Source organism: Pseudomonas sp. C 49-2 (genome assembly GCF_003970195.1).
Lineage (GTDB): Bacteria > Pseudomonadota > Gammaproteobacteria > Pseudomonadales > Pseudomonadaceae > Aquipseudomonas > Aquipseudomonas canadensis.
Map to the genome: position 1 here is coordinate 1 of NZ_RXYG01000023.1, position 57671 is coordinate 57671.

Annotated in this window: 38 protein-coding genes and 2 pseudogenes (1 of these 40 running past the window's edge); 23 read left to right on the forward strand and 17 right to left on the reverse strand. The window is 60.8% G+C overall.

Annotation, left to right across the window (positions count from 1 at the left end):
* Positions 1-307: 307 nt before the first annotated feature.
* A complete protein-coding gene (gene aroA / locus EJ576_RS27885) occupies positions 308-1564 on the forward strand; it encodes a 3-phosphoshikimate 1-carboxyvinyltransferase (protein WP_122727484.1) in 1257 nt (418 codons plus the stop codon).
* A gap of 32 nt (positions 1565-1596) precedes the next feature.
* Positions 1597-1986 (forward strand): hypothetical protein, encoded by a 390-nt coding sequence (locus EJ576_RS27890; protein ID WP_028615963.1) that lies wholly within the window; start codon positions 1597-1599, stop codon positions 1984-1986.
* 1 nt (position 1987) lies between these two features.
* Here the strand turns inward: EJ576_RS27890 and EJ576_RS27895 are convergent, their stop codons facing one another.
* Positions 1988-2587, reverse strand: a complete 600-nt coding sequence (locus tag EJ576_RS27895) for an NAD(P)H-dependent oxidoreductase (RefSeq protein ID WP_126571620.1) — start codon at positions 2585-2587, stop codon at positions 1988-1990.
* A gap of 69 nt (positions 2588-2656) precedes the next feature.
* On the opposite strand from EJ576_RS27895, the gene EJ576_RS27900 reads away from it, so the two are divergent.
* Complete coding sequence (locus EJ576_RS27900) at positions 2657-3250, forward strand: TetR/AcrR family transcriptional regulator (protein WP_028615961.1); 594 nt, start codon at positions 2657-2659, stop codon at positions 3248-3250.
* A 64-nt stretch (positions 3251-3314) separates the two neighbouring features.
* Here the strand turns inward: EJ576_RS27900 and EJ576_RS27905 are convergent, their stop codons facing one another.
* Both EJ576_RS27905 and EJ576_RS27910 read right to left on the reverse strand, forming a co-directional pair.
* On the reverse strand, positions 3315-3983 hold the full coding sequence (locus tag EJ576_RS27905; protein WP_028615960.1) for a GNAT family N-acetyltransferase: 669 nt from the start codon (positions 3981-3983) through the stop codon (positions 3315-3317).
* A 20-nt stretch (positions 3984-4003) separates the two neighbouring features.
* A pseudogene (locus tag EJ576_RS27910) lies at positions 4004-4912 on the reverse strand (LysR family transcriptional regulator).
* 112 nt (positions 4913-5024) lie between these two features.
* Here EJ576_RS27910 and EJ576_RS27915 point away from each other — a divergent pair.
* The 3 genes from EJ576_RS27915 (at position 5025) to EJ576_RS27925 (ending at position 9505) form a co-directional block, all read left to right on the forward strand.
* Positions 5025-6239 (forward strand): MFS transporter, encoded by a 1215-nt coding sequence (locus EJ576_RS27915; protein WP_126571621.1) that lies wholly within the window; start codon positions 5025-5027, stop codon positions 6237-6239.
* Positions 6240-6320: 81 nt separating this feature from the next.
* Positions 6321-7172, forward strand: a complete 852-nt coding sequence (locus EJ576_RS27920; RefSeq protein WP_126571622.1) for a CAP domain-containing protein — start codon at positions 6321-6323, stop codon at positions 7170-7172.
* Between the two features lie 152 nt (positions 7173-7324).
* The gene (locus EJ576_RS27925; RefSeq protein WP_126571623.1) at positions 7325-9505 is read left to right on the forward strand and encodes an ATP-binding protein; all 2181 of its coding nucleotides are present in this window, start codon (positions 7325-7327) and stop codon (positions 9503-9505) included.
* Between the two features lie 3 nt (positions 9506-9508).
* Here the strand turns inward: EJ576_RS27925 and EJ576_RS27930 are convergent, their stop codons facing one another.
* From EJ576_RS27930 to EJ576_RS27950, 4 genes are all read right to left on the reverse strand, one after another.
* Positions 9509-10675: a diguanylate cyclase gene (locus EJ576_RS27930; RefSeq protein ID WP_122727496.1), complete on the reverse strand. Its 1167-nt coding sequence runs from the start codon at positions 10673-10675 to the stop codon at positions 9509-9511.
* A gap of 51 nt (positions 10676-10726) precedes the next feature.
* A complete protein-coding gene (gene glgB, locus EJ576_RS27935; protein ID WP_126571624.1) occupies positions 10727-12964 on the reverse strand; it encodes a 1,4-alpha-glucan branching protein GlgB in 2238 nt (745 codons plus the stop codon).
* Positions 12961-16308, reverse strand: coding sequence for a maltose alpha-D-glucosyltransferase (treS, locus tag EJ576_RS27940; RefSeq protein ID WP_126571625.1), 3348 nt, complete (start codon positions 16306-16308; stop codon positions 12961-12963). Before treS ends, glgB begins: the two co-directional genes overlap by 4 nt.
* 134 nt (positions 16309-16442) lie before the next feature.
* On the reverse strand, positions 16443-18431 hold the full coding sequence (locus tag EJ576_RS27950; protein WP_126571626.1) for an alpha-1,4-glucan--maltose-1-phosphate maltosyltransferase: 1989 nt from the start codon (positions 18429-18431) through the stop codon (positions 16443-16445).
* A gap of 204 nt (positions 18432-18635) precedes the next feature.
* Between EJ576_RS27950 and EJ576_RS29845 the strand changes: the two genes are divergently transcribed.
* Positions 18636-18812, forward strand: a complete 177-nt coding sequence (locus tag EJ576_RS29845) for a hypothetical protein (protein WP_164393753.1) — start codon at positions 18636-18638, stop codon at positions 18810-18812.
* On the opposite strand, the gene EJ576_RS27955 is transcribed toward EJ576_RS29845, so the two are convergent.
* On the reverse strand, positions 18790-19281 hold the full coding sequence (locus EJ576_RS27955) for an MgtC/SapB family protein (RefSeq protein WP_012723945.1): 492 nt from the start codon (positions 19279-19281) through the stop codon (positions 18790-18792). The two genes, EJ576_RS29845 and EJ576_RS27955, sit on opposite strands and share 23 nt — an antisense overlap.
* A 119-nt stretch (positions 19282-19400) precedes the next feature.
* Between EJ576_RS27955 and EJ576_RS27960 the strand changes: the two genes are divergently transcribed.
* From EJ576_RS27960 to EJ576_RS27975, 4 genes are all read left to right on the forward strand, one after another.
* Positions 19401-19640, forward strand: a complete 240-nt coding sequence (locus tag EJ576_RS27960; RefSeq protein ID WP_122727504.1) for a DUF3203 family protein — start codon at positions 19401-19403, stop codon at positions 19638-19640.
* 184 nt (positions 19641-19824) lie between these two features.
* Entirely contained in the window at positions 19825-21234 is a 1410-nt protein-coding gene (ccoG, locus tag EJ576_RS27965) for a cytochrome c oxidase accessory protein CcoG (protein WP_123477186.1), read from the forward strand.
* A 70-nt stretch (positions 21235-21304) separates the two neighbouring features.
* On the forward strand, positions 21305-22714 hold the full coding sequence (gene mapR / locus EJ576_RS27970) for a GntR family transcriptional regulator MpaR (protein ID WP_122727508.1): 1410 nt from the start codon (positions 21305-21307) through the stop codon (positions 22712-22714).
* 122 nt (positions 22715-22836) lie between these two features.
* A complete protein-coding gene (locus EJ576_RS27975) occupies positions 22837-23241 on the forward strand; it encodes a hypothetical protein (protein WP_256656652.1) in 405 nt (134 codons plus the stop codon).
* A 7-nt stretch (positions 23242-23248) separates the two neighbouring features.
* Here EJ576_RS27975 and EJ576_RS27980 read toward each other — a convergent pair whose 3' ends face one another.
* The 7 genes from EJ576_RS27980 to tpx all read right to left on the reverse strand — a co-directional run bounded on the left by EJ576_RS27980 (position 23249) and on the right by tpx (position 36204).
* Positions 23249-23995 (reverse strand): SDR family oxidoreductase, encoded by a 747-nt coding sequence (locus EJ576_RS27980; RefSeq protein WP_122727510.1) that lies wholly within the window; start codon positions 23993-23995, stop codon positions 23249-23251.
* Between the two features lie 54 nt (positions 23996-24049).
* The gene (locus EJ576_RS27985; protein ID WP_122727512.1) at positions 24050-26146 is read right to left on the reverse strand and encodes a bifunctional diguanylate cyclase/phosphodiesterase; all 2097 of its coding nucleotides are present in this window, start codon (positions 26144-26146) and stop codon (positions 24050-24052) included.
* A 242-nt stretch (positions 26147-26388) separates the two neighbouring features.
* The gene (locus EJ576_RS27990; protein ID WP_123477182.1) at positions 26389-27969 is read right to left on the reverse strand and encodes an efflux transporter outer membrane subunit; all 1581 of its coding nucleotides are present in this window, start codon (positions 27967-27969) and stop codon (positions 26389-26391) included.
* Positions 27966-31073, reverse strand: coding sequence for an efflux RND transporter permease subunit (locus tag EJ576_RS27995; RefSeq protein ID WP_122727516.1), 3108 nt, complete (start codon positions 31071-31073; stop codon positions 27966-27968). Before EJ576_RS27995 ends, EJ576_RS27990 begins: the two co-directional genes overlap by 4 nt.
* A complete protein-coding gene (locus EJ576_RS28000; RefSeq protein ID WP_126571627.1) occupies positions 31070-34171 on the reverse strand; it encodes an MdtB/MuxB family multidrug efflux RND transporter permease subunit in 3102 nt (1033 codons plus the stop codon). The genes EJ576_RS27995 and EJ576_RS28000 overlap by 4 nt, the downstream gene beginning before the upstream one ends.
* Positions 34168-35472 (reverse strand): MdtA/MuxA family multidrug efflux RND transporter periplasmic adaptor subunit, encoded by a 1305-nt coding sequence (locus tag EJ576_RS28005; RefSeq protein ID WP_126571628.1) that lies wholly within the window; start codon positions 35470-35472, stop codon positions 34168-34170. The genes EJ576_RS28000 and EJ576_RS28005 overlap by 4 nt, the downstream gene beginning before the upstream one ends.
* Positions 35473-35703: 231 nt before the next feature.
* Positions 35704-36204 (reverse strand): thiol peroxidase, encoded by a 501-nt coding sequence (gene tpx / locus EJ576_RS28010; RefSeq protein WP_126571629.1) that lies wholly within the window; start codon positions 36202-36204, stop codon positions 35704-35706.
* A gap of 158 nt (positions 36205-36362) precedes the next feature.
* Between tpx and EJ576_RS28015 the strand changes: the two genes are divergently transcribed.
* The 12 genes from EJ576_RS28015 (at position 36363) to EJ576_RS28070 (ending at position 56871) form a co-directional block, all read left to right on the forward strand.
* A complete protein-coding gene (locus EJ576_RS28015; protein ID WP_126571630.1) occupies positions 36363-37652 on the forward strand; it encodes a glycosyltransferase in 1290 nt (429 codons plus the stop codon).
* 72 nt (positions 37653-37724) lie between these two features.
* On the forward strand, positions 37725-38672 hold the full coding sequence (locus tag EJ576_RS28020; RefSeq protein ID WP_122727526.1) for an AraC family transcriptional regulator: 948 nt from the start codon (positions 37725-37727) through the stop codon (positions 38670-38672).
* A gap of 124 nt (positions 38673-38796) precedes the next feature.
* Positions 38797-45186: a hypothetical protein gene (locus tag EJ576_RS28025; RefSeq protein ID WP_256656653.1), complete on the forward strand. Its 6390-nt coding sequence runs from the start codon at positions 38797-38799 to the stop codon at positions 45184-45186.
* Positions 45187-45475: 289 nt separating this feature from the next.
* On the forward strand, positions 45476-46747 hold the full coding sequence (locus tag EJ576_RS28030; protein ID WP_371923960.1) for a sugar ABC transporter substrate-binding protein: 1272 nt from the start codon (positions 45476-45478) through the stop codon (positions 46745-46747).
* Positions 46748-46839: 92 nt separating this feature from the next.
* Positions 46840-47730 (forward strand): carbohydrate ABC transporter permease, encoded by an 891-nt coding sequence (locus tag EJ576_RS28035; protein WP_032864136.1) that lies wholly within the window; start codon positions 46840-46842, stop codon positions 47728-47730.
* Positions 47731-47740: 10 nt separating this feature from the next.
* On the forward strand, positions 47741-48571 hold the full coding sequence (locus EJ576_RS28040) for a carbohydrate ABC transporter permease (RefSeq protein WP_003173672.1): 831 nt from the start codon (positions 47741-47743) through the stop codon (positions 48569-48571).
* 22 nt (positions 48572-48593) lie between these two features.
* Entirely contained in the window at positions 48594-49697 is a 1104-nt protein-coding gene (locus tag EJ576_RS28045; RefSeq protein WP_123477161.1) for an ABC transporter ATP-binding protein, read from the forward strand.
* An 18-nt stretch (positions 49698-49715) separates the two neighbouring features.
* Positions 49716-51197, forward strand: a complete 1482-nt coding sequence (locus tag EJ576_RS28050) for a mannitol dehydrogenase family protein (protein ID WP_126571632.1) — start codon at positions 49716-49718, stop codon at positions 51195-51197.
* A gap of 134 nt (positions 51198-51331) precedes the next feature.
* Positions 51332-52813, forward strand: a complete 1482-nt coding sequence (xylB, locus tag EJ576_RS28055) for a xylulokinase (RefSeq protein ID WP_126571633.1) — start codon at positions 51332-51334, stop codon at positions 52811-52813.
* 12 nt (positions 52814-52825) lie between these two features.
* The gene (locus EJ576_RS28060; protein WP_126571634.1) at positions 52826-53764 is read left to right on the forward strand and encodes a carbohydrate kinase; all 939 of its coding nucleotides are present in this window, start codon (positions 52826-52828) and stop codon (positions 53762-53764) included.
* A 143-nt stretch (positions 53765-53907) separates the two neighbouring features.
* On the forward strand, positions 53908-56511 hold the full coding sequence (locus EJ576_RS28065) for an autotransporter outer membrane beta-barrel domain-containing protein (protein ID WP_126571635.1): 2604 nt from the start codon (positions 53908-53910) through the stop codon (positions 56509-56511).
* Between the two features lie 90 nt (positions 56512-56601).
* Positions 56602-56871: a DUF2790 domain-containing protein gene (locus EJ576_RS28070; protein ID WP_126571636.1), complete on the forward strand. Its 270-nt coding sequence runs from the start codon at positions 56602-56604 to the stop codon at positions 56869-56871.
* 65 nt (positions 56872-56936) lie between these two features.
* Here EJ576_RS28070 and EJ576_RS28075 read toward each other — a convergent pair whose 3' ends face one another.
* The gene (locus EJ576_RS28075) at positions 56937-57203 is read right to left on the reverse strand and encodes a DUF1652 domain-containing protein (protein ID WP_122727542.1); all 267 of its coding nucleotides are present in this window, start codon (positions 57201-57203) and stop codon (positions 56937-56939) included.
* Positions 57204-57461: 258 nt separating this feature from the next.
* Positions 57462-57671: pseudogene (ilvA, locus tag EJ576_RS28080) on the reverse strand (threonine ammonia-lyase, biosynthetic); its annotated part runs 777 nt beyond the window's last position; the annotation flags it as partial.

The following is a 57671-nucleotide window of genomic DNA, read 5'->3' on the forward strand; positions in this document are numbered from 1 at the left end:
TTCAAGCCGGAGTGAGGGCACACCGAGCCTAAGCGAGGTGCCGAGTGTTGGGGCAAGAGCGTTTTGCTTACTTTTGCGCTGTTCAAAAGTGAGCCGCCGTAAGGGCGGAACCCTAAGCCGCCGCTACCCAAATAACGGATATGTACACCGAACAAACGCCATCGCAGGCAAGCCAGCTCCCACAGTTGGAACGATATACCCCCAGTAAATATCAGCGCCCATGACCCCAAGCTCGACAAGCACCACATCTATACCCGATTATTCAACTCCGCCCGCCGCCCGTGCCTTGAATCAGGAGCCCTGTACCTTGAGTTCGCAGAAAACCGTGACCGTCACCCCGCCCAACGTCCCCCTCAATGGCAAGGTCGCGCCCCCCGGCTCCAAATCCATTACCAACCGCGCCCTCCTGCTCGCCGCCCTGGCCAAAGGCACCAGCCGCCTCAGCGGCGCACTCAAGAGCGACGACACCCGCCACATGTCCGTAGCCCTGCGCCAAATGGGCGTGACCGTCGACGAACCCGACGACACCACCTTCGTCGTCACCGGCCAAGGCAAACTGCAACTGCCGCCACAGCCACTGTTCCTCGGCAACGCCGGCACCGCCATGCGCTTCCTCACTGCCGCCGTGGCCACCGTGGAAGGCACCGTGGTGCTGGACGGCGACGACTACATGCAAAAACGCCCGATCGGCCCGCTGCTGGCAACCCTCGGCCAGAACGGCATCCAGGTCGACAGCCCCACCGGTTGCCCCCCCGTCACCGTGCACGGCGTCGGCAAGATCAAAGCCAAGCGTTTCGAGATCGACGGCGGCCTGTCCAGCCAATACGTATCGGCCCTGCTGATGCTCGCTGCCTGTGGCGAAGCGCCGATTGAAGTGGCGCTGACCGGCAAGGACATCGGTGCCCGTGGCTACGTGGACCTGACCCTGGACTGCATGCGCGCCTTCGGTGCCAAGGTCGAAGCAGTCGACGACACCACCTGGCGCGTGGCCCCGACCGGCTACACCGCCCACGACTACCTGATCGAACCCGACGCCTCTGCCGCCACCTACCTGTGGGCCGCTGAAGTGTTAACCGGTGGCCGCATCGACATCGGCGTGGCCGCGCAGGATTTCACCCAGCCGGACGCCAAGGCCCAGGCCGTGATCGCGCAGTTCCCGAACATGCAGGCGACAGTGGTCGGTTCGCAAATGCAAGACGCCATCCCCACCCTGGCAGTGCTCGCGGCGTTCAACAACACCCCCGTGCGTTTCACTGAACTGGCCAACCTGCGGGTCAAGGAATGCGACCGCGTACAGGCGCTGCATGACGGCCTCAACGAGATCCGCCCTGGCCTGGCGACCATCGAAGGCGACGACCTGCTGGTAGCCAGCGACCCCGCCCTGGCCGGCACCGCCTGCAACGCGCTGATCGACACCCACGCCGACCACCGCATCGCCATGTGCTTTGCCCTGGCCGGGCTGAAGGTTTCGGGGATCCGCATCCAAGACCCGGACTGCGTCGCCAAGACCTATCCTGATTACTGGAAGGCGCTGGGCAGTCTTGGGGTTCAGTTGAGCTACTGAGGGCTCGGCGTCGGAATGGGGAGGCACTGTACATGACAATCCGCCAACCCTGCCCACCCGGCGCCTGCGTCTGCGACCGCGAAGAGCTGCTGCAAGCGCCGGGCGCCGACCTGCGTATCCTTAACCTCACGCGGCAGGAAGAGAAAAAACTGCTCGACCGCCTTGAACACCTCAAGAGCCTGCAAGACCTGGAACGCATGCAACAGCTGATGTACCAGCAATTGGGCATCCGCGTGCATATCGCGCCGGGTCACACCGAGGTCAAGAGCATGCGTGGCATTCAGATCGTCATCGACGAGCTACCGGGCCTGTGCCGCAAGACCCGCCAATCGATCCCGGCCGCGATTCGTCGAGGCCTGGAGAATCAGCCGGAAATCGCTTACCGCCTGCTCGACGCCCACGATTTGTTTCGCGAAGGTTGAATCAACCAGCGACTGTCTCGGTCTCAAACAGTCCCTCGCCCAAGGCCCGGGCCTGCTTCAGATGCGCCTGCGCCCCGCCGCTTTCCGAATCCAGCAACAGCGCTGACGTGACCACCTGCGCGCCGCAGTAATCGAAGATCCCGTAGTCAATTTGCGTGCGCATGGCCTTGGCGTAGCCGTGTCGATCAAACGCTCCGTCGTCGGCAGCGCCCAGGGCCAGCAGGTGTACCTGCAAGTGGCGCAATTTCTTCACCACCGGCATATCGGGACCGTAATCGATCGCCCAACCGTTGATGAACACGCGGTCGATCCAGCCTTTGAGCAGGCCCGGCATGGACCACCAGTAGATTGGGAATGCCAGCACCAGCGCATCGGCGCGATCGATACGGGCCTGTTCAGCCAGTACGTCCGCCGGTGGCGTGGCGCGCATACGGTGTACCCGATGGTCGGCTGCGTTATAGCGCGGGTCGAACCCTTCGGCGGCGATGTCGGCCATTTCGAAGGTGTGGCCCGACGCAGCAAGGCCGGTGGCGACCTGGGCCGCCACGCTGTGGGTGAGGGATTGCGGGTCGTGGTGAGCAACAACGATGAGTGCGTGCATGACATTGACTCCCTGAGAGGTTACGCTGGGCTTAAGTTACGATTAGTAAGTTACTTTTGGTATATAAGCATGTCAAGCACAGCGTCCCCCGCTCCTCGTCGTCGCCTGTCTCGCGAAGATCGCCTGCGCCAACTGCTGGACGTGGCCTGGCAACTGGTGCGCGATGAAGGCACCGAAGCCCTCACACTCGGCCGCCTGGCGGAGTTGGCGGGGGTGACCAAACCGGTGGTCTATGACCATTTCGTCACCCGCGCCGGGTTGCTGGCCGCGCTGTATGAAGATTTCGATGCGCGTCAGGACCAGGTCTTTGCCAGCGCCATCGCGGCCAGCAACGCAACCCTTGACGACCGTGCCTGGGTGATCGCCGCGTCCTATGTGGATTGCGTGCTGTTACAGGGTCGGGAAATCCCAGGGGTGATTGCGGCCCTCAGCAGTTCGCCGGAACTGGAAGCCCTCAAGCGCCAGTACGAGGCGATCTTCCTCGATAAATGCCGTGACGCGCTGTCGCCCTTTGGTCGCATATCCCAGGCGGGACTGCGCGGCATGTTGGGGGCGGCGGAGGCGCTGTCCCAGGCGGCGGCCAGCGGTGAGATCAGCCGCGAAGAGGCGCAGCAGGAGTTGTTGGCAACCATTCTGGCGATGGTCAATCGCGGCCGCGATTAAATAATTTTTGACGGATGAGGAATAAACCAGCGCGACGGGTGTTTACCTGAGTACGGCGTGTGCTTCAGCCCCGATTCTGTATAAACACCTGCACCTTGTGCGCCAGTTGATCAAGATGCCGATCCCGCTGTTTCTCGGCATCCACCATGGCGCGCTTGCCATGTTTTTGCAGCAGATAGGTATGAATCTGCCGCACCTCCAATGAGCTGTAGATCGCCGCCACATCCAGCACGCCCATCAAGCCGTCCGTGCCGTAGTCCCGTGTGTTCATCAGCACCTGAGTGCCCCGTGCGCCGCGCACTTGAAAACCCATGCCCTCGAACGCCGGCACTTTTTCCACTGAGCACGCCAGCTCCGCATGGGGATATCGGCTCAGCACATCCCCCATCATTGCGCGTGCCACACCCTGGCGCCGGTGGCCAACCTGCACTGCCATAAACGCGATACCGCAGGCTTCTGGGTCATCCTTCACCGGCAGGTACAGGCAAAAGCCGATCAGCTTTTCCTCTTCCATCGCCACCACCAATTCGACGGCAATGCCTTTGGCACCGTTCAACGCTTCCAGGTACAGGTGCACCTCAAAGCCAATGGCGTACTGGTAGATGTTGTACAGCAGGTTGCTCGGCGGCAGCGCCACGCTGCTGATGTCGGTGAGGTTGTCCACCACCATCTGCAGGATCTGAGCATTGATGGGCTCGGGGCACGGTGTGGTGTAGCGGGTAAGGCTGAACATGCAAATTCCTGGGTTTAGCATCAAGGCAGCGGCGATTGTACCTGTTGCAGCCCGCACACCTCACGCAAACATCCGCGCAACCAGCGATGGGCCAGGTCAGCGTCCAGCCTGGGGTGCCAGAGCATAGACACGGTGAAGGTGGGCAACGCCAGCGGCAATGCAAAACTGCACAAGCCCTCGCGTTGGTGGGCGGTATAGCGTTCCGGCACGCTGGCGATCAGGTCGGTGTCGCGGGCTAGAGCGATGGCTGTGGCAAAACCGGCGACGACGGTATTGATCTATCGCGTGAGGCCTTGGGCTTCGAGCATGTCGTCGATCTGGCCGCGGTCCTGGCCGCGTCGGGAGACGTAGACGTGCCGGCCTGCGGCGTAACGTTCAACGCTGACGTCACCTCGGCTGAGAGGATGGCCACTGCGTACCACACCCACCAAGCGATCGCGAAACAGCGCCTGGGTCAGCACTTCCGGGCTGGCGGTGGGGTCGACCACGCCGGTTTCCAGGTCAACGCTGCCCTCACGCAACAAGGTGCTGTCCTTGTCGGTTTTGTTGATGAAGCGCAGGCGCACACCGGGCGCGTCCTCAGCGATACGCGCCAGCAATGCCGGGCCGAAATTTTCGACGAACTCTTCGCTGGTGCGCAGGGTGAAGGTACGCGCCACCTGGGCCATGTCCAGGGATTGCACGGGACGCAGCACCGCATTGGCCTCTTGCACCAAGCGGCTGACCTGCTCACGCAACGCCACCGCCCTGGGTGTGGGCACCAGGCCGCGACCGGCGCGTACCAGCAAAGGGTCGCCGGTGGTCTCGCGCAATCGGGCCAGGGCGCGGCTCATGGCCGAAGGGCTCAGGCGCAGGCGTTTAGCCGCAGCTGCGACACTGCCTTCGGCGAGCAGCACATCCAAGGTGATCAGCAGATTGAGATCGGGCATCCGCACTCCTTATAAGGCGTTGCATGCATCTATTAACTGCAATCCATGCGTCTTCCGCCATGTTAGGCGACGCCGTAGATTTGTGACAGTTGCCATTACTCAAGGATTTGCCATGTCTACCCAATCACGCGGCAGCCTCATCAGCCTGTGCCTGTCCATGTTGCTGGCCTCGCTGGGCACCAGCATCGCCAATGTCGGCCTGCCCAGCCTGGCGCAGGCGTTTGATGCCTCTTTCCACGCGGTGCAGTGGGTGGTGCTGGCTTACCTGTTGGCGATCACGGCGGTGATTGTGAGTGCCGGACGCCTGGGAGACCGGTTCGGGCGGCGGCGATTGTTGCTTGCCGGGTTGCTGCTGTTCGCCGTGGCGTGCGGGTTGTGCGGCTTGGCGCCGTCCCTTGCGTGGCTGGTTGCAGCACGCGTACTGCAAGGCCTCGGCGCAGCCGTAATGATGGCAATGGCCCTCGGCATGGTCGCAGACACTGTTACCAAGGAGCGTACCGGCCGCGTGATGGGTTTGCTGGGCACGATGTCCGCCGTCGGCACTGCAATGGGCCCCAGTGTTGGCGGTGTGTTGCTGAGTGTGTGGGGCTGGCGCGCGATCTTCCTGATAGGCATGCCATTGGGAGGGATGGCTGTCGCCCTAGGCTACCGCTATCTGCCGATTGACCGGCCCCGCGTGGCACCCCGCGATGGCTCAAGTTTCTGGGCATCATTAAAAGACGCGCCGTTGCTCACCGGCCTGGTCATGAGTGCCCTGGTCGCCGCCGTGATCATGGCCACGTTTGTGGTTGGACCGTTCTATCTGTCCCGAGGCCTGGGACTCGATCCCGAATGGATGGGCCTGGCAATGGCGGTCGGGCCCTGTGTCGCGGCCATCAGCGGCGTCCCCGCCGGCAGGCTCACCGACCGCCTCGGCAGCCCGCGCATGACATTGGCCGGCCTGGGCCTGATGGCCTGTGGCGCCCTGCTGTTGTCCTGCGCTTCGGGCCTGTTCGCCTACCTGGGTGCATTGGTGATCCTGACCACCGGTTACAGCCTGTTCCAGGCCGCCAACAACACCGCTGTGATGAGCGACGTGGATGCCGCGCGGCGTGGCACGGTCTCGGGCCTATTGAACCTGTCACGCAACCTCGGGCTGATTGTCGGCGCCTGGGCGCTGGGCGCGGTGTTCGCCTGGGCCAGCCCGGATGTCACCCGTGCGCTCCCCCAATCCGTGGCCTATGGCCTGCATGCAACGTTCGGCGTCGCACTGGCCTTGATCCTGCTGGCATGGGTGATGGCATGGCGCCGATTCAGTGCCTTCAACTCCCTGCAGAACACCCATTGAGGCAAAAAAACAAAAAAGGCGTTGCACCAGACCGGGTTACATCGCGCATCATGGGCACTTTCAAGCTCAAGGGTAACGTCCATGCGCGTTCTGTCATTGATGATGGGTCTTACGACGCTGGCCGCCACTACGGTGTTCTGCGCCAGCGCGATGGCGAATGAAGAAAGTCAGTTGGTAAAACAGATCAACCAATACCGCAGCCAGGTGCAACGTTGCGGCGACCAGGGCTCCCAGGAACTGCCGCCATTGGCCAGCGACACCCGGCTGGTGCTGCCGGCCACCAACGTGGGCGACCTGCAGCAGGCGCTGGCGCGGGCCGCGTACCCGATGGTCAATGTGCAGGCGATCAGCCTGTCGGGGCCCAAGGATGCCCAGGCAGCCATGAAGGCGGTGCGCGAAAGCTTCTGCCGCGTGGTGCTGGACCCGCAATTTGTCGATATCGGCGTGAGCAACAGCGGCCAGGACTGGCGCATCGTGCTCGCCCGCCCGCTGCTCACCAGTGGCCTGGGCGATTGGCAGACCGAAGGCAAGCAACTGCTCAACCTGATCAACACCGCGCGCTCACAACCACGCCAGTGCGGCACCCAGGCGTTCACGGCTACCACGCCGTTGTCCTGGAATGACGACCTGGCGGGCGCCGCCAACAGCCACACGCGCAACATGGCCAACGGCAACTTCTTCGATCACCTCGACCACGACGGCCGCACGCCCGGCGACCGCGCTGAACTGGCTGGGTACATTGCGAAGAACATCGGCGAAAACATCGCGGCCGGCCTGGATACACCACGCAAGGTTGTCGACGGCTGGCTCGCCAGTCCGGGCCATTGCGCCAACCTGATGAACCCGCAATTTCGTGAGTTGGGTGCGGCCTATGCCATGGACCCGAAAAGTGATGCGGGGATTTACTGGACGGGGGTTTTTGGCGCCCAGTAGGCCCACCTGCCCATCCACTCAAACGGACAGTGCATCAAATTGCTATCACCGCGATAATCCCGCTGAACTGCCAGCGGGCATTCCGGTCTGTTGCTTGTTGGGCCGTCCCTTCCAGGCAGTGAACAGACCGTGGCAAACAAGGTGTTATCGCAATGATGAATTGGCTGCAAAGCAGCAGCGACATGGCTGAGCAGGTTCGCCAATACGATTGGGCAAGCACCCCCCTGGGACCGCTGGAGCAGTGGCCGGATGTGCTCAAGACCACCGTGGCGTTGTGTCTTGCGTCGAGCTTCCCACAATCAATCATTTGGGGGCCTCACCTGACCACGTTGTACAACGACGCGTTCATTCCGATCCTGGGCGACAAACCTTTTGCACTCGGTCGTCCATTCAGTGAGGTGTGGCATGAAGTCTGGGCCGACGTGAGTCCCATCGCCAATGCGGCGTTTGAGGGGCATGCCACCTATATCGAGAATTTCCCCCTGCTGATCGAGCGCGGCGCTGGCCTCGAACAAGCCTATTTCACCTTTTGCTACAGCCCCATCCGCGACCCCGATGGCAAGGTTGTCGGGATGCTGGATACCGTCACCGAAACCACCGCCACCGTGTTCCTCAACCGCCGCCTGGCGGTGCTGGACGCCGTGGGCAGCGCCGTGGCCAATGCCACCGATGCCGAAAGCATCATGTCCACCACCACGCGCCTCTTGGCCGAGCACCTGCACGTCTCCAATTGCGCCTATGCCGACATGGACGCCGATGAAGACGGCTTTACCATTCGCGGCAACTGGGCGGCCCCCGGCTCGCCGAGCATCGTCGGGCGCTACAGCCTGGCGTCGTTCGGCGCGCGGGCCGTGCAGCAACTGCGTGCTGGAGAACCGCTGGTGGTGCAGGACAACCGCGTCGAATTCCCGCCGGAGGTAGCCGCCAGCTACCAAGCCCTGGGCGCACTGGCGACCGTATGCTTCCCACTGATCAAGGACGGCCGCCTGACCGCGTTGATGGCAGTGCACCACAAGACGGCACGCGTCTGGGCGCCCTACGACCTGGCGCTGGTCGGGGAAGTCACCGAGCGTTCCTGGGCGCATATCGAGCGGGTGCGCGCCGACGCCGCCGTACGCGAGGGCCTGGCGGCGTTCACCGAGCTCAATGCCACCCTGGAACAACGGGTGCAGGAGCGCACCCTCGCCCTCACCCAGACGGAAGCGGCGTTGCGCCAGTCCCAGAAGCTGGAAGCCATCGGCCAATTGACCGGCGGCGTGGCCCATGACTTCAACAACCTGTTGACCATCATCCGCTCGTCGGTGGACTTCCTGCGCCAACCGGGGTTGTCCGAGGAACGGCGCCAACGCTATATGAGCGCTGTTTCCGACACCGTCGAGCGCGCCAGCAAACTCACCAGCCAACTGCTCGCTTTCGCCCGACGCCAGCCGCTCAACCCGGAAGTCTTCGATGCAGGTCTGCGGGTCAAGAACATCGGCGAAATGCTCGAAAGCGTCACCGGCGCACGTATCCATGTGCAGGTGCAATTGCCCGAGCGTCCTTGCCATGTGCGCGTCGACGCCAGCCAGTTTGAAACCGCGTTGATCAATATCGCCCTGAACGCCCGGGACGCCATGGACGGGCAAGGCACCCTCACCTTGCACGTGGCCCCGGTGGACACCATGCCGCGCATCCGTGGCGACGAGGAAAGCCGCCAACCCTTTGTGAGCATCGCCCTGGCCGACACCGGCAGCGGCATTCCCGGCGAGACGCTGGAACGCATTTTCGAACCGTTCTTCACCACCAAGGCCGTCGGCAAAGGCACTGGCCTGGGGTTGTCCCAGGTGTTCGGCTTTGCCAAGCAGTCCGGCGGAAACGTCGATGTGGCGAGCCATCCGGGCCAGGGCACGCTGTTTACCCTGTACCTGCCAGAGGTGGCGGCGCAGGTGATATCACACGAGCAAAGCCTGCAAGATCCCCTGCCGGGCCAGAACATAACGCTGCGCCATATCCTGATTGTGGAAGACAACCTCGAAGTGGGCCGCTTCGCCAACCAGATCCTGCAGGACCTGGGTTACCAGACCACCTGGGCCACCGATGCGGAGCAGGCGCTCGCATTGGCCGGCGCGGACGCCCTGGCGTTCGATGGGATTTTTTCGGATGTGGTGATGCCCGGTATGACGGGCGTAGCGATGGCTAAAGTATTGCGCCAACGGCGCCCGGATTTGCCGGTGGTGCTCACCTCCGGCTACAGCGAGGAACTGGCCGAAAGTGGTTACGAAGGGTTCGAGTTCCTGCCCAAGCCCTACTCCGCCGACCAGGTTGCCCGGGCGCTTGCCAAGGCGATGTCCTGAGTCCTATTCCGCTACCGCCACCTGATTACGCCCTTGGGCCTTGGCACGATACAGCGCCTTGTCAGCGGTGTTCATCAGGCCGTGCAGGTCCTGGTCCTGAGTATGGGTGGAGGCCACGCCGAGGCTGGCAGTCAGGCCATGCACCGGCTCGGAGGCCAGGCCTGAGATGGCCTTGATCAACTGCTCGGCAATGTCCCGCGCGGTTTCCAGCGACGTATTAGGCAGCAACACCGCAAATTCCTCGCCGCCCAGGCGCCCGTACACGTCGGCCTGGCGGAACGAGGCACTGATCACCCCACCAATCTGGCGCAGCACCTGGTCACCGGCCTGGTGACCGTAGGTGTCATTGATTTCCTTGAAGTGGTCCATGTCCATCATCAACGCACACAACGGCTGCTGATTGTGACGGCATTGTGCGTACAAGACCTGGGCATGTTCGAAAAAGGCACGCCGGTTCATCAGGCCGGTGAGTTCGTCGGTCTGTGCGGCGCGGGTGGAGATGTTGTGGGCACGCTCCATCTGACGGGTCAGGCGAAAGGCCTTTTCCAAGGCGTCCGACAGCTTGCGCGTGGCGCTGACCACAAAGGTGGAGAACACCAGCACCGCAATGGCGACGCCCACTTGCATCGAGGATGGCTGGAACAGCAGCCACACGGTGCACGGCAATAGCACCACAGCCATGGAGGCCAAGGTCATGTAGCGATAAGCCGAGTAACAGGACACGGCGCTGACCGACATCCCCACCGTAAACAGCATCACCAGCACCTGGGACAATCGATCATCGGTGGGCATGACCGCCAACGCACCGATTCCCCAGGTTGCGGCAGACAGCATCAGCGTAACCCAGTAACGGCGCTCCCAACGGTCCGGCGTACGCTCGGCATTGGGACAGCGAAACCACTCCATGAACATCTGGATACGAACCAGGGAAGTCACCGCCAATACCACCAGCCAGACCAGGATGACCTGATGGTCAAACCGATCCCAGCACAACCAGCTCAGCATCACCGCGGCCAGGTAACTGCCGAAAATCGCAGCAAATGACTGCCGGAACAGCTGGTGCAAACGGTCGGTCCGCACCTGCTCCTCTATAAAGCAATCCTGGTCCTGCCCACGCCCAAGGCCATTCATGAATTTCGCCTGATTCGACTGCCACGACAAAGGCGCCATTGTGGCACCCTGCCAGTAGTGCGGACAACAGAATCCAGCAAGGTAGAGCCTTTAAAGCGATTCCGGCCGCAGAATCAGCACGCCCAGTGGCGGCAGATTCAACGACAGTGACACCGGCTGCCCGTGCTTGGGTTCATCCTGGGTAAACACCTCGCCTCCATTACCGTAATTGGATCCTGCGTACATGTCCGCATCACTGTTGATCACTTCACTCCAGCGCCCACCAAACGGCACGCCGACGGCGTAACCCTCGCGCGGCACCGGGGTGAAGTTGGCCACCACCAACACCGGCTTGCCGTCCTTGCTCCAGCGCAGCCAGGCGTAGACGCTGTTGATCGCGTCGTCACCGATCAGCCACTGGAAGCCTTGAGGCGCGTCGTCCTGTTCATGCAGGGCCGGCTCCTCGCGGTACAGACGATTGAGGTCGCCCACCAGCTTCTGCACGCCTTTGTGTTCGGCGTACTGCAGCAGGTACCAATCCAATTGCTGGTCATGATTCCACTCGCGCCATTGGCCGAATTCGCAGCCCATGAACAACAGCTTTTTGCCGGGGTGCATCCACATGAACGCCAGGTAAGCGCGCAGGTTGGCGAACTTCTGCCAACGGTCGCCAGGCATCTTGTCGATCAGCGAATGCTTGCCGTGCACCACTTCATCATGGGAGATCGGCAGGATGAAACGCTCGGACCAGGCATACACCAGGCCAAAGCTCAGCTCGTTGTGATGGTGGGCGCGGTACACCGGGTCCTGCTGGATGTAATGCAGGGAATCGTGCATCCAGCCCATGTTCCATTTGTAGTTGAAGCCCAGGCCGCCTTGCTGGGTGGGCTGGCTGACGCCGGGCCAGGCGGTGGATTCCTCGGCGATCACCAGGGCACCAGGTGCCTCGATAGCGACCACATCGTTGAGGTGACGCAGGAAGTCGATGGCTTCCAGGTTTTCGCGGCCGCCATGGCGATTCGGCACCCATTCGCCGGCTTTACGTGAGTAGTCGCGGTAGAGCATCGAAGCCACGGCGTCCACGCGCAGGCCGTCGATATGGAAGTGTTTGAGCCAATGCAACGCCGACGCCAACATGAAGCCATGCACTTCGGTGCGGCCCAAATTGTAGATCAGCGTGTCCCAATCCTGATGGAACCCTTCCAGCGGGTTGGCATATTCGTACAGCGCAGTGCCGTCGAATTGCGCCAGGCCGTGGGTGTCGGTGGGGAAATGCGCCGGCACCCAGTCAAGGATCACGCCGATATCGGCCTGATGCAGGGCGTTGACGAAATAGGCGAAATCCTGCGGCGAACCGAAGCGTGCCGTCGGTGCGAACTGTGACAAGGCCTGGTAGCCCCAGGAGCCGCCGAACGGGTGCTCCATGATCGGCATCAGCTCGATATGGGTGAAACCCAGTTGATGCACATAGGGAATCAGGCGCTCGGCCAATTCGCGCCAGTTGTATTGGCGCGCCACTTCGCCCGCTTCATCCAGCTCCGCCTGCCAGGAACCCACGTGCAATTCATAGATCGACAACGGCGCGGTGGTCTTTTGCTTCTCGACTCGCGATTGCATCCATTCGTGGTCCTGCCAGTCCACCTGCAAGGGCTCGGCAACCTTCGAAGCCGTGTCGGGCGGCAGTTGAGTGGCCAACGCCACGGGGTCGGCCTTGAGCGGCAGGATCCCATTAGCGCCGAGTACTTCGTACTTGTAGGCCGCACCCGGCTGCAGACGTGGGATAAAGATCTCCCACACGCCGGAAGGATGGCGCAGGCGCATCGGATGCCGGCGACCGTCCCAGATATTGAAGTCGCCCACCACCGAGACCCGCCGCGCATTCGGTGCCCACACGGCGAAGCGCACACCCTCAATGCCATCGACGCTGGTCACCTGGGCCCCCAGGCAACTGCCGAGATCGCGGTGATTGCCTTCAGCGAACAGGTACAGGTCCATTTCACCGAGCAACAGTTGTTGGAAGCTGTAAGGGTCTTCGGTGATCTGTTCACCGCCGGCCCACTGGATTTTCAACAGGTACGCCTGCCGGGTCTTGAACTGCCCGACAAACAACCCCGGGACCTGGCTCGCGTCCAGGCTGCCGATCGGCTCGCCGCTGTCGCGCGCCAGCACCTGGACGCTCAAGGCCTCCGGCAGGAACGCGCGGATAAACTGGCCGCCGTGTTCATCATCGTGTGGCCCGAGAATCGAGAACGGGTCATGGTGCTCGGCGCGTACCAGCGCTTCGACGTCCTTGGACGCCGGCAATGCAGTCAACTTCGGTTGCAGCGGTTCTTTATTTGTAAAGCTCATGACGTCTCCCCACCGCGTGCAGTTTTCGATATAGGTGCAAGCCCGCTCAACAGTCCGTGCAACCCTTGCAGGGGCACCGGCAACCAGGTCGGGCGGTTTTCCGCTTCGTAGGCCACTTCATACGCGGCCTTCTCCAGGCTGAACAATGTCAGCGCTGCGTCCTGACCTTTGGCATCCTGCCAGTCATGCGCCAGTGTAGACGTAGCGGACTGATAAGCCTGGATAAAGGCCTGGCGTGCTTCTTTGAGGTAACGGTCAGTCACGCGTTTGCGCGCCTGGTCCGCTTCGGGCGAATGGTCCACCCCTTGTACATTCAAGGCCATGGCTGCCGCGTAGTCGAAGGAGCGCAACACGCCGCTCACATCTTTATACGGGCTGTGCTTGCCGCGTCGTTCGTGCAGTGGCCGCGCCGGTTCGCCTTCGAAATCGATCAGGTAGGCATCGCCCTTCACCACCAGCACTTGGCCCAGGTGCAAGTCACCGTGGACCCGAATACGCAACCCGCCGGCCGTGGCTTTCGCCAAGGCCTGCACATGGCTGGCAATGGCTTTTTTCTGCGCCAGCAATTCACTGACCAGCGCTTGATCCGCGGGGTTCAACTGGCTTTGATGAAGTTTGAGCAGTTGCAACGCGCGGTCCAGCTGCGCGCCGACGTCCTTGGCCCAGGCCTGGCTGTCCTTGGCCGTGGTGGCTTCGGGCTTGAAGTCCTTGTTGGTGGTTTTCGCGCCGAGCACCAGGTGCATTTCACCCAGGCGTTGGCCGAGCAACCCGGCAAAATCCGCCAGCTCGCCCAGGGCGTTGTAGTGCTGTTCCTGTTCGGAGATGGCTTCGGCCAGTTCGTCGCGAATCGCCCTTTCCAGGTTGTTCTGGGTCCAACCCCAGGCATCGCCCTGGTTGCTCAAATAGCCTTGGGCAATCATCAGCAGGTTGTCTTGGCCTTCGGCATCATGACGCACCATCGAGCCCAGTAGCGGCGAGATGTTGGGGTAGCCGGCTTCGGTCAGGTAGGCGCTCATTTCCAGTTCCGGGTGCACGCCGGAGGCGACTTTGCGGATCAGCTTGAGCACCAGGCTCTCGCCCACCACCACCGAGCTGTTCGACTGCTCGGCCGACAGGTAGCGCACTTCGGACTCATCCGTCAGTTGCAGCTTGGCCAGGTGCGGCGTGGCGGCAAAGCGCAGCTCGCCTTCGCTGGTGTTGAGCACGGTGCCCGCCTGTAAACCCTGGATGACGGCGCGGATAAAGTGTTCGAGGCTGAAGGCATCGGTCACCAACCCCACCTGACGCACTCGGCGTACACGGGCCAGGGCCAATTGCTGCGGCAAGGCGCTGGTGAACTGGTCTTCACCGAGGAAGCCGAACGGCAACTGATAACGGCTGACCTGGCCACCGGCCGTCACTTCAAGCTCGCTGAGCAACACCGGATGCTGGGGATCGCCAAAGCGCACGCCGTAGGCAATGCGCACGCTGTCGATGGCCGTGTCCTTGCCCGCGAACCAGCGGCGCTTGGGCAGCCAGGCCGGCAGTGCGGTCTGTTCCAGGGAGGCGCGGCAAGGTTCTTCGAGCAATTCTTCCATGCGCTTTTTCAATACCAGCGTGGTGAAGTCCGGCATGCTCTGGGCCGGTTCCACATGCCAGCTGGGCATCTGGTTTTCCGGCGCCAGCACAAACCAATAAAAGCCGTAAGGCGCCAGGGTCAGCAGGAAGTTCAGCTGGCCGATGGGCGGGAAGGCATTCCCGCCGAGCATCTCCACCGGCACCATGCCGGCGAATGCCGACAGGTCCAACTCGGCCGCCTGGGCACTGCGCGACACGTTGGCCACGCAGAGGATGATCTCGTTGCGCCCATCATCACCGGTGAACTCACGGGTATAAGCCAGGATGCGGCGGTTGCTTGGTGAAAGCATTTTCAAGCTGCCACGGCCGAACGCCTTGGATTGCTTGCGCACCGCCAGCATGCGCCGGGTCCAGTTCAGCAACGAATGCGGGTCCTGGGCCTGGGTCTCGACATTCACCGACTGATAGCCGTATTGCGGGTCCATGATCGGCGGCAACACCAGGCTGGCCGGGTCGGCGCGGGAGAAACCGCCGTTGCGGTCGATGGACCATTGCATCGGCGTACGCACGCCATCGCGGTCACCGAGGTAGATGTTATCGCCCATGCCGATTTCATCGCCGTAATACAACGTCGGCGTGCCGGGCATCGACAGCAACAGGCTATTGAGCAACTCCACACGACGACGATCGCGCTCCATCAACGGCGCAAGACGCCGACGAATACCCAGGTTGATCCGCGCGCGCCGGTCGGCGGCGTAGTAGTTCCACAGGTAGTCGCGCTCTTTGTCGGTGACCATTTCCAGGGTCAGTTCATCGTGGTTGCGCAGGAAAATCGCCCATTGGCAGTTGGCGGGAATCTCCGGGGTCTGGCGCAGGATGTCGGTGATCGGGAAGCGATCTTCCTGGGCCAGGGCCATGTACATGCGCGGCATCAGGGGGAAGTGGAAGGCCATGTGACATTCGTCGCCGTCATCGCCCTTCTTGTCACCAAAGTAGAGTTGGGTGTCTTCCGGCCACTGGTTGGCTTCGGCCAGCAGCATGCGGTCGGGGTAATGGGCATCGATTTCGGCGCGGATCTGCTTGAGCACGTCGTGGGTTTCAGGCAGGTTTTCGTTGTTGGTGCCGTCGCGCTCAATCAGGTACGGAATGGCGTCGAGGCGCAGGCCGTCAATGCCCATATCCAGCCAGTAACGCATCACCGACAACACAGCTTTCATCACCTGGGGGTTGTCAAAGTTGAGGTCGGGTTGGTGGGAATAGAAGCGGTGCCAGAAGTATTGGCCGGCGACCGGGTCCCAGGTCCAGTTCGACTTCTCGGTGTCGAGGAAGATGATGCGCGTGCCGTCGTATTTCTGGTCGTCATCCGACCACACGTAGAAGTCCCGCGCCGCCGAGCCCGGCTTGGCCTTGCGCGCGCGTTGGAACCAGGGGTGCTGGTCGGAGGTGTGGTTGATCACCAGTTCGGTGATCACCCGCAGCCCGCGCTTGTGCGCCTCGGCAATAAAGCGCTTGGCGTCGGCCATGGTCCCGTAGTCGCTGTGCACACCACGGTATTCGGCAATGTCATAGCCATCGTCGCGACGCGGCGAGGGGTAGAACGGCAATAGCCAAATGGTGTTTACGCCCAGATCGGCGATGTAGTCGAGCTTGGCGATCAGGCCCGGGAAATCACCGATGCCGTCGTTATTGGAGTCGAAATAGGATTTAACGTGAACCTGGTAGATCACCGCGTCCTTGTACCAGAGCGGGTCTTTGATGAAGGTGGCAGCGTTGGGCTTCTTCGCCATTGGAAACTCCTGGAATATTCGAACGGGAGAAACGCGGTCACTGTAGGAGCCGGCTTGCCGGCGATGGCGTACTTGAGCCATGCAGCGATGCCAGCGGCCTTATCGCCGGCAAGCCGGCTCCTACAGGTCCGGTTTCAAGAAGTGGTAATACGCCAGATCCCAAACGGCATCTGCGGCTCCAGCCGCATCCACTGGCTTTTGCCATACCAGGTCCAGCGATGGCCGTTCATCAAGTCTTCGCCCTGGGTCTGGGCGTCGTCCGGCAGGCCTAACTCCCACAGTGGCAGCTCGAAATGGGCTTCCTGGGCATTGAAGGGATCAAGGTTCACTGCAACCAAAATGAAGTTGCTGCCATCCTCGCTGCGCTTGCCGAAATACAGGATGTTGTCGTTCCAGGCGTTGTAGAGCTTGAGCCCCAGGTGCGTCTGCAACGCCGGGTTCTGCCGACGGATACGGTTGAGCTGGGCGATCTCGGCAATGATGTTGCCGGGCGCGGTGAAGTCCCGTGGACGAATCTCGTATTTCTCCGAGTCCAGGTATTCTTCTTTGCCCGGCACCGGGGCCGCTTCGCAGAGTTCGAAGCCGGAATACATGCCCCACAGGCCTGAGCCCATGGTGGCCAGCGCGGCACGGATCAAAAAGCCGGGACGGCCGGATTCGTGCAGGAAGGCCGGGTTGATATCCGGCGTATTCACGAAGAAATTTGGCCGGTAGCATTCGCGCCACGGCGACTCGTTCAACTGCGTCAGGTATTCGCTCAACTCGGCTTTGGTATTGCGCCAAGTGAAATAGGTGTAGCTCTGGGAATAGCCGACCTTGCCCAGGCGCGCCATCATCGCCGGCGTGGTGAATGCCTCGGCGAGGAATATCACGTCGGGGTGCTTGGCGCGCACATCGCTGATCAGCCATTGCCAGAACGGCAGCGGCTTGGTGTGGGGGTTGTCGACGCGAAAGGTCTTCACGCCCTCTTCGACCCAGCCCACCACGATATCGCGCAGCTCGGTCCACAGGCCCGGAATGGCGTCCGCCGCGTAAAAGTCGACGTTGACGATGTCCTGATACTTCTTCGGCGGGTTTTCCGCGTATTTGATCGTGCCGTCCGGACGCCAGTTGAACCAGCCCGGATGCTCCTTGAGCCACGGGTGGTCCTGGGAACACTGGATGGCGAAGTCCAAGGCAATTTCCAGACCATGCTCGGCGGCCGCCTGGACCAGGCGGCGAAAGTCGTCGCGGCTGCCCAGTTGCGGATGAATCGCCTCATGGCCGCCGTCTTCGCTGCCGATGGCATAGGGGCTGCCCGGATCATCCGGGCCGGCGGTCAGGGAATTGTTCTTGCCTTTGCGGTGGCTGCGGCCGATGGGATGGATTGGCGGGAAATACAGCACGTCAAAACCCATGTCATGGATCATCGACAGGCGCGAGTGCACGTCATTAAAGGTGCCGTGGCGCGCGGGATCGTCGGTGATCGAGCGCGGGAACAGCTCGTACCAACTGGCAAACAGCGCCGCTTCGCGCTCCACATCGATGGGGTACACCGTGCTGATGCTCAGATAGGCGCGATGATCGGCCTGGGTCATCAAGTGCGCACTGTCTTCGTGCAGGAACTGCGCGACCTGCTCGGTTTCCAGCAGGCCGGAGAGTTCGTGGTGCAACAGCATCAGGCGGTCACGTAGCTCATTGTCACTGCGCTCGGCGGCCTGCAGCACCAGGCTGCGGCCTTCCTGCAACTCCAGGCTGACCGGCACGCCGGCCTCATGTTTCTTGCGCAACTCGTAGCAAAAGCTGGCAAAGGTATCGATCCAGGCTTCGATGCAGTATTCGTGAGGGCCTTGCTGGGCCACGGTAAACGCGCCCTCCCAGCCGTTGTTGCCCACGTCGGTCATGACCACGCTGTGCCAGCTTTCGTCCTGCAGCGGGCGCCAGCGGATCAGCACGGCGAGCTTGTCATGGCCGTCGGCGAAGACTTTGCTGGTGACGTTGACGCGCTGGCCCACCACGGCTTTTACGGCGAATTCGCCGCCGTCAATCACGGGGGTGGTGCTTTCGATGGCGATCCTGGGCAGCAACAAGGCCTGGGACAACGGTAACAAGGATTCATCTGGAGTCAGTGTTTCAGCAGTCATCGAGCATCTTCCCCTTACGCCCTATGGACGCTCTTTGCTTGATCCGAATTCTGATACGACGCTGCTCTCCCTGAGCAAGGCCGTCATAGGTCCGAGCCCGGGCCCGCGATAAAAGTTCAGCTGGATGTACTGCCATTGAGCGGGGAATCAATTCGCCCCGGCGGCTGTCCACCGATAGAGCAAAGCACAAAGGAGGCCACACCGATGAATATCCCGATCCCAGCGGAAACGCCGGACCCGAATATCGACAAACCCACGCTGCCGCCGAGCCAACCGGAACCGATTCCGGAAAAAGAACCGCCCGAAAATGAGCCGCCACCGGTAGAGGAACCGCCGACGACCATGCCGCCCGTGATCGTCAGTCCTTCTCGAAACGCTTGACGATTTTTGGCATGACGCTGAACACCGCCAATGCCAGCAAGGTACTCAGCACCGCTGTCGATTCCCGGCCCAACCCGGCTGAGACCCCAATCGCAGCGGTCATCCACAAACCGGCAGCGGTGGTCAGGCCTTTGACATGGCCTTCTTCATCATCCTTGCCCTTGATGATCGTACCGGCGCCCAGAAAGCCGATCCCCGCAATCACCCCCTGCACTACCCGGCTCATGGCATCCGCCTGATTGCCGGACATTTGCGGCACCATCACGAACAATGCAGCGCCCAACGCCACCAGCATATGGGTGCGCACCCCTGCCGCCTTGCCCTTGCTCTCGCGCTCAAAGCCGAGGATGCCGCCCAGGATGGCGGCGATCAGCAGGCGCACGGTGATCTGGGTGAGTTGCTTGGCGTCGCCGATGTCGGCGAACTCGGCTTGCAGGGTTTGCCACACTTCATGCCACCACGCGTCCATCTGGGCTGTCCTTTGTCTGGTTGGTAAAGGATGGACAGCGACGACCGCCAGTCAGTTGCCTGGAACCCCTTCACATCGCTGGGCCCTAACGCTTATAGCCCATGAACAAGGAGAACGGCATGCCCATTCGTATCGAAAACCAACTGTGCTACTTCACGCTTGATGACAATGGCCAGGAACAGAGCGTGCCAGCGACCCGGGTCAATATTGTTACTGACCTCGACAAGTCGATGTCCTACGTGGAACTGGCCGCCGAACGGATCTATATCACTGAGGCCGAGGCAGACGCCTTGACAGTGGCGGGTGCCCACGACGGGCGTCAGCACGTGAAGGCCGAAGAACCTGGTTCGCTGATTTAATTGATCTGTGTCAGCACCCTCGAAATAACCCTGCACCCCTGACGCCATGGGGTGCAGCACATTGTCGCAGTGCTGTTCCCCTGCTCCATCTGATCCGCTTTTTATCGCCGTAGCTGAGTCTGTTATGCAAACAGTGTCACGCGCATAGTTCATCCGCCTGATGGAGGCTGATGAGCGAACGACCATGAGCGAACACATCCCAACCGTGGAAATTTTTGAGCCCACACACCCAAAGAAGGTGAAGGCCAAATCCAGCGACAACCTGATTCATACCCGCAGTTTCACCGGCCTGTTCCGTACCTTGCGCGTGAGCGGTGCAGCCTTCCTGTTCCTGGCGTTTTTCGGCACGGTGTGGCTGAACTGGGACGATCGGCAGGCGGTGCTGTGGGACCTGGCTGAAAGCAAATTCCATATCTTTGGCGCGACCTTCTGGCCGCAGGACTTCATCCTGTTGTCGGCACTGTTGATCATCTGCGCCTTCGGCCTGTTTGCGATCACCGTGTTTGCCGGCCGCGTGTGGTGCGGCTACACCTGCCCGCAAAGCTCGTTTACCTGGCTGTTCATGTGGTGCGAAAAAGTCACCGAAGGCGAACGCAACCAGCGTATCAAGCTGCACGCGGCGCCCTGGAGCCTGAACAAGCTGGCGCGACGCTCGGCCAAGCACACCTTGTGGCTGGGGATCAGCGTACTGACCGGCCTGACGTTTGTCGGCTATTTCACGCCGATCCGCCCCCTGGCGACCGAACTGCTGACCTGGCAGATGGGCGGCGTCAGCCTGTTCTGGGTGCTGTTCTTTACCGGCGCCACCTACATCAACGCCGGTTGGCTGCGCGAAGCGGTGTGCATGCACATGTGCCCGTATGCGCGGTTCCAGAGCGTGATGTTCGACAAAGACACCCTGACCATTTCCTACGACGTGGCGCGCGGCGAAAGCCGTGGTCCACGCAAACGTGAAGTCAAACCTGCCGACGTCGGCCTGGGCGACTGCATCGACTGCCAGTTGTGCGTGCAGGTCTGCCCCACCGGCATCGACATCCGCGACGGTCTGCAAATGGAGTGCATTGGCTGCGCGGCGTGCATCGACGCCTGCGATTCGATCATGGACAAGATGGGCTACCCGCGTGGCCTGGTGAGCTACACCAGCGAACATCAACTCCAAGGCGGCAAGACGCACCTGCTAAGGCCGCGCCTGATCGGCTACAGTGCCGTGCTGTTGGTGATGATTGCTGCGTTGGTAGTGGCGTTGGTAGAGCGGCCGATGGTGTCGCTGGACGTGACCAAGGACCGTGGCATGTTCCGTGAAAATGCCCAGGGTCTGATCGAGAACATCTACAGCCTCAAGGTGATCAACAAGACCCAGCAGCGTCAGGACTATCGCCTGGAACTGGTGGACGCCGACGGCTTCCAGTTGCAAGGCAAGAGCGAGATCAGCCTTGCGCCTGGGGAAATCACCGATGTGCCGGTGTCGGTGGCATTGCTGGCGGATAAACCGGCGAGCAGTTCGCAGACCTTGCGTTTCAAGGTCACGGACGTGGATGAGCCGTGGATCTACAGCGCCGCTGATAGCCGCTTCGTGGCGCCGCTGAACCGCTGAAATCTGTCTGAATATGTGGAGCTCCCACAATTTAATCGCTGCCAAGTCTGAAAAAACTGTTAAGGCCCCCATGAAACGCTACGAAAAATTCGCCGACGACATTGCAGAACTGATTCGCTCCGGCGTCCTTGGCCCCGGCCAGCGGGTGCCGTCGGTGCGCTATGCCAGCCAGACCTACGGCGTCAGCCCGTCCACGGTGTTCCAGGCCTACTACCTGCTTGAGCGCCGAGGCTTGATCCGCGCGCGACCGCGCTCCGGTTACTTCGTCAATACCCATGCGCCCAGCCCATTTTCCGAGCCGGTGGTGAGCGAGCAGGTGCATGAGTCCACCGAAGTGGATGTGAGCGAACTGGTGTTCTCGGTACTCGACTCGATCAAAGACCCGAACACCGTACCGTTCGGCTCGGCGTTTCCCAGCCCCATGCTGTTTCCGCTGCCGCGCCTGGCACGCTCCCTGGCCAGCGCCAGCCGCGAAATGGACCCGCGACTGGTGGTCACCGACATGTCGCCGGGCAACCCGCAACTGCGCCGGCAGATCGCCCTGCGCTACATGGTCGGCGGCCTGATGCTACCGATGGAAGAACTGCTGATCACCAACGGCGCTTTGGAGGCCTTGAACCTGTGCCTGCAGGCGGTCACCGAACCGGGTGACCTGGTGGCCATCGAAGCCCCGGCGTTCTACGCCTGCCTGCAAGTGCTGGAGCGTTTGAAACTCAAGGCAGTGGAAATTCCGGTGCACCCGCGCGACGGCATCGACCTCAACGCCCTCGCACAAAGCCTTGAGCGCTACCCGATCAAGGCCTGCTGGACCATGACCAGCTTCCAGAACCCCATGGGCGCAACCCTGCCGGAAGCCAAGAAACAGGCCCTGGTGGAACTGTTGCGCGGCCATCAGGTGCCCTTGATCGAAGACGATGTGTACGCCGAACTCTATTACGGCCAACAGGCCCCGAAACCCGCCAAGGCGTTCGATACCGAAGGCTTGGTGATGCATTGCGGCTCCTTCGCCAAAAGCCTGGCTCCGGGCTATCGCGTCGGCTGGGTGGCAGCCGGACGCTTTGCGCAGAAGGTTGAGCGGCTGAAGCTGATGACCTCGCTCTGTCCGTCAATGCCGGCCCAGGCGGCGATTGCCGATTACTTGCAGCACGGCGGTTATGACCGGCACCTGCGCAAACTGCGCTATGCCCTGGAAGAACAGCAAAGCGCCATGCTGGCCGCGATCGCCCGCTATTTCCCGGCACAGACGCGGGTCAGCCAACCGGCCGGCGGGTATTTCCTGTGGCTGGAGCTGCCGGAGCAGACGGATTCGTTGAAGTTGTTCCAGATGGCGTTGGCGCAGGGCATCAGTATCGCACCGGGGCCGATCTTCTCGGCAACCCAGCGCTTCCGGAACTGCATTCGCTTGAATTACGGCAGCCCGTGGAACGAGGCGTCGGAGAAAGCCATGGAAACACTGGGAAGAATCGTGCGCTCGTTTTGAATCGGAACCGAACCCATCAGGAGGCCACACAAGGAAACTTTTTCCTGTTCTCAACCTGGAGTTTTCCCATGCTAACAGCGAGCGTTTCCTGCCTCACACCGCTTCCGGTCCCCCCAAACTACATGCGTGCAGACGAACAGAAACAAGTGCGCGAGATGAACGGCCCCATGGGCCGCCCTGTCGGCGACCATCGCTCGGCCGACAGGATCATCGAACAGAGCCCCGTGTTGAAAAGCTTCCTGGACAACCGTGACAATTACCACCTGATCGATGATTTGAAACGAAACGTGGGTGATTGGGAAAGCGCCAACCCGGAGGTCCGGGCGAACGCGATCTATGATCTGGATAAAGTCTTGCGTTTTATCGACAACCTCGACGACCGTTACTTGAACGGCAGCCACAGCCGCAACGGGAAAATCGACGGTTTCGCCAGCAACGGCTACAGCCGGCTGGATAACTCGGAAGCCAGCCTACTCAAGGCGTTTTCCGAGAAGGGTTATCCAGTGCTGCGCCATCTGCGTACCTAACCGACGTCTAGCGACCTCCGCCCAGATCGAGGAATGTGCCAGTGGCGTAGGAAGCCTTGTCTGACAGTAACCAGATGATCGCCTCGGCCACTTCATCCGGGCGCCCACCCCGGGCCATGGGAATACCGGACTCGAGCTTGCTGACTCTGTCCGGATCACCGCTCAGGGCATGGAAGTCGGTGAAGATGTAGCCGGGGCGCACGGCGTTGACGCGAATGCCCTCACCCGCCACCTCTTTTGACAAACCGAGGGTGAAGGTGTCGAGTGCACCTTTGGACGCTGCGTAGTCGACATATTCACCAGGCGAACCCAAGCGAGCCGCCACCGACGACACGTTGACGATACTGCCGCCCTGCCCGCCATGCTTGGGCGACATGCGCAGCACCGCATGCTTGGCGCACAGGATCGGGCCGAGCACGTTGGTCTTCATGATTTTCAGGATGCGGAACTCGGACATCTCGTCAACGCGGGACTTGTGCCCCACCGTGCCCGCATTGTTGACCAGTGCGGTCACACGACCCAGCTCGGCGTCCACACGATGGAACAACGCGACCACTTCATCCTCGATGCTCACATCTGCCCGCACGGCAATGGCTTGGGCGCCCAACGCACGCACTTGTTCCAGTACGCGGTGGGCCGCCTCTTCGTCGGACTGGTAGTTGATGCAGATGCGATAGCCTTGGCGAGCGGCCAGCAAGGCCGTCTCGGCGCCAATCCCGCGACTGCCCCCGGTGATGATGACGACTTTGTCCATGCGTGCGATCTCCTGATTCAACCTGATGTTTAGGGTTGGATCCAAGAATACCTGTCACGCACGGCTTTTGTCAGGCGCAACGGCCTCTTCGGCGCGTTGGATATCTGCCATGAAGCCCTCTGCTGGCAACGGGTGGCCCAGCAGGTAACCCTGCAGGGAATTACACCCAAGCCGTGTCAGGAAATTCTGCTGCACATCCGTCTCGACACCCTCGGCAACAATCCGTAACCCCAGGGCCTGGCCAAGGGCAACGATGGCCGAGACGATTGCAGCGTCGTCGCTGTCGTGTTCCAGGTCGCGCACAAAGCCTCGGTCGATCTTCAGCTCGTTGGCCGGCAGGCGCTTGAGGTACATCAGGCTGGAATAACCGGTGCCGAAGTCATCGATGGACAAGTCGACGCCCATGTCCGACAGCTGCTGCAACACCGTCATGCTCGCGTCGGCGTCGCTCATGGCCGTGGTTTCGGTGATTTCCAGGGTCAGGCTGTTGGCCGGCAATTGGTGCCGCTCAAGGGCCGCCGCCACGCTCTTGACCAACCCGGCGTGGCAGAACTGCAAGGCCGACAGGTTCACGGCGATGCGCCAATCTTCGTAGCCCTGAACGTACCACAGACTCATTTGACGGCAGGCTTCGTTGAGCACCCACTCCCCAATTGGAATGATCAAGCCGGTCTTTTCCGCCAGTTCGATAAACGTCGCCGGTAGCAGCAACCCCTGTTGCGGGTGTTCCCAGCGTAGCAAGGCTTCGGCGCCGACCGGGATGCCGCTGAGCGCGTCGAACTTGGGTTGGTAGTACAGGCGCAACTGCTCCTGTTCCACCGCATTACGCAAGTCCTGCAACAGCTGCAATTGCTTGCGTGCATTGTTGTTCATCGACACGTCAAAGAAGCTGTAGCCGTTCTTGCCCATGCCTTTGGCGTGGTACATCGCGGCGTCGGCGTTCATCAGCAATTCCTGAGGGTTGCCACCGTTGCCCGGGAACATTGCGATGCCGACGCTGGCAGAGATCTTCAGCTCATGCTCGGCCACCTGGAAGGCGCGGTTGATCAGGATCACCTGGCGTTCGGCAAGGCCAAGGGCATCGTCCGGCTGGGTCAGTTGCACCAGCAACACAAACTCATCGCCGCCGATGCGCGCCAAGGTGTCCTGGCTGCGCAAGTCTTCGCGCAGGCGCAGGCCGACTTCACGCAACAATTGGTCACCCATGTGATGACCAAAGGCATCGTTGACCGGTTTGAAGCCGTCGAGGTCGATAAACATCAACGCAAAGCAACCGCCCTGCTCTTTCACCGCTTGCATGGCCTGTTGAATGCGATCGGCCAGCAACGTGCGATTCGGCAGGCCAGTGAGCATGTCGTGCAGGGCCAGATGGGTCAATTCCTGGTTGGCTTGGGTCAGGGAATCGGCCAGCACAGCGGTGCGGACTTCCAGGCGGGCGTCGAGCAGCGAGGTGAGCAAGGCAATGGCCAGCACCGCCAGCGTCGTGACCAGCACCAGGTTATCCAGGCCCTTGCCGCTCAAGCCGTTCAGCGCAGCGCCGCAGAAACTGTCATCGGCGAAACGTGCCGCGGCCATGCCGGTGTAATGCATGCCGACGATGGCAAAGCCCATCACCACCGCTGCGCCACCTCGTAAAAGACGCACGTACGGTGTGCTACGGCGCAAATTGTGGGCGATCCACAGTGCAGCGCCAGACGCGACCACGGCGATCAGCAACGACGCGCCAAACAAGGTGGGGTCATAGTCGATGCCTGGGGTCATGCGCATCGCGGCCATGCCGGTGTAATGCATGCACGCGATGCCGGTGCCCATGACCAGCGCGCCAAACCCCAGTTGCCAGGCAGGCAAACGCGGTTGGCTGATCAACCACAAGGCAAAGCCGCTCGACAACACCGCGATCAACAACGACAGCGCGGTGATGCCCAAATCGAAGCCCAGGGCAAACGGCAAGCGCAGCGCCAGCATGCCGATGAAATGCATCGACCACACCCCCACCCCCATCGCCATGGCGCCGCCGGCTATCCATAGATAAACGGTACGGCCTTTGGCGGTAGCGATGCGACCGGAGAGATCCAGTGCGGTGTAGGAAGCCAGGATCGCAACGAACAGTGAGATCACGACCAGTGAGGGTGAATAACTACCGATGAGCATGGGACTTCTCGTGCGCAGCGGGCCTGAGACGCCCGTGCCAGGTGGCAAAGCGGGCGATTGTAGCGAGAATAATTCTTGAGCAGTTGATTAATTATCAGAGGGCCATTAGTGGCATTTTGACGCCAATCTACTGGCTCAAAATACCCTCGACGACCGCACCTTTGCACTGCGCGGAGGTCGACCTTTTCACCCCCCTGTAGGAGCCGGCAAGCCGGCTCCTACAGATGATCGGCGTCGCAGAGTCAGTCTTTCTCGACAATCGGCGTCTGCCCGTCCCAGCCACCGCCCAATGCCGCGATCAATTGCACACTGGCCACCAGGCGTGTCTGCAGCAACGTCAATACCGTGCGTTCGTTGCTCAGGGCTGTAGCTTGCGTGGTGACCACATCCAGGTAGGCAATCAGCCCCGCCTTGTATTGGTTCTGGGTCAGGCGTAACGATTCACGGGCGGCGTCCAGTGCTTCATTGCTGACCACCGCCTCGTCTTCCAGCACCTTGAGCTGCACCATGTAGTTTTCCACTTCACGGAAACCATCCAGCACGGTCTGGCGGTACTTGGCGACAGTCTCGTCGTAGCTGGCGATGGTGCGGTCGACTTCCGCTGACCGTTGGCCACCGTCAAACAACGTCATGGCGAGTTTTGGCCCCACCGACCAGAAGCGGTTCGGCAGGCTGATCCAGTCGGCGTAGGTGCTGCTGGAGTAACCACCGGCCAGGCTCAGGCTCAGGTCCGGGTAGTAGGCGGCCTTGGCCACGCCGATGTTGGCGTTGGCGGCAATCACCGAGCGTTCGGCCGAGGCGATGTCCGGGCGGCGCTCCAGCAGTTGCGATGGCAGGCTCACTGGAATCTGCGGCAGTGCCGGGATGTCCTTGCTCACCGCCAGGTTGAAGTTGGCCGGCGCTTCGCCGATCAACACGGCAATCGCGTTTTCCAGCTGGGCGCGCTGCCAGATCAGGTCGATCAGGCTGGCCTGGGTGGTCTTGAGCTGGGTTTGTGCCTGGGCCACCGCGTCCTTGCCGGAAACCCCGGCACGGTATTGGTTTTCGGTCATTTGCAGGGAGCGCTGATAGGTCTCCAGCGTGGCTTGCAGCAAGCGCGTCTGTTCATCCATGACGCGCAGTTGCAGGTAGCTTTGCACCAGTTCCGATTGTTGGCTCAGGCGCATCGCCGCCAAGTCCGCCGAGCTGGCTTCGGCGCTGGCTTCATTGGCTTCCAGGCCACGGCGCAATTTGCCCCAGATGTCCGCTTCCCAGCTCACGCCCAACTGGGCATTGAGGGTGTCGCGGATGCCGCTGCTGGAACTGCTGAGGCTGGCGTTGCTGCTGCCGGTGCCCTGGCTGGCGCGGGTTTTTCCGACGCTCAGGTCGACGGTGGGGTAAAACGCCCCGCGTGAACTGCGCACCAAGGCTTGGGCCTGGCGAAAACGCGCTTCGGCCTGGGCCACGGTCTGGTTGGAGGTGTTCAGGCGCGTTACCAGGTCGTTGAGTTGGCGGTCGCCGTACAACTCCCACCAGGCGCCACGGGCCAGGGAGTCGCTGGGGGTGGCCTGGCGCCAGCCCTGGGCTTCCTTGAATTGCGCCGGCTCGATGACCTCTGGCCGGTGGTAGTCCGGGCCAACGGCGCAGGCGCTGAGCAACAACGCCAACCCCACTGTAGGTGCGAGCTTGCTCGCAAAGGTCGTCAACGATAACGCGCCCAACCGGGAGGTACGCGGTGCCTGGGCGTTTATCGCCGGCAAGCCGGCGCCTACAGGGGAATGCGGTACGCCGGGAGTCGTTGAATCGCGCGGACGTGGTGCATTGGCGTGAGTTGAATCGGTCATAGCGCAGTGTCCAGGGCAGCATCGGTACGCACGCCGCGCCATTTGTTGAAGCGATGGCGCGCACGGTCGAGATAGAGGTAGACCACCGGGGTGGTGTAAAGGGTCAGGACCTGGCTGAACACCAGGCCGCCGATAATCGTCAGGCCCAACGGACGGCGCATTTCCGCACCATCGCCCGCGCCCAGCAGCAACGGCAAGGCGCCGAGGATGGCTGCCAGGGTGGTCATCAGGATCGGGCGCAAACGCAACAGGCAGGCGCTGCGGATTGATTCCAGCGGGTTCATGCCATCGTGGCGTTCCAACTGCAAGGCCAGGTCGATCATCAGGATCGCGTTTTTCTTCACCACGCCGATCAGCAGGAACAGCCCCAGCAAGGAAATCAGACTGAATTCGCCCCCGGTCAGGTAGATCGCGAGCATCGCGCCGACACCGGCCGACGGCAAGGTCGAGAGGATGGTCAGCGGGTGAATGTAGCTTTCATACAGAATGCCCAGCACCAGGTATACCGCCACCAGCGCGCCGAGGATCATGAACGGCTGGCCCTTCTGCGTGGCTGCGAAGGCATCGGCGGTACCGGCCATCTTGGCGATCACATCTTCCGGCAAGCCAACCTTGGCAATCGCCCGTTCGATAGCGGCGGTGCCCTGCTCCACCGTCACGCCGGGGGCCATGTCGAACGCGATGTTCTCCGAGGCGAACTGGCCTTCATGGCTGACGCGGTCGTCGGCCAGGCTGTTCTCATAATGGGCAATGGTCGACAGCGGCACCCGTGCGCCCGTGGAGGTAATCACCTGCATCTGGTTGAGGGTGATCGGGTCCTGGGCATATTTGGGATTGACCTCCATCACCACCTGGTACTGGTTGAGGCTGTCATAGATGGTGGAAATCTGCCGCTGGCTGTAGGCGTTGTTGAGCACCGCCGTGACCATATTCATGTCGATGCCCAGGCGCTTGGCCTGGTCGCGGTCGACAATCAGCGTGACCTGCGCCGCGCCCCGGCCTTCACGGGCGTCGATGGCAGTGAGTTCTGGCAGCTCGCGCAAGGCCGCCACCACTTTCGGGTACCACAGGCGCAATGCCGCCAGGTCGCCGCTTTGCAGGATGTAGGAATACTGCGCGCTGGTCTGGTCGCGGCTGCCGCCGAATTGCAGGTCCTGGTCGGCCATCAGGAATAACCGCCCGCCCGGCACCAGCGGCACCTCCTTGCGCAGACGCTCGATCACCGCCTGGGCGGAAATCTTGCGCTCGCTGATGGGCTTCAAGCGCACCAGCATCACCGCATTGTTGGTGCCGTTGTTGCCGCCAATGAAGCCGGCCACGCTGAGCACCGCCGGGTCCTTGAGCACCGCCTTGCGGAAGGTTTCCATTTTCGGCTGCATCACGCTGAACGACAGCCCGTCATCACCGCGCACAAAACCGATCAACTGGCCAGTGTCCTGCTGGGGCATGAAGGTCTTCGGCACCACCACATACAGCGCCACGTTCATGCCGATGGTCAGCAACAGACTGAGCAAGGTCAGGCGTCGATGGCGCAACACCCAGTCCAGGCTGGTGGCGTAGCCGGCGACCATGCGGTCGTTGACCTTCTGGCTCCAGCGTTGCAAACCGGTCATCTCGCCCTTCACATGCGGCTTGAGCCAGCGCGCGCAGAGCATCGGGGTCAGGGTCAGCGAAACAATCAGCGACACAATGATCGCCGCCGACAAGGTGATGGAAAACTCGCGGAACAGGTTGGTGACAATCCCCCCCATGAACAGGATAGAGAGGAACACCGCCACCAGCGACACGTTCATCGACAGCAAGGTAAAGCCGACTTCCTGGGCCCCCAGGTACGCTGCCTTCATTGGCGGCACGCCCTCGTCGATATGCCGCGAAATGTTCTCCAGCACCACGATGGCATCGTCCACCACCAAACCGGTGGCCAGGATCAACGCCATCAACGAGAAGTTGTTCAGCGAGAACCCATACAGGTACATCACCGCAAAAGTGCCCACCAATGAGACCGGCACCGCCAGGGTGGGGATCAGCGAGGCGCGGAAGTTACCGAGGAACAGGTACACCACCAGGATCACCAGGCCCACGGCGATGAGCAAGGTCATCTCGGCTTCGTGCAGAGTCGCGGTGATTACCGGCGAGCGGTCCATGGCCAGGCTCAGCTTGACGCTGGACGGCAGCACCGCCTGCAACGCCGGTAACTGCGCCTTGATCTGCCGGACCGTCTCGATGATGTTGGCGCCAGACTGGCGATTGATCACCAGCAGCACCGCCGGTTCATTGTTGAAGAAACCGCTGTTGTAGCGGTCTTCCACGCCGTCACTGATCTTGGCCACGTCGCCCAGGCGCAGCGCCGCGCCGTTCTGGTAGCGGATCAGCAGCGGTTCGTAGTCCTTGGCCTTTTCCAACTGGTCATTGGCCTGGATCTGCCAGTTGCGCTGGCTGTCTTCCAGGGAACCCTTGGGCCGGCGCTGGTTAGCGTTGGCGATGGTGTTGCGCACATCGTCGAGGGCCACGCCGTACTGGTCGAGGGCCTTGGGTTCGAGCTCGATACGCACCGCCGGCAAGGAGCTGCCGCCGATCTGCACTTCACCGACGCCGGGCACCTGGGACAGGCTCTGCGACAAAATGGTCGAGGCCAGGTCGTACAGCTGGCCCTTTTGCAACACGTCCGAGGTCAGCGACAGCACCATGATCGGCGCCTGGGACGGGTTGATCTTCTTGTAGGTGGGCATGCTGCGCATACCGCTGGGCAGCAGGTTGCGCGAGGCATTGATCGCCGCCTGCACTTCCCGCGCCGCGCCGTTGATATCACGGTCGGAGTCGAACGCCAGGATCACCCGCGTAGAGCCCTGGCTCGACGAACTGCTCATGGTGGTGATGCCGGCAATCGCGCCGAACGAGCGCTCCAGCGGCGTCGCCACCGTAGACGCCATCACCTCGGGGCTGGCACCGGGCAAGCTGGCCGACACCACGATCACCGGGAAGTCGATCTGCGGCAGCGGCGACACCGGCAACAGGTTGAAGCTCACGCCGCCCAGCAACAGGATCGCCAGGCTCAGCAGCATGGTCGCGACCGGCCGGCGGATGAAGGGTCCGGACAGGTTCATGACTCAACCGGCTCCAGGCTTTGCGGCTCTTTGCGCCAGCGACGGCCCAAACGATCGAAGTACAGGTAGATCACCGGCGTGGTGAACAGGGTGAGCACCTGGCTCACCAGCAGGCCACCCACCATCACCAGCCCCAGCGGCTGACGCAATTCCGCACCGGAACCGGTGGCGAGCATCAACGGCACCGCGCCGAACAATGCGGCCAGCGTGGTCATCAGGATGGGCCGGAAGCGCAGCAGCGCCGCCTGGTAGATCGCGGTCTGCGGGTCAAGGCCCTGGTTGCGTTCGGCATCGAGGGCGAAGTCGATCATCATGATCGCGTTCTTCTTGACGATACCGATCAGCAAGATGATGCCGATGATCGCGATCATGCCCAGGTCATTGCCGCTGAGCAGCAACGCCAGCAAGGCCCCCACCGCCGCCGACGGCAAAGTCGAGAGAATGGTGATCGGGTGGATATAGCTCTCGTAGAGCACACCCAGCACGATGTACATGGTGACCACCGCCGCCAGGATCAGCAGCAAAGTGCTCGACAGCGAGGCTTCGAAGGCCTGGGCCGCGCCCTGGAACTGAGTCTGCACGCCCACCGGCATGCCAATGTCTTTCTGGGTCTGGTTGATCAGCTCCACACCTTTGCCCAGAGCAACGCCGGGGGCCAGGTTGAACGACATCATCACTGCCGGGAACTGGCCGATGTGCGCAATCGCCAATTGCGCCTGGCGCTGTTCCACACGGGCCAGGCTGGACAGGCGCACCTGGCCGCCGTCGGTGGTTTTCACGTGGATCTGGTTCAGCGCATCCGGCCCGAGGGTTTCGCCGGACTGGGCCTGCAACACCACGCGGTACTGGCTGGCCTGGGTGTAGATGGTGGAGATCTGCCGCTGGCCGAAGGCGTCATACAACGCGTCGGTGATGGTCGATACGCTGACGCCCAAGCGCGAAGCCGCGTCGCGGTCGATCACCAGGTACACCTGCAAGCCCTTGTCCTGCAGGTCGCTGGCGACGTCAGTGAGTTCGGGCAACTGGCTCAACGCGTGGACCAGTTTGTCACTCCACAATGCCAGCAACTCGGCGTCCGGCGAGGACATGCTGAACTGGTACTGGGTACGGCTCACGCGGTCTTCGATGGTCAAATCCTGCACCGGCTGCATGAACAGGCGGATGCCCACCAGCTTGTCGATTTCCGGCTGCAGGCGGGTGATCACCTGGGCCGCGCTCAGGTCACGCTGGCCGTGGGCCTTGAGGTTGATCAGCAAGCGCCCGCTGTTGAGGGTCGCGTTGTCGCCGTCCACACCAATGTAGGAAGACAGGCTTTCCACAGCGGGATCGGCCAGGATGATCTTCGCCAGGTCCTGCTGGCGCTGGCTCATGGCGGCAAAGGAAATCGACTGTGGCGCTTCCGAAATGCCCTGGATCACGCCGGTGTCCTGCACCGGGAAGAAACCCTTGGGCACGATCAGGTACAGGAACACGGTCAGGCCCAGGGTCGCGATGGCCACCAACAGGGTCAGCGGCTGATGCTTGAGCACCCACTGCAGCATGCTGCCGTAACGCGCGATCAACCAATCGATCCAGGCGCCGCTGGCCTTGTAGAAGCGGCCCTGCTCTTCCTCCTTGGGCTCACGCTTGAGCAAGCGTGCGCACATCATCGGCGTGAGGGTCAGCGAGACTACCAGGGAAATCAGGATCGCCACCGCGAGGGTGATGGCGAACTCTCGGAACAGCCGCCCTACCACGTCAGCCATGAACAGCAGCGGAATCAGTACCGCGATCAGCGACAGCGTCAGGGAAATCAGGGTGAAGCCGATCTGCTTGGCGCCCTTGAGCGCGGCGGCCAGCGGCGTTTCGCCTTCCTCGATATAACGGGAGATGTTCTCCAGCATCACGATGGCATCGTCCACCACAAAACCAGTGGCGATGGTCAAGGCCATCAGCGTCAGGTTATTGATGGAGAACCCCGCCAGGTACATCACGCCAAAGGTGCCCACCAGGGACAGCGGCACGGCAATGGAAGGAATGATCGTGGCGCTGACCCGGCGCAGGAACAGGAACGTCACCATCACCACCAGGGCAATGGCGATGAGCAATTCGTGCTGCACGTCTTTGACCGAAGCGCGGATGGTCTGAGTGCGGTCGGTGAGTACCGTTACGTCGAGGCCGGCCGGCAGGTTGTCAGTGATGCTCGGCAACAGCGCCTTGATGCGGTCCACCACCTCGATCACGTTGGCCCCCGGCTGGCGCTGGATATTCAGCAGCACAGCCTGGTTTTCGTTGGCCCAGGCGGCAAGGCGTTCGTTTTCGGCGCCGTCGACGATCTGGGCTACGTCTTTCAGGCGCAGCGGCGCGCCATTGTTGTAGGCCAGGATCAGTTCGGCGTATTGCTGGGGCGAGACCAATTGGTCGTTGGCGTCGAGCATCGAAACGCGGGTGGGGCCGTCGAAATTACCCTTGGGCTGGTTGACGTTGGACGCGGCAATCAGGGTACGCACGTCCGACAGGTTCAAGCCATTGGCCGCCAGGGCCTCGGGGTTGACCTTGATGCGCACCGCCTGGCGTTGGCCGCCCGCGATGCTGACCATGCCGACGCCGCTGATCTGCGCGATTTTCTGCGCCATGCGCGTGTCGACCAGGTCGTTGAGCTTGGGCAGCAGCATGGTCTTGGAGGTGATTGCCAAGGTCAGTACCGGGGTATCCGCCGGGTTGACCTTGTTGTACACCGGCGGCGCCGGCAGGTCCTTGGGTAACAGGTTGGTCGCGGCGTTGATCGCGGCCTGCACCTGCTGCTCAGCGACATCCATGTTGATGTCGAGGTTGAAACGCAGGGTCAGCACCGACGCACCGCCGGAGCTGGTGGAGGCCATCTGCGTAAGGCCGGGCATTTGCCCGAACTGGCGTTCCAGCGGCGCGGTGACCGCACTGGTCATCACGTCGGGGCTGGCGCCGGGATACAGGGTCATCACGCGGATCGTCGGGTAATCCACCTGGGGCAAGGCCGATACCGGCAGCAAGCGATACGAAATGATGCCGGCCAACACAATGGCCAGCATGCTCAGCGTGGTGGCGACCGGGCGAAGGATAAACAGCCGCGACAGGTTCATGAACCGACCTTTTGCGCCTTGCCGGCAGTGGTGCCGGTCTCCCCTTTCGCTGCGGGCTTGCCTTGCAGGTGCTCGGTCGGGGTGGTCGGCACTTCGCTGCTGTCGTTGACCACTTCGATTTCACTGCCGTCCTTCAAGCGGTCGGTGCCTTCCAGCACCACGCGATCGCCGGCCTTGAGGCCCTCTTTGATCACGGTGTTGTCGCCATCGGTATCCCCCACCACCAGCGGCTGCACCTTGACCTTCTTATCGCCGTCGAGCACATAGACGAAGGTGCCGGTGTTGCCGAACTGGATCGCCGCCGACGGCGCCAGCACGACGTTATGCAGGGTGTCGGCCAGCAGGTGCACATTGACGAACTGGTTGGGGAACAGCGCCTGGTCCTTGTTATCAAAGCGCGCCTTGAATTTCAGGGTCCCGGTGGTGACGTCGATCTGGTTGTCCAGGCTCTGCAGCACGCCGGTAGCCTGTTGCTTCACGTCGCCACGGTCCCAGGCTTCCACGGGCAGCTTGTTGCCGGCGTGGTAGCGGGCGAGCACGGTTTCCAGTGTGCTCTCCGGCAAGGTGAAGGCCACGCTGATCGGCTGGGTTTGAGTGATAACGGCGAGGAACGTGGTGTCGTTGGCTGCTACCAGGTTGCCGACGTCGACCTGGCGCAAGCCGACGCGGCCGCTGATTGGCGCACGGATCTTGGTGAATTCGAGGTTGAGCTTGGCGTCATCCACCGCACCCTGGTTGGTCTTGACCGTGCCCTGGTATTGCAGGACCAGCGCTTCGGCGGTGTCCAGGGTCTGCTTGGCGATACTGTCCTGGGCGTACAGGTCGCGGTAACGCTGCACGTCGACCTGGGCGTTTTTCAGCTGGGCCTGGTTCTGCATCAGCGTGCCCTGGGCCTGGAGCAAGGCGTTCTGGTAACTGCGCGGGTCGATCTCGGCGAGCAGGTCACCGGCCTTGACCATCTGGCCTTCTTCAAAGGCGATCTTTACCAACTCACCGCCCACCCGGCTGCGCACATTGATGGTATTGAGCGCAGTAACCGTGCCCAGCGCCTTGTAGTACACCGGGAATTCGCCCAGCACCGCAGGCGCCACGCGCACTGGCACCGGGCCGGTAGAGCCACCGAAACCCGGGCGCATCATCCCCGACTTGCCGGCACGTCCGGCTGGCGCCTGCGCGGCGGCATCCTTGTGGCTGGCGGGCCAGAACTTCCAGCACAGGCCGGCAATAACCAGCAGCACAAGCAGGCCGAACAGCCAGCGGCGGGACTTACGGGGGGAGGATTGCATGGAGTGATCAACCATTGGGCGCGAGAGCTTCTTCTTTGGGAGGCTGAAAGATAAGCACTGGGGCGCATTTAGAAAAGCGCCTTTACCGGCTATTTACCTTGGGCTTACAACTTTTAACTTCTGACCTTAGTTCATCGGCCGTTTCGCTAAGCATCTGAGCTACCAATAAAAACGGCCTGGACTAGGCCAGGCCGCAATCATGCATCAAGCGTGTTACTGCAAAACGACAGTAACGTACCGAAACAGTTACTTCAAAACAGCCAGGGCTGCTTCGTAGTTCGGCTCTTGGCCGATTTCTGGCACCAGTTCGCTGTGCAGCACGTTGTTGTTCTCGTCCAATACCACCACGGCGCGGGCGGTCAAGCCTTGCAGTGGACCGTCAGCCAGCGAAACGCCGTAGTCGACCGCGAAGTCAGCGTTGCGGAAGTCCGACAGGCTCAGCACATTGTCCAGGCCTTCAGTGCCGCAGAAACGCTTCTGGGCAAACGGCAGGTCAGAGGAAATGCACAGCACGACGGTGTTGCTCAGGTCGTTGGCCTGGGCATTGAACTTGCGAACCGAGGTCGCGCAGGTCGGGGTGTCGACGCTTGGGAAGATGTTCAGCACTTTGCGCTTGCCGGCGAAGGTCGCCAGGGTCGCGTCCGACAGATCGCCGGCAGTCAGGGTGAAATCAGGGGCTTGGGTGTCGGTTTTCGGCAATTCGCCTTCAACCTGGACAGGGTTACCACGAAGGGTGACTTGAGCCATGAACGGAATCCTTATGCTGATTTGGGTTTAACGAATTCGAGAGGCCGAAGTTAACCACAAAGTACGTTCGCTACCTACCGCCAAACATAAATTGTCATGTCGTCGGTTATGGTTTAATTGCGCGCTTTGCGCCCTGCCCCTCAAGGAAAACGATGTCGATGAATGCCCCTGCCACCAAAGTCCTGGTCATTGGATACGTCTGGCCGGAACCCCGTTCCTCGGCCGCCGGCGGGCATATGATGCAAATTCTTGAGAGTTTTCTTACGCAAGGTTGGGATATCACCTTCAGCAGCCCCGCCACTATTGGCGAACACAAGGCCGACTTGACTGCACTGGGCATCGCCGAATGTGCCATAGAACTCAATAACAGCAGCTTCGATGATTTTGTCCGCGAACTGGCGCCGGATATCGTGCTGTTCGACCGTTTCATGATGGAGGAACAGTTCGGCTGGCGCGTTGAGAAGCACTGTCCCGATGCCCTGCGGGTGCTGGAAACCTGTGACCTGCAGAGTCTGCGCGACGCGCGCCAGCAGCGTCTGAAGGATCACCTCAAAGCCCATCCCCACAGCGAGGATTTCAGCGCCCTGTTCGCGCCGGCGCTGGATGATGAATTCCAGCTGATGGCCGATACGGACATCGCCAAGCGCGAGATTGCCGCGATCTACCGCTGTGACATCAGCCTGATGATCTCGGACGTGGAAGCGCGGCTGCTCACCGAGCAATTCAAGGTACCCGCCGCCCTGCTCCACTGGTGCCCGCTGATGTTGCAGCCGCCGACCGAGCCCTTCGTGCCGTTTGAAGACCGTGCGCACTTCCTCAGCATCGGCAACTTCCGCCACGCGCCCAACTGGGATGCGGTGTTATGGATGAAAAACAGCCTGTGGCCGCTGATTCGCCAGCAATTGCCCGGCGCGCAGCTGCATATCTACGGGTCCTATACCCCGCCCAAGGCCACGGCATTGCACAACCCGGCGCAGGGTTTTCATGTGATGAATTGGGCCGAAGATGCCCTGCAAGTCATGGCCGCCGCACGTATCTGCCTGGCGCCCCTGCGCTTCGGTGCCGGCATCAAGGGCAAACTGGCGGACGCGATGCTCTGCGGCACACCGAACATCACCACGCCCATCGGCGCCGAAGCCATGGGTGATGATCAGCCGTGGCCCGGCATGATCGAACACAGCGCCCCCGCCCTGGCAGCCGCCGCCGTGGCGCTGTATCAGGATCGTGAACGTTGGACCCAGGCCCAGGAAGACGGCCGTCGGTTGCTGGCCCGACGCTACAACGAGGCCACCCACGGGCCGGCGTTGGTGGCGTGTCTGGAACACTGTCGCGGCAACCTGGCTGCCCACCGCCGGGACAACTTCACCGGCAGCATGCTGCGCCACCACGCGCATAAGAGTACGCAGTACATGTCCCAGTGGATCGAGGCGAAAAACCGCAGCCTATAAACACCAGCGCTGGCGAGGGCGCGCGCGACGGGGCATTATCCTACGCAGCAACCACAAAAAAGCGACGGCAACATGACCCGAGCAACGCGAATCACCGACCCTTCCTACGAGTTGATGGACGACCACAACGGCCTGTCCATCATCTATCGCCAGCACGGTTTCCCCTGCCCGCTGGTGCGCTGGCACTTCCACAAAGAATATGAGCTGCACCTGATCGTGGCCAGCTCCGGCAAGGTGTTCATCGGCGACTACATCGGCAACTTTTACCCGGAAAGCCTGTTTCTCACGGGTCCCAACCTGCCCCACAACTGGATCAGCCAGGTGGAGGAAAACGAGGTGGTGCCCAAGCGTGACATGCTGGTGAATTTCACTGATGAGCTGTTCGAGCAAGGCAGCCACATCTTCGCCGAACTTAAGACCCTGGCGCCGTTGCTGGAGCGCGCGCAGTACGGCATCGAGTTCCGCTGCAAAAAAACCATCGCCCAGGCCCTGACCTTGATGCAGCGCATCGAGGACACCCAAGGCATGGCGCGCCTGGGGCACTTCTTTATCCTGCTGGAAGTGTTGAGTGCGTGTGAGGACTACCAACTGCTCTCCGGGGTGACTACGCCGCAACTGGCCGATGAACACAGCATCGACCGTACCAACCGCGCGGTGGACTATATCTTTGCCCACTACGCGCGCGAGTTGCCACTTGAAGAAGTGGCGGAGTATTTGGGGATGAAGCCCACGTACTTTTCACGGGTATTCAAACAGGCCACCGGACGCACGTTTATCGAATTCGTCAATCGGCTGCGCATCAGCAAGTCCTGCGAGTTGCTGGCCGACGGCGACAAGGCCGTGACCGATGTGTGCTTCGAATCGGGCTTCAATAACATCTCCAACTTCAACCGGCGCTTTCAGCAACTCAAGGGCATGACACCCTCCCACTACCGACGCCTGGCAGTGCAACGGCTCACCGAAGAAAACCGCGGCCAGCATCTTACGACACAAGCAAACGGCTACAAATCAGGCCTTTAGATCGCTGCCTTCACGCAATGGAACCCTTTAAATAGCCAAGCCACAGAGTGAGCACACACCCAACGCTTCTTTTTCATTCGTTGGGTGGCGTATTTTTCACACGCAGGCATAAGGCGCTCGACTAATGACCAGAGTTCACCGCTCTCGCTTAACCACCTCTGTTACGCCCACGGAACCTACAAGACAAAGCCTGCACGCGGCGCCTGAGAACCCGGCGGCCGCCAAAGTCGTCGGACTTTTTCAGGCACGTCAAAACGGGCAAATGGAGCGCTCGCAGCCCGAATACGCGACAAATATGCCCAAACACGCGCCGCAGCGGCTCCTTGATCTGCTCAGCTACACGGTGACAGAAGAGCAGCCAAGTTTGGCCGAACAGATCAGTCAGTTGGTACAGGGCACCACAGACGAAACAGTGCTGCACAATGAAGTCGAGCGGCTCCTGAACCAGCCAAGCGCGCTCAATCCGCAAAAAACTTACACCCAGCTTATTGACGAAATACTCCAAAACCCGTCGCGCGCCATGCCTAACAAAGGCCATGGTTTTTCTCGAGTGCGCCGAGAACTGGGAAATGCCGCCCCTGCGCAAAACGCCGGCGACACTGCGGTCCAGCAGTTCGCCAATGCCTTGGTTGAAGACAGCGACAGCCAACTGGCGATTAATTTCGCCAATCATCTGATCCGCATTCGGGTGAATGCGACCCCATACAGCCTCGCTAGTGCAGCCCCAATTGCCATCCCGCCCAGCTCAACGTTCGGCCTTGCCTGGAACGAACTGGCTGACGCACTCGACGCGGAGCCTTTCAAGACCTTTGCCCAAACCAAAGGTATTGATATTTCAAGTCTTGTCATCAAGGCCAATGGAGACCTGACTGGGCGCAGACACAACCAAACCTTCAGTTTCTCTTTGACACAAGATCCCGAATGGGCGAACGCTTCATCTGCCGTTTTGACCGCGTCGAACAAAATGCGCGGGGACATCACGTTCCGCGACCGAGGGCACGCACCAGCGGCGAACGTCGCAGGCTTTTATCTGGAGCGCAACAGCCGCTTCAACAGTGACGACACGCTAATGGCGATTGATCGGCTGATGAGAGAGAGAAACTTCAGTTCGATAAGTAATACCGACAGCTACTACGCGGCTCAATACGGCCCAGTCCAGCAGCGCCAAAGGGACGCCAAACAACAGCTTGCAAACCTGCCACCTGCCCGGTTGAACCGACTACTGGCAGATTTCGAGCCCGCGTCGGCGGCACAAAAAATCAAGGACGCCGATCAGGCCCTGGCCCGCCTGAGCAGCCAAGCGATTGGCACGTTGTCAGGATTCACGATTGAAGAACTGCCCGAGTACTCGACCTTCAACCTCGTACGTAACAACCTCAAGGAGGCGCTGAACGGCGTTGCCTTTACGGCGTTCGCAAAAGAACAAAACCTTGACGTGTCGAGCGTCCGGATCATTTCGGAGGACGGAACCTTGATAGGCAAAGTCAATGGCGTCGAAACCACCTTCGTTTTGAACGGCCTCTCCGGTTGGTCCGACGTCTGGCCGCAAGTACAACCGGCGGTAGAACGTATGGCGACAGGCTCAGGCGACTACGTCTACTACCCCAACGCACGCTCTGCAGAGGTTTCAGAAGTGCTCCGTTTTTACGCGGAAGAAGGACTGCCTCGAAATGACTTCCCTAAGCCTGGCTGGGCGCGAAGAGTGCAAGAAGCGAGTCTGCGCAGAAGTGCCAAAATCACTCAAGTCGACGGCTTCAAGGCATTGGTCGGCACGCCCACTGACGTTGCCCGCTCGCTGAGCGTACGCGCGGCGCAGCAGGCCGTCATATTGCAACTCACTGGAAAACCACTGCACCTTACGCCGCTTGAAACCCTGGCGGCAGCAGCCAAGGCCAACGTGCCACAGACCAACCCCGCACCGCCCGTAAACGCGGCACCAGGCCCCGACACGCCAGAAGACACCTTGGCACGTGCCGAAGCCGAACTGGTCGGCACTACGCATCGCGTGATGCTTGAGCTCAAGAGCGACCCGACCCCTCCTGCATCAAAAAAGATTGAACCGATCCCGGCCAACAGCCTGTTCGGACAATGGCTGGCTTACTTGGACAAAGCCCTGAAGAGCAGCGGTTTTACCAAGTGGGCCGCGAAACAGGGCATTGACCTGAGTTCCTTGCGCTTTGACCCAACGGACCGAGTGCTGATCGGCAAGGTCGGTGGTGTTGAACAGCGTTTTACCGCCACTGACTTCACGAAAAAATACCCGGCAGAGCATTTTGACGTGCTCACGCCAGTGTTGACCGCTGCCGAGGCATTCACCGCACACGGAAAACCGATCACGCTGGCTCAGGCCAACGACAGCAGCGCATCCTTTGAGTGGGTGGCCAATTTCTATTCCATCAGTACCGACTACGACAGCGAGGCGTTCACGCGACACACGGAGCTGATGGGCCGAACATTGGAGTTTCCAACGCCACCTGAAAACCCAGGGAAAATCGTGAGCTGGCTGAACCAGCGCAAAACCGCGTTAGGCGACAGCAATGACAGGCATGCGCTGATTCATCAGCTTAAATTCGGGAATGTCGATAACGACGCCACAACCCGCTTTACGGTGGATCCGGACTCCAGCCACCAGCCCAAGGGCACCACGACACTCCAGAAGTTTCTGTCAGACCACGGCTGGTACGGTGCGACGTCGGCTGCACAGGTCGATAACTTGTTGCTGGCGTTGCAAACCGAGATCCCGCAGGCACCTCCCTTAGGCAACCAATGGGGCTTCTTGTCCACGGACTTACCGTTGAGTGCCGAGCAACGCAGCGCGGTGGGTGAGTTCGTCAAAACGTCTGTTGGAAGCCACAGCACCCTTCTCAGCTTCTTGAGTTCCGGCGTTTCCAACCTGAGCAGCAACCCAGATCAGGCACTGCAACAACTCCTCTCCAGTGACATCGCCCTGGAGCTCGCCACACACTTGCAAACCGCAATGAAGGGCGCTGCTACCCCAACCAGCCTAAAGCAATGGCTATTGACCGCGCTTGTACTAGAGCTTGATCCAACGGCCGGCACCCAGCGCAATCGCGTTGCAGGTTTCGACTTCATGTGGCCTGCGAACTGGGGCTTAGGCGCTGGCAAGCTCAGTGAGCTTTTAAGCCAACATCTGGCTGATACCCAACAGGTCCCGACCAACCTTCGTCCGGCAGTCACCCGCCTATTGATGTCCGGTGCCGCGCCACATTTGCTGGTCAAAGACATACCGTCGACGTTGAAGTTCGGTTCCCCAGAATGGGTCAACTTTTCAAGTGCGGTAAATCGAATCGAACTGATAGCCGCCGGTGCCAGCGCGAACATGACTTACCAGCAGGTCATGGACTTTCATAACATCAAGCCCATTTCAGCAGAGGAAAACCGCCTGCAGGCCGTCGCCCAACTGAACCCGGTGATTGATTGGGCCGTCATCAATAACCATCTTGGGAAAAACAACAACGACGAATATAGCCTCGATCAGCTGAACGACAGCCAGGAAAAACTCGATACACAGATCAATGAGACCTCGCAAGCCAAGCGTTACCTGCGAACCGTCGAACCGCCGAGCAGAAGGGCCATGGCCCTGGCGGCACTGAAAGAGCAGTTTGGCTCAGCCATCGATTTTGAGAGCCGGGTCCTATGGGAAAAGGTCGCGGGCGGGCTCTTTTCCGGCATTAACGCAAGCATCGTCGAGGTCTATGAGGCCGGCCGCCTGGGTGAAAGTTGGAGTACAGGCCAACCAGGTCTGAACTTCGAAGACCTGCGCAAAAAGGCACATGAGTTGCCAGATATCAACGAGCAATTCGACAAAGCCATCCAGCCAGACTTCACCCAGCGCAGGGCCAGTAAGATTTCCCTGTTCAAAGATATGCTCAGCAAGTTGCCGCTGGAAGAGCGCAATAGCCTTAACTTTGGAGCGGTGGAACTTCTGCAAGTGGAAGGTGCCGCCAGTGGCATCATCATAACCTCCGTCTACGAAGGCGTGAGGAGGGATTTCGCGGTCTATCCGGCAACTGGGCAAATCGTCAAAATCCCCGACATTGATCCATTAACGCCGCTAGACGAAAAAGTCAGCCTTGCCATCGACATGGACGCGCTCAAAAACGGGACAGAGCCCAAACAGGGTGTCACCTCCGATGTTGTATTGAGGGTAAGCGAGCAATTCATCCTCATCGAGCGTGCTGACGACGACAAACGCCCTGAGTTGCGTGAAAGGCTCTTCCTTGAACGCCCTGCAAGTGACGCATCCTCCGTTTACGACGGCGAGAGGATGGAGGACCTCGCCAAGGTGCTGGTTGACACGGCCTACCTGCGCAAAAGTACCTTCATCGCTATCCACCGTGGGTTGCACAATGCAGTTGAACAGGGAGTAGAACCCAGCGACTTCTTCAAAGGCCTTTTACGTGCCCTTCCAGGCGGCAGCAGCCTTGAAGATATTTACCACGGTGAATACGCCAAAGCGGCGGGTGATCTACTCATTGATATCGCGCTCTACGTGGCCACTGAAGGCGCTGGGAAAATATGGGCGCTAGCAAAAACAGGTGCTGCGTGGGCCATTGCCAAGGTTTCTGGCAAGTTTGTCGAGAAGTTCGGAGCAGAAGAAGCCGAAAGCATTGCACTCAAAGATGTAACCGCCGCCAGCACCTCGAATTCGATCAACACATTGAGCCGCATGCAGGATAGCCGCATTGCAGAGCAAACGGCAGACATGGCCGACGGCAGAGTCATACGTTCCAACACCCAGAACCAAGTCAAGGTCACCACAGTATTCCAGGACGGTGAATGGTACGCCTACGACGCCAAGACACAGGCGGCTTATGGCCCCGCCCTGGAGGGTTTTATCTCGGATACATCAGCCCCCCTGCGCCAAGAGACTTTCTCAAGCGGCACTCAAGCCCTGGTAACTGAAAAGCCCCTGGCCGCCGATGCATATACCCTGCCTCGCGCCAATGGCTTCGACCTGGTCAATGACGGCAAGGTATACCGTTACGATGCCCGAAATCCCAATGTACTCACCGACCTGGAGTCGGCCGACCACTTTAAGCCCTTGGATAAGTTCGAAGCGATCTGTGAGGCACCCTCCGTTGGCGGCAGAGCCAAACGCGGTGCCAATGACACGTGCTTCTCCAAAATCATTGAGAACACTCCCAACGAATTGACTCAGGAGCTACAAGCACTTGAGCATGTACGCTTGTTCCCCTCACCGCGGAAGCTTTTCAGAAAGGATCAATTTGTCGTCTTCGAACGACGCCGCTGCCAAGTGATTGAAAGCGAAATGGGGCCTCAACTTCACCCGACTCAGGACAACAAGCGCATCACCTACAAATCGCAGATAACCGGCAGCATCAAACATGATCCACAGTTTGGCTTTTACGCTGGGCAAACCAACGGAGCACTGAACCAGGAAACGCGTGTAATCAAGCTCAACAGCATCAGCGATATCTGTGACGACAAGCGCGAAGTTCGCGCGGTCATCGTTAACGGTCGAACGCCTGGCGACACCGAAAAGTACCTGGTGATCGAGGCGGACACCGCGGAGTTCTATTACGCGAAACTGAATACCACGGCATCCGGTGAACTCACATTCTTTAAAACCACACCCAACGACCTATCACTCGTAAATGGCTATCGGAATAAATTCAGCATCCGCCAAGGCGTGTCCAGAACACCACTGGATGCCGAATTCATCGCCCTGCCCAAACTGGACTCGGCGCTGGAAGAGTTGAAGCGTTTGGGTTACCAGAAAAAAGATGTCGATGAGTTAGGTGCTTTCGTTAAAAGCATGACGAAGGAGCAACAGCGCGAGGTGCTCTATCAGTTGCAACGTAGCGAAGCGATTGGCAAGGCGAATATCGCCCTGAAGCCAAATCAAGTAACCGCTCTGACAACGCCATCGAACTTCTCGACGTTAACAGCCGAGCAGCAAAACAAACTCCTGGCGCAGCAGGTAAAAGACACGGTAACCCGTTCCATGACGGCCACCGGGCTAGGCCCAGGCAACCAGATACGCTCAGCATCGGATATTGCACGAGCAGACGCAGCCAGCCAGACCCTCGCATGGTTGCGTCGAAGCATTCCCAGCAGTGCGCGGAATCGCTCTGACATGATTATGAAAGCCGGCGCCGGCAATTGCGGAGAAATGGCCCTGCTTTCGAGGGACATCATCAAAAAGAGTGGTGGCAATGCCTACGAATGGGCAGCCTCAGATGCTCACGCATTCACTGTGGTGGGCGGCCCCTCCGGGCTACCTGCAGCAACGGTCGACTTCTCGGAACCTGAGTGGGCGGATGCCTGGATTGTCGACCCGTGGGCAGGCATTGCCAGCCCCGCTCGTGAGTACACGCAAAAATTGAAAGCGGTCATGACGCAATGGGAGCGTGATGGCATAAAAATAGTGGACGGCAACAAGACCATAAGCCCACTGGACACAGACTGGATGGATGCCCTAATCACGAAACCGAAGACGCCGTATCCTCACGGTTATATCAACCCCTAAGCCCCTGCGGCGCCGGGCGAAAACCGCACGCAGTTGCAGTGCAGCGATTTTCGCCCAGGCCGGGCAGTGAAAAGTTTCAGCCAACCCCAAAGACAGTGCAAAAAAGTATCAGTCCCAGTGTTCCCAAGGATTTGTCACAGCGCAATTAGAAGGCTGTAATCAACGCACACTCTTCCTGACTCCCTGTGGGAAGACACAACAACAATAACTGTCCTTCTGTAGCCCCCTGGGCGCGGAAATGGAGTGCGCGATGAAGTTCACAGCAAAAGCCCTGCTTGTCTCTACCTGCATGACCCTCAGCGCCGTCAGCCTTGGCGCGCAGACCTTGACCATTGCCACCGTCAACAACAGCGACATGATCCGTATGCAGAAGCTCTCGAAAACCTTCGAGACCGAGCATCCGGAGATCAAGCTGAACTGGGTGGTGCTCGAAGAAAACGTGCTGCGCCAGCGTCTCACCACTGACATCGCCACACAGGGCGGGCAGTTCGATGTGTTGACCATCGGCATGTACGAAGCTGCACTGTGGGGTGCCAAGGGCTGGCTGGAACCGATGAAGGACCTGCCGGCGTCCTACGACCTCGATGATGTATTCCCTTCGGTGCGTGACGGTTTGTCCGTCAAGGGCTCGCTGTACGCCCTGCCGTTCTACGCCGAAAGCTCGATCACCTATTACCGCACCGACCTGTTCAAGGACGCCGGGCTGACTATGCCCGAGCACCCGACCTGGACCCAGATCGGCGAATTCGCCAGCAAACTCACCGACAAGACCAAAGAGCAATACGGCCTGTGCCTGCGCGGCAAAGCCGGTTGGGGCGAGAACATGGCGCTGATCACCACCCTGGCCAACGGCTACGGTGCGCGCTGGTTCGATGAGAAGTGGCAGCCGGAATTCAACGGTCCAGAATGGAAAGACGCGCTGAACTTCTACGTCGACAACATGAAGAAATCCGGCCCGCCGGGTGCTTCCAGCAACGGTTTCAACGAAAACCTGGCGCTGTTCAACAGCGGCAAGTGCGCGATCTGGGTCGACGCCAGCGTGGCCGGCTCATTCGTCACCGACAAGACTCAAAGCAAAGTGGCTGACCATGTCGGCTTTACCTTTGCCCCGCACGAGAAGACCGACAAAGGCACTTCGTGGCTGTACTCCTGGAGCCTGGCGATCCCTACCAGCTCCAAGGCCAAGGACGCCGCCAAGGTGTTCACCAGTTGGGCGACCTCTAAAGAATACGGCGCATTGGTCGCCAAGACCGACGGTGTTGCCAACGTACCGCCAGGCACGCGCAAGTCGACCTACAGCGACGAGTACATGAAGGCCGCGCCGTTTGCCAAGGTGACCCTCGAATCGCTGAAAGTCGCAGACCCGACCAAACCGACGCTCAAGCCGGTGCCGTATATCGGTATCCAGTTGGTGACCATTCCTGAGTTCCAGGCGATCGGGACGCAGGTCGGCAAGTTCTTCTCGGGCGCGCTGACGGGTCAGCAGACAGTGGATGCTGCATTGACCGCCGCGCAGACCACCACCGAGCGTGAAATGAAGCGGGCCGGTTATCCCAAGTAAAGCAGGCCCACCACCGTCAAATGTGGGAGGGGGCTTGCCCCCTCCCACACTGACCGCACTCCGATTCTTGCTCTGTACCGGTCGTGAATACCATGAATACACCCGCCAAAAACCGCCTGGCCAACCCTGGCTGGTTCCTTGTCAGCCCCTCGGTGGCCTTGCTGCTGCTGTGGATGATCGTGCCGCTGGGCATGACCCTGTACTTTTCGCTGATCCGCTACAACCTGCTCTACCCCGGCGAAAACCAATTCGTGGGGTTGGAGAACTTCACCTACTTCATCACCGATTCGGGCTTCCTGCCCGGCGCCACCAATACCTTGTTGCTGGTGGGCAGCGTGTTGCTGATCAGCGTGGTGTTCGGTGTGCTGATCAGCGCCCTGCTGGAGGCCAGTGAGTTCTTCGGCCGTGGCTTGGTGCGAGTGTTGCTGATTTCGCCGTTCTTCATCATGCCCACCGTGGGCGCGCTGATCTGGAAGAACCTGATTTTCCACCCGGTCTCGGGGATTCTCGCCGCCGTGTGGAAGTTCTTCGGCGCAGAACCCGTGGACTGGCTGGCGCACTACCCGTTGCTGTCGATCATCATCATTGTGTCGTGGCAGTGGCTGCCCTTCGCGATTCTGCTGCTGATGACCGCCATGCAGTCCCTCGACCAGGAACAAAAGGAAGCCGCGCGCCTGGACGGTGCCGGCGCCATCGCGATTTTCTGGCACCTGACCCTGCCCCACCTGGCACGCCCGATTGCCGTGGTGGTGATGATCGAGACGATCTTCCTGCTCTCGGTGTTCGCTGAAATCTTCACCACCACCAACGGTGGCCCCGGCTACGCCTCGACCAACCTCGCCTACCTGATCTACAACCAGGCGCTGGTGCAGTTCGACGTGGGCATGGCGTCGGCCGGCGGTTTGATTGCCGTGGTCATCGCCAATATCGCGGCGATCATCCTGGTGCGGATGATCGGCAAAAACCTGACTGACAAGCCTTGAGGGCCGCGCCATGACGCTTCAACAATCCCGCCGCCTGCAAAGCCTGTTGCTCGGCACATTGGCCTGGGCCATCGCGATCCTGATCTTCTTCCCGATCTTCTGGATGGTGCTGACCAGCTTCAAGACCGAAATCGACGCGTTCGCCACGCCGCCGCAGTTCATCTTCACGCCGACGCTGGAGAATTACCTGCACATCAACGAGCGCAGCAATTACTTCAGCTACGCGTGGAACTCGGTACTGATTTCCTTCAGCGCAACGGCGCTTTGCCTACTGATCTCGGTGCCAGCGGCCTACTCCATGGCGTTCTACGAAACCCAGCGCACCAAAGGCACGCTGCTGTGGATGCTGTCCACCAAAATGCTGCCGCCGGTGGGCGTACTGATGCCGATCTACCTGTTGGCCAAGAGCTTTGGCCTGCTGGATACGCGCATTGCGCTGATCATCATCTACACCCTGATCAACCTGCCGATTGTGGTGTGGATGGTTTACACCTACTTCAAGGACATCCCCAAGGACATCCTCGAAGCCGCGCGCCTGGATGGCGCGACCCTGTGGCAAGAGATGGTCCGCGTACTGTTGCCGATTGCCAAGGGCGGCCTGGCGTCCACTGTGTTGCTGTCGCTGATCCTGTGCTGGAACGAGGCGTTCTGGTCGCTGAACCTGACCTCTTCCGCCGCTGCGCCGCTGACCGCGTTGATCGCCTCCTACTCCAGCCCCGAAGGCTTGTTCTGGGCCAAATTGTCCGCCGTGTCGACCCTGGCCTGCGCGCCGATCCTGATCTTTGGCTGGATCAGTCAGAAACAGCTGGTGCGCGGTTTGTCCTTTGGCGCCGTTAAATAATAATTCCTAGCGGAGGCTCATCATGGCCAACCTGAAAATCAAGAATCTGCAAAAAGGCTTCGAAGGCTTTTCCATCATCAAGGGCATCGACCTTGAAGTGAACGACAAGGAATTCGTGGTCTTCGTCGGCCCGTCGGGCTGCGGTAAGTCCACCCTGCTGCGCCTGATCGCCGGCCTGGAAGAAGTCAGCGAAGGCACCATCGAACTGGATGGCCGCGATATCACCGAAGTGACCCCGGCCAAGCGTGACCTGGCGATGGTGTTCCAGACCTACGCGCTGTACCCGCACATGAGCGTGCGCAAGAACATGTCGTTTGCCCTGGACCTGGCCGGTGTCGACAAGAAGCTGGTGGAGAGCAAGGTCAGCGAAGCGGCGCGCATCCTCGAGCTGGGCCCGCTGCTGGAGCGCAAGCCCAAGCAGCTGTCCGGCGGCCAGCGTCAGCGTGTGGCCATCGGCCGCGCGATTGTGCGTAACCCGAAGATCTTCCTGTTCGACGAACCGCTGTCCAACCTCGACGCCGCCCTGCGCGTACAGATGCGCCTGGAACTGGCGCGCCTGCATAAAGAGCTGCAAGCGACCATGATCTACGTGACCCACGACCAGGTTGAGGCGATGACCCTGGCCGACAAGGTGGTGGTGCTTAACAGTGGCCGTATCGAGCAAGTCGGCTCGCCGCTGGAGTTGTACCACCAGCCGGCCAACCTGTTTGTGGCGGGCTTCCTCGGTACGCCGAAGATGGGTTTCCTCAAGGGCAAAGTCACCCGTGTTGAAAGCCAAGGCTGCGAAGTGCAGTTGGACGCTGGCACGTTGATCAACCTGCCGCTGAGTGGCGCCACCTTGAGCGTGGGCAGTGCAGTGACCCTGGGCATTCGTCCGGAACATCTGGAAATGGCTTCCCCGGGCCAAACCACCCTGACCGTCACCGCCGACGTCGGCGAGCGTCTGGGCAGCGACACTTTCTGCCACGTCATCACCGCCAACGGCGAGCCGCTGACCATGCGGATCCGCGGCGACATGGCCAGCCAGTATGGCGAGACGCTGCACCTGCACCTGGACCCGGCGCACTGCCATCTGTTCGACACCGACGGTGTTGCCGTGGCCCGCCCACTGCGCGCTGCCGCCTGATTTCGCGAGACTTTGCTGATGAAACTGAATAAACAGAACCTCACCCAGTTAGCGGCGCAAGTAAAACTGCCGGCCTACGCGATTGCCAGTACCACGCAGGGCATCGCCCATATCGGCGTCGGCGGTTTCCATCGCGCGCATCAGGCGTATTACACCGACGCGCTGATGAACACCGGCATCGGCCTGGACTGGAGCATCTGCGGCGTCGGCCTGCGTGCCGAAGACCGCAAGGCCCGCGACGACCTGGCCGGCCAGGACTACTTGTTCACTTTGTACGAGCTGGGCGATACCGACGACACCGAAGTGCGTGTGATCGGCTCGATCAGTGACATGCTGCTGGCCGAAGACGGCGCCCAGGCGCTGATCGACAAGCTGGCTGACCCGGCGATCCGTATCGTCTCGCTGACCATCACCGAAGGCGGCTACTGCATCGACGACAGCAACGGTGAATTCATGGCTCACCTGCCGCAGATCCAGCATGATCTGGCGCACCCGCGCGCGCCAAAGACCGTGTTCGGCTTCATCTGCGCCGCCCTGACCCAGCGTCGCGCTGCGGGCACACCGGCGTTTACCGTAATGTCCTGCGATAACCTGCCACATAACGGCGCCGTGACGCGCAAGGCACTGCTGGCCTTCGCTGCCTTGCACAATGCCGAGCTGCACGACTGGATCAAGGCCAACGTGAGCTTTCCGAACGCCATGGTCGACCGCATCACACCGATGACCAGCACCGCGCACCGCCTGCAATTGCATGATGACCACGGCATTGACGATGCCTGGCCGGTGGTGTGCGAACCTTTTGTGCAATGGGTGCTGGAGGACAAGTTCGTCAACGGTCGCCCGGCCTGGGAAACGGTCGGCGTGCAGTTCACCGATGACGTCACGCCGTATGAAGAAATGAAGATCGGCCTGCTCAACGGCAGCCACCTGGCACTGACCTACCTGGGGTTTCTCAAGGGTTATCGGTTTGTGCACGAGACCATGAACGACCCGGTGTTTGTCGCCTACATGCGCGCCTACATGGACCTGGACGTCACGCCAAACCTGGCGCCGGTGCCGGGCATCGATTTGACCGAGTATAAGCAGACCCTGGTGGACCGCTTCTCCAACCAGGCGATTGCCGACCAGTTGGAGCGCGTGTGTTCGGATGGCTCGTCGAAGTTTCCCAAGTTCACCGTGCCGACCATCAATCGCCTGATTGCCGATGGCCGCGAGACTGAGCGTGCGGCGCTGGTAGTAGCGGCGTGGGCGTTGTACCTCAAGGGTGTGGACGAGAATGGCGTGAGTTACAAGATCCCCGATCCGCGTGCAGAGTTTTGCCAGGGGCTGGTGAGTGATGAGGCGTTGATCAGCAAACGGCTGCTGGGCGTGGAAGAGATTTTTGGCAAGGCTATTCCCAATTCGCCTGAGTTTGTGGCAGCGTTCGAGCGGTGCTATGTGAGTCTGCGCGACAAGGGCGTCACAAAAACCCTGCAAGATATCCTGAAGAAACCAGCTTGACCATGTGGGAGCTGGCTTGCCTGCGATGGCGGTCGATCAGGCAGCCATGAGGTGACTGACAGACTGCCATCGCAGGCAAGCCAGCTCCCACAATGACCGCATTTCAATCCAACAATAATGCTGAGCAAACCCTCATGACCCAGCAAAACCTGTTTCTCGGCATCGACTGCGGCACCCAAGGTACCAAGGCCGTCGTCCTCGACGCCTCCAGCGGCAAGGTACTGGGCCTCGGCGCGGCTGCGCACACCTTGATCAGCGGCGCCAATGGGCGGCGCGAGCAGCACACCCAGGAATGGCTGGACGCCTTTACCGAAGCCACCCACCGCGCCCTGCAACAGGCCGGCGTGGACGGCCAGGACATCCTCGGCATCGGCGTTTCCGGCCAGCAACATGGTTTGGTGCTGCTGGATAACCAAGGCCAGGTACTGCGCCCGGCGAAACTCTGGTGCGACACCGAGACCGCGCCGGAAAACGACCGACTCTTGCAGCACCTGGGTGGTGAAGGCGGTTCCCTGGAACGTCTCGGCGTGGCGATTGCACCGGGCTACACCGTGTCCAAGCTGCTGTGGACCCGCGAGCAGCACCCGGACATCTTCGTGCGCATCGCGCATATCCTGCTGCCCCATGACTACCTCAATTACTGGCTCACCGGCCGCGCCGTCGCCGAGTATGGCGATGCGTCGGGCACCGGCTACTTCAACGTGCGCACCCGTGAATGGGATGTGGCGCTGCTCAAGCACATCGACCCGAGCGGACGCCTTGAAAACGCCTTGCCACAACTGATCGAGGCCGATCAAAGCGTCGGTACGATTCTTCCGGCGATTGCCGAACGCCTGGGCATCAACCCCAACGCCATCGTCTCCAGCGGCGGTGGCGACAACATGATGGGCGCTATCGGCACTGGCAATATTGCCCCTGGCGTGATCACCATGAGCCTCGGCTCGTCGGGCACCGTGTATGCATTTGCCGACCAACCCAGCGTCAGTCCGCAAGCCTCGGTGGCCACCTTCTGTTCATCCAGCGGCGGCTGGCTGCCGTTGATCTGCACCATGAACCTGACCAACGCCACTGGGGTGATCCGCGAGCTGTTCGACCTGGACCTGGCCGCGTTCAACGCCCTGGTCGAGCAAGCGCCCATCGGCGCCGACGGCGTGAGCATGCTGCCGTTTCTCAACGGCGAACGCGTGCCCGCCCTGCCCCACGCCACCGGCAGCCTGCACGGCCTGACCATGACCAACCTGACCCGCGCCAACCTGTGCCGCGCGGTGGTCGAAGGCACCACCTTCGGCCTGCGCTACGGCCTGGACCTGCTGCGCCAGACTGGCCTGCAAAGCCAGAGCATCCGCTTGATCGGCGGCGGTTCGAAAAGCCCGGTCTGGCGGCAGATGGTCGCCGATATCATGAACACCGAAGTGGTCTGCACCGAACAAAGTGAAGCCGCCGCCCTGGGCGCGGCGATCCAGGCGGCGTGGAGCCAGTCCGGCGAGTCACTGGCCAGCCTGTGCGACAAATGTGTGAGCGTCGACCCGGCCAGCCGTACTCTGCCGGTAGCGGCCAGTGTCAGTGCGTATCAACAAGCCTACGAGCGCTACCAGCAGCTTGTGGCAACCCTTTAAGAGCGAACGACTATGTATCTGGTGTGTGGTGAAGCGCTGTTTGATTTTTTCAGCGAGGAAGACGCCAGCGGGCAGGCTTCCAAGGTCAATTACAAGGCGATTGCCGGCGGTTCGCCGTTCAACGTCGCGGTAGGCTTGCGCCGCCTGGGTATCGAGGCGGGCTTGTTCGGCGGCTTGTCCACCGACTTCCTTGGCCGCCGCTTATTGCAGGTGCTCAAGGATGAGGGCGTCAGCGAGCAGTTCCTGGTGGAATTCGCCGCGCCGACCACCTTGTCGATGGTCGCCGTGGGCGCCAATGGCTCGCCGCAGTACAACTTCCGTGGTGAAGGCTGCGCCGACCGACTGCTGGAAGTCAGCCATCTGCCCGAGCTGGGTGATGACATCCGTGGCCTGCATATCGGCTCGTTCTCGCTGGTGGTGCAACCGATCGGCGACACCTTGCTGAGCCTGGTCAAGCGTGAAAGCGGCAAGCGCCTGATCAGCCTCGACCCCAACGTGCGGCTCAACCCGCAGCCGGATATCCAGCTGTGGCGCGACCGCGTAGGCGAGTTGGTCAAACACGCCGACCTGATCAAGGTCAGCGACGAAGACCTGCACTTGCTCTACCCCGATCAGTCGCCTGAAAGCGTGCTGCAGGGTTGGCTGCAACACCGTTGCCAGTTGGTGTTCCTCACCCGTGGTGGCGACGGCGCCAGTGTGTTCAGCCGGCAGCATGGCCACTGGTCGGCGCCGGCAGTCAAGGTGGTGATGGCGGATACTGTGGGGGCTGGTGATACCTTCCAGGCCGCGTTGATTGCCTGGTTGACCGAGGAGCAGCGTGACTCGGTAGAGGGCCTGCAACAGCTCACCCGTGGGCAAATCGACGCCATGCTGGGTTTTGCAATCCGTGCTGCGGCGTTGACCTGCACCAAGACCGGTCCGGACCTGCCTTACCGCCACCAGGTGAGCTGAACCCGGCAGCAAAATGACCAATGTGCCACCACGCAGGCCACGTATTCCGTGGCCTGCGCGCGTTTATATAAAAATTGCCAAGTGGGAAAACTGTGCTAAACCCATAACAGGAGCAGTAACTACAACGCATGCAGGACAGACCCATGCAAAAGAGCAACGGTTTTTCAACCCGCGCCGTTTTAGCTGTCGGCCTCCTCTCACTGCAGTACACCGCACCACAACAATCCTACGCTGCCTGCACACTCACTCCCGGTCCGGGCAACGACACGTCTATTTGCGACAGCGGCACCAGTGCCGGCCTGACCGACCTCCTGGGCGATAACCGCCTGACCCTGCCTGCAGGCGGCAGCGGCATCATCAACGGCAACGTCACCTTCGGTCCGGGGAAAGACGCCGTGTGGATCGACTCCGGCCAGATCAACGGCGCCGTACAGCAAGGCGCCGGCATCGATGACTTCATTATGAACGGCGGGCAAATCCAGTCCCTGGCACAGGGCGACGGCCGTGACATCTTCCGGATGACGGGCGGCACCATCGTCGGCGCGTTCGAGGACGGCGACGTGGCGCAGCAAACCGGTGGCACCATCGGTCGGGTCGACATGAAGCTCGACAAGAACTTCTATGACATGTCTGGCGGCGTAATCCTGGGCAACCTGGTCACCGGTTTCGATACCGATACGATCATCGTCTCGGGCGGCAGCATTGGTGGCAATATCAGCACCAGCGGCGGCGACGACAGCATCACGGTCAGCGGCGGCGTGGTCAACGGCGAGATCCGTGCCAGCGTCGGCAATGACACGTTCAACTGGCTCAATGCCGGCCAGATCAAATCGGCGGTGCTGATGGGCGATGGTGACGATACCGCGCTGCTGCGCGGCCTCAGCGAAAGCCTGTTGGCTGCCACGCCCTCCATCGACGGCGGCCTGGGCACCGATCAACTGACCTTCGACAGCACGACGTCCAGCACGGCGTCACGCTATATCGGCTGGGAGACGGTCAATCTCAACAACGGTTCGCGCTTCGACCTAGCGGGAGATTTTTTCCTGGGTGATAGCGCGAGCAATACCGGCACCTTCAACATTGACGGCAGCAGTACGCTGGCCGTGACCCAAGGCAGCGTGCGGCCCTATCTCGCCGGCCAACTAGCGACGCTCAACAATGCCGGCAAGATCGACATGACCACCGGCAGCGCCACCGCCAACGATGCGCTGACGGTACATGGCAATTACGTGGGCAATAACGGCGAGGTGTGGGTGCAAACCGTGCTTGGCGATGAAAACTCCGCTACGGACAAGCTGGTGGTATCCGGTGGCACGCTGAGCGGTCGTACCGAATTGGCGGTGAGCAACCTCGGCGGCGTCGGGGGCTTTACCCGCAATAACGGGATCGAGGTGGTGCAGGCGCTCAACGGCGCGGTGAGCAGTACCGATGCCTTCTCGTTGAAGAGCTCGGTCTCGGCCGGGGCCTATGAATATTTGCTGTTCAAGGGCGGCGTGACGGCCGGTACCGAAAACAACTGGTACCTGCGCTCGTCAGTGGTTGCCGTGCAACCGCCGGCGGTGCCACCCGTGCCACCGACACCACCAGTGGTGGTGCCCGTACCGCCGATTCCAGCGACACCGCCGGTGGTCGACCCCGATGAACCGCCGGTGGAACCGCCGACCTCGCAACCCGTCGCGCCGGTCGAGCCCCCCGCCCCGCCGCCCAGCCAAGTGGCGGCAGGCAACTCGCCGCAATCCGCCGCGAGCAACCCGGCGCTGCCGACCGCCATTGCCGGTGCTGAGCCCATCGCGCTGTACCGCGTGGAAGTGCCGGTGTATTCGGTGGTGGTGCCCGCCGCACAGTTGATGACCCTGCAAGCGCTGGGCACCTTTCATGATCGCCAGGGCGAGCAAAGCCTGCTGACCGAAACCGGCGCGGTGCCGGCTGGCTGGGGGCGTGCCTATGGCAGCGACTTCAACAAGCACTGGTCGGGCACCGTGGCGCCAAGCTTCGACGGCTCGGTCAAGGGCTATCAGGTCGGTCATGACCTGTATGCATCCGAAACCAGCGGCGGGCAGATCCAGCGCTTCGGGCTGTTTATCGGTCAAAGTCGCCTGAGCGGGGACGTGAAAGGATTCTCGATGGGCTGGCAGAACAATCGCTCCGGGCGGGTCAAACTCGATGGCGATAACTTCGGTGCCTACTGGACGCTCACCGATTCGACCGGCTGGTATGTGGACCTGGTTGCGATGGGCACGCGCCTGAAGGGCGACAACAAGTCCGAGCGGGGCATAAAGATGGACACCAAGGGCCATGCCCTGGCGCTGTCCGCCGAAGCCGGCTACCCGATTGCCGTTTCCGAGCATTGGGTCGTGGAACCGCAGGCCCAGGTAATCCGCCAGACGATCGACCTGGACAGCCAGAACGACGGTATTTCCAGGGTGTCATTCGACTCCCAGGAGTACTGGACCGGCCGCCTCGGCGCCCGCCTCAAGGGCCGCTACCTGGTGAATAACACACCGGTCGAACCTTACTTGCGGGCCAACGCCTGGCGCACATTCGGTGGCAGCGACACGGTGACCTACGATGATGTGGATCGCATCAAGAGCGATCACAAGTCTTCCACGGCGGATGTGGGTGTCGGCGTGGTTGCGCGGCTGTCGTCTTCGGTGAGCGTCTACCTGGCCGCAGACTACAACACCACCCTGGACGGTAACCCGATGGAGGGTGTCAGCGGTAATGCCGGGGTGCGGATGAGTTGGTAAAGATGAAGGTTTTGTCAGCCCGGTAAAAATTAATCGATGGTTAATCCCGCAAGTCGAGAGTGAAGTTGTCCCCACTTGCGGAGAACCACCATGAAACTGCGCACTTTGATGTTCGGCAGCGCCTTGGCGCTGGCCGCAGTATCAGGCCTGGCCCAGGCCGACGAGCAAGGCGCCGCTCTCAAACCCGTGCCTTACCAGTACGGCATGCCGATGAATATCGCCAAAGTCCTGGCGATGAACGAAACCCAGACCGATGAATGCAAAGTCATCAAGGCGGATATCAAGTTTTTGGATAAGGCGGGCAAAGTCGAAGATGTCAGCTACCGGAAAATGTCCGAAGCCTGCGATTTCCAGAACTGATCGACAGGCGTAAACAGCATTGGGCCTGGCAATCACCAGGCCCACAGGTCAAGACTCAAGCATTTTCAGTAAGCGCGCCCTCCTACGCGTTGCAGGATGGGGGTATGCGTGTGCTTGAGGTCTTCGCGCAACCCGGCGATCAGGTTGCAAATGGCTCGACTGCTGTCGAGTTTGTCCGCGTTGATCCCTTTGACTTCCAAATCCACCCGGTCACGGTCACGGTCGTCGTAGACCTTGATCGTCAGCGAAGCATCTTCGGCTTTGGTGCATTCGCACCGTTTAGGCAGGAAACTTCCTTCAATAATGCTGCGAAGTTCTAATTCCGAAAGCATGGTCAACCTCTCCTTTTCTGAGACTGCCAACAGATTGTTGTGTATCCGACGAGCTCATGCCCGCCGCGCCTTGCCGGCCGTGGAAGACGCTTGTAACACCCAAGCCTACTCGGCAAAATCGGCCTTCGTTGTAACTTTTCCTCATAAGCCACATGCCGGGACATATAAGTAAAAGTGTGCGGTTTGAATCTTCGTCGAACCGCAGCGATTAAACGTTTAACTCTGGACTCAAAATTCATTACAGGCCTGTGCGGCGACCCTTTCGGCAACATGTCGCAAACTATCGAAGTTGATGTTCGCTCCGGAATTGATCGCCACCAAGGTCTGTTTGCGCAGGCCATGATGGGCGACGTACTTGCGCACGCCCGCCACTGCCAACGCGCCAGAAGGCTCGGTGATTGAGCGCGTGTCGTCGTAGATCAGCTTGATGGCGCTGCACAGTTCGTCGTTGCTGACCGTGATAACGTC

What these genes read in the sequence shown, in the direction of transcription:
- EJ576_RS27955 (WP_012723945.1), bottom strand. Translation starts at nt 19,281, where the DNA reads ATGGACGCGTGGTGGCATGAAGTGTGGCAAACCCTGCAAGCCGAGTTC.
- tpx (WP_126571629.1), bottom strand. Translation starts at nt 36,204, where the DNA reads ATGGCTCAAGTCACCCTTCGTGGTAACCCTGTCCAGGTTGAAGGCGAA.
- EJ576_RS27990 (WP_123477182.1), bottom strand. Translation starts at nt 27,969, where the DNA reads ATGACCGATTCAACTCACGCCAATGCACCACGTCCGCGCGATTCAACG.
- EJ576_RS28045 (WP_123477161.1), top strand. Translation starts at nt 48,594, where the DNA reads ATGGCCAACCTGAAAATCAAGAATCTGCAAAAAGGCTTCGAAGGCTTT.
- EJ576_RS28025 (WP_256656653.1), top strand. Translation starts at nt 38,797, where the DNA reads ATGACCAGAGTTCACCGCTCTCGCTTAACCACCTCTGTTACGCCCACG.
- EJ576_RS27890 (WP_028615963.1), top strand. Translation starts at nt 1,597, where the DNA reads ATGACAATCCGCCAACCCTGCCCACCCGGCGCCTGCGTCTGCGACCGC.
- EJ576_RS27960 (WP_122727504.1), top strand. Translation starts at nt 19,401, where the DNA reads ATGCCCATTCGTATCGAAAACCAACTGTGCTACTTCACGCTTGATGAC.
- EJ576_RS28035 (WP_032864136.1), top strand. Translation starts at nt 46,840, where the DNA reads ATGAATACACCCGCCAAAAACCGCCTGGCCAACCCTGGCTGGTTCCTT.
- EJ576_RS29845 (WP_164393753.1), top strand. Translation starts at nt 18,636, where the DNA reads ATGAATATCCCGATCCCAGCGGAAACGCCGGACCCGAATATCGACAAA.
- EJ576_RS28000 (WP_126571627.1), bottom strand. Translation starts at nt 34,171, where the DNA reads ATGAACCTGTCGCGGCTGTTTATCCTTCGCCCGGTCGCCACCACGCTG.
- EJ576_RS28070 (WP_126571636.1), top strand. Translation starts at nt 56,602, where the DNA reads ATGAAACTGCGCACTTTGATGTTCGGCAGCGCCTTGGCGCTGGCCGCA.
- EJ576_RS28050 (WP_126571632.1), top strand. Translation starts at nt 49,716, where the DNA reads ATGAAACTGAATAAACAGAACCTCACCCAGTTAGCGGCGCAAGTAAAA.
- EJ576_RS28015 (WP_126571630.1), top strand. Translation starts at nt 36,363, where the DNA reads ATGAATGCCCCTGCCACCAAAGTCCTGGTCATTGGATACGTCTGGCCG.
- EJ576_RS28020 (WP_122727526.1), top strand. Translation starts at nt 37,725, where the DNA reads ATGACCCGAGCAACGCGAATCACCGACCCTTCCTACGAGTTGATGGAC.
- EJ576_RS28005 (WP_126571628.1), bottom strand. Translation starts at nt 35,472, where the DNA reads ATGGTTGATCACTCCATGCAATCCTCCCCCCGTAAGTCCCGCCGCTGG.
- EJ576_RS27995 (WP_122727516.1), bottom strand. Translation starts at nt 31,073, where the DNA reads ATGAACCTGTCCGGACCCTTCATCCGCCGGCCGGTCGCGACCATGCTG.
- EJ576_RS28030 (WP_371923960.1), top strand. Translation starts at nt 45,476, where the DNA reads ATGACCCTCAGCGCCGTCAGCCTTGGCGCGCAGACCTTGACCATTGCC.
- glgB (WP_126571624.1), bottom strand. Translation starts at nt 12,964, where the DNA reads ATGAGCTTTACAAATAAAGAACCGCTGCAACCGAAGTTGACTGCATTG.
- mapR (WP_122727508.1), top strand. Translation starts at nt 21,305, where the DNA reads ATGAAACGCTACGAAAAATTCGCCGACGACATTGCAGAACTGATTCGC.
- EJ576_RS27975 (WP_256656652.1), top strand. Translation starts at nt 22,837, where the DNA reads ATGCGTGCAGACGAACAGAAACAAGTGCGCGAGATGAACGGCCCCATG.
- EJ576_RS27930 (WP_122727496.1), bottom strand. Translation starts at nt 10,675, where the DNA reads ATGGCGCCTTTGTCGTGGCAGTCGAATCAGGCGAAATTCATGAATGGC.
- EJ576_RS27985 (WP_122727512.1), bottom strand. Translation starts at nt 26,146, where the DNA reads ATGCTCATCGGTAGTTATTCACCCTCACTGGTCGTGATCTCACTGTTC.
- xylB (WP_126571633.1), top strand. Translation starts at nt 51,332, where the DNA reads ATGACCCAGCAAAACCTGTTTCTCGGCATCGACTGCGGCACCCAAGGT.
- EJ576_RS28065 (WP_126571635.1), top strand. Translation starts at nt 53,908, where the DNA reads ATGCAAAAGAGCAACGGTTTTTCAACCCGCGCCGTTTTAGCTGTCGGC.
- EJ576_RS28060 (WP_126571634.1), top strand. Translation starts at nt 52,826, where the DNA reads ATGTATCTGGTGTGTGGTGAAGCGCTGTTTGATTTTTTCAGCGAGGAA.
- EJ576_RS27915 (WP_126571621.1), top strand. Translation starts at nt 5,025, where the DNA reads ATGTCTACCCAATCACGCGGCAGCCTCATCAGCCTGTGCCTGTCCATG.
- EJ576_RS27925 (WP_126571623.1), top strand. Translation starts at nt 7,325, where the DNA reads ATGATGAATTGGCTGCAAAGCAGCAGCGACATGGCTGAGCAGGTTCGC.
- EJ576_RS27950 (WP_126571626.1), bottom strand. Translation starts at nt 18,431, where the DNA reads ATGACTGCTGAAACACTGACTCCAGATGAATCCTTGTTACCGTTGTCC.
- EJ576_RS27920 (WP_126571622.1), top strand. Translation starts at nt 6,321, where the DNA reads ATGCGCGTTCTGTCATTGATGATGGGTCTTACGACGCTGGCCGCCACT.
- EJ576_RS28040 (WP_003173672.1), top strand. Translation starts at nt 47,741, where the DNA reads ATGACGCTTCAACAATCCCGCCGCCTGCAAAGCCTGTTGCTCGGCACA.
- EJ576_RS27905 (WP_028615960.1), bottom strand. Translation starts at nt 3,983, where the DNA reads ATGTTCAGCCTTACCCGCTACACCACACCGTGCCCCGAGCCCATCAAT.
- EJ576_RS27895 (WP_126571620.1), bottom strand. Translation starts at nt 2,587, where the DNA reads ATGCACGCACTCATCGTTGTTGCTCACCACGACCCGCAATCCCTCACC.
- treS (WP_126571625.1), bottom strand. Translation starts at nt 16,308, where the DNA reads ATGGCGAAGAAGCCCAACGCTGCCACCTTCATCAAAGACCCGCTCTGG.
- EJ576_RS27900 (WP_028615961.1), top strand. Translation starts at nt 2,657, where the DNA reads ATGTCAAGCACAGCGTCCCCCGCTCCTCGTCGTCGCCTGTCTCGCGAA.
- ccoG (WP_123477186.1), top strand. Translation starts at nt 19,825, where the DNA reads ATGAGCGAACACATCCCAACCGTGGAAATTTTTGAGCCCACACACCCA.
- EJ576_RS27980 (WP_122727510.1), bottom strand. Translation starts at nt 23,995, where the DNA reads ATGGACAAAGTCGTCATCATCACCGGGGGCAGTCGCGGGATTGGCGCC.
- EJ576_RS28075 (WP_122727542.1), bottom strand. Translation starts at nt 57,203, where the DNA reads ATGCTTTCGGAATTAGAACTTCGCAGCATTATTGAAGGAAGTTTCCTG.